Raw genomic sequence first — 49,911 nt, forward strand, 5'->3', positions numbered from 1 at the left:
CCCCTCCGACGACCTCAACCCCACCCCCCACCACCGCACCCGCAAGGAGACCCGACATGGCACGCGAAGCCCACCTCCCCCTGACCGACACCGACGAACGCGCCGCCCTGCGCGAAGCCGTCCGAGCCCTGGGCAACAAGTACGGGCTGGACTACATGATCGACAAGGACGACAACGGCGAGTACCCGACCGAACTCTGGCGCGAGGCCGGCGAACTCGGCTTCGTCGGCGTCAACCTGCCCGAGGAGTACGGCGGCGGCGGCGCCGGCCTGGCCGAACTGGCCATCGTCGAAGAAGAGCTCGCCGCCTGCGGCACCGGCCTGCTGATGCTCGTCGTCTCGCCGGCCATCGTCGGCTCCATCATCACCGCCTTCGGCACCGACGAGCAGAAGTCCCGCTGGCTGCCCGGCATCGCCTCCGGCGAGTTCATCGCCGCCTTCGGCATCACCGAGGCCGACGCCGGCACCAACAGCCACAACCTCGGCAGCACCGCCCGCAAGGTCGGCGACAAGTGGGTGCTCAACGGCAACAAGACGTTCATCTCCGGCGTCGACCAGGCGGACGCGGTGCTGTACGTGGCCACCGTCGTCGACGAGGAGGGCAACCGCGGCAAGCCGGCGCTGTTCATGGTGCCCACCGACGCGCCGGGATTCACCGCCAACCGCATTCCGATGGAGGTCAAGCTCGCCGAGTGGCAGTACTCCCTGTTCCTCGACGACGTGGAGCTGCCGGAGGACTCGCTGATCGGGTCGGCCGACAACGGTCTGCCGCAGCTGTTCATGGGGCTCAACCCGGAGCGGGTCATGGCGTCGGCGATGGCGACGGGCCAGGCCCGGTTCTGCCTCGACCGGGCGGTGTCGTACGCCCGCGAGCGCAACGTGTGGGGCACCCCCATCGGCGCGCACCAGGGCATCTCCCACCCGCTGGCGCAGTGCCACGTGGAGCTGGAGTTGACGCGCCTGATGTGGCAGAAGGCCGCGGCGCTTTACGACGCCGGCCTGCACCGCGAGGCGGCGGACGCGGCGAACATGGCCAAGTACGCGGCCGGCGAAATCTCCGCCAAGTCGCTGGACCAGGCGGTGCAGACCCTCGGCGGCAACGGGTTGTCCACCGAGTACGGGCTCGCCCGCATGTTCGGTGCCTCGCGTCTGCCGCGCATCGCACCGATCAGCCGCGAGATGCTCCTCAACTACGTGGGCACCAACATCATGGGCCTGCCGAAGAGCTACTGATCACCGCCGACGCCGACGATTTCCGGGGCACCCCCAAGGAGGAGCAGTCATGCCCATCAACTACCGCACCGACGCGGGCGTTGCGTTCATCACGCTCGACGAGCCCGCCAAGCGCAACGCATTGTCCCCCGAGATGATCGGGGAGGTCTCCGACCACCTGGCGGCGGCCGTGGCGGACCCGCACGTCAGGTCCGTGATCATCGATCACGCCGGTTCCACGTTCTGCTCCGGCGCCGACCTGGGGTCGGCGAAGGCCAGCGGCGTCGAGGCCGCGGCGGGCAATTTCCTGGCCCTGCTGCGGTCCATCGTGGCCGCGCCGAAGCCGGTCATCGCGATGGTCGACGGTCATGTCCGCGCCGGCGGGATGGGCCTGCTGTCGGCCTGCGACGTCGCGTTCGTCTCCCCCTCGTCGACGTTCGGGGCCCCGGAGCCGCGCATCGGCGTCGCGCCGGCGCTCATCGCGCTGACCGTGCTGCCGCGGCTGGGTTCGCGGGCCGCGGCCCGGCACCTGCTGTCCGGTGACGTCTTCGACGCTGCGGAGGCCGCCCGGATCGGCCTGGTGACGGAGGTCGCCGACGATCCCGCCGCCGCGGCCGCCGCGTATGCGGCCGATCTGCTGGCCTGTTCGCCGCAGGGGTTGGCGGAAACGAAGGCCCTGCTCAATCATGCGATACTGGAGGCATTCGATCAGCGGGGATCGGAATTGGCCGCGACGTCGTCGAGGCTGTTCGCCAGTTCCGAGGCGAAGGAGGGCATGGCCGCCTTCCTGTCTCGACGCCGCCCCGCATGGGCGGAGCCGACGGACTCGCCCCGCTCACCGGACGACGACTGATCCCGGAAAGGTAACCACGATTTCATGCCGCGCACCCCGAAGCAGGACCGAAGCAAGGAAACGCACCGCAAGCTCGTCGAGGCGACGGTGCACACCCTCGCCACGAGGGGCGTGCCGGCGACCACGGTGAGCCTGGTCGCGGAGAAGGCCGGGGTGTCGCGTGGCGCGGCCCAGCATCATTTCCAGACCCGCGAGACGTTGATCGAGCAGGCGCTGGGCCAGATTTCGGAGGAGCGCACCGAGCAGTTCCGCGAGGCGATCGCCGCATTGGACGTCGGAGAAAACGGTGCGCCGGTCGAGGAGGTCATCCGGCTGGTCATCGACTTCTTCACCGGCGAGCTCTTCCATGCGGCGACGCACGTGTGGTCGGCCGCGGCGAGCGACCCGAATCTGGCGAAGATCATTCTGCCCGCCGAGTCCCGGCTCAATCGCGAGATTTTCGAGCTCACCGCCGAAGCGTTGAAGGCGGACTTGTCCGACAAGCCCACGCGCAGGTTCCTCACCATGCTTTTCGACGTCGCCCGGGGGCTGGGTCTTTCTTCCGTGCTCGTCGATGCCACGGAGCAAAAAGAGCGCGCCGTCGAGGCGCTTTCCCTGGTTCTCGGCCAGATCAAGCGCCTCGACTGACGCGGCGCCACGCTCGGACTCAGCCGCGCTTGGCGCGGGCGACGAAGGCGGCCGCGGCGCGGCGGAATTCCGGAGACGCCAGCAGCTCGGTCTGGGCGGCGCCCTCCCGCTTCAGCGCATCCGACACCTCGTCGCGAACCCCCGCGACGAGGGTCTTCTTCATTTCGGTCATGCCGCGGGACGGGGCCGCGGCCAGGGCGGATGCGATCGCGTCGATCCTGGCGTCGAGCTCGCCGGTCGGGACGGACTCGGCGACGATGCCGAGCCGGGCCGCCTGGGCGGCGTCGACGGTCTCGCCGAGCATGAGCATCCGCGACGCGACCTGACGGCCCACCAGAGCCGGCAGCAGGTGGCTGACGCCGCCGTCGGGGACGAGGCCGAGATGCGCGAACGGGAAGATCAACGTGGCGTCGTCGGCCATCACGGTGATGTCGGATGCGAGGGCCAGCGACGCCCCGAAGCCCGCGGACGGGCCCGTCGCCGCGCACACCACGGGCATGGGCGCCTCGAGAATCGCCTCGATCACCCGCGCGGCGGCTGCCATCACGGCCGCCGGGTCCTGCTTGCCCGATGCACCGGCGGCGAGATCGGCTCCCACGCACAGCGCGGGGCCCGCGCCCCCGATGACCGCCACGCGGCTTCCCGCCTCGACGGCGTCGGCCAGCGCCCCGGCGAGCGCGTCGAGCATCCCCAGATCCACGGCGTTCAACCGCTCCGGTCGATTCAGCGTGATTCGCGTGATGCCATCGCCGTGCTCCACGAGCACCGGCGGATTTTCATTGTTGACCTGCACTTTTACCCCTTTCACGGGTGCTCCGTCGAATTCCGGGCGGGGTGCGCGCGGACTCGATGCGACTCGTCCGACTGGCTCGGACTCCACCGGCCCAGGTGGACGACCCCGGCCCGAGTAAATCCAATCATGCATGATTGCTTCGGCCGCCGCCAGGATTCTCCCCACAAACACGACCATGATTCGACGTTTCGGCATGACAGGGGCGTGATTGTGCATTCGAAACAAAAAACGCCCCCAACGATGTGCATGAAAACTCTGGCCAAAACAATCGCCCGCGCCTAAACTGACCGCAAATATGACGCAGATCACTTCCAGGGAGGCAGCGGAATGCACAAACCCTATCGACGGCCCACGGTCGCCGTCATCGGAGCGGGCCCGGCCGGATGCGCGGCAGCGGCGGACTGCGCTTTCTCCGGATTCGACGTAACGCTCGTCGAGGCTACCGACGAGATCGGCGGCGCCGCCGCACGTCCGGGCGGCCCGGCGCCGTCGAAGCGGCTGCGTTTCCGCACGCCGTACCTCGACCGCAAGGCCGTCGACGGCACCGCCGCCGGCTTCCGCGCCCATCTGCGGGAAGCCCTGGACGCCGCCGGAGCCGACGTCCGGTTGCGGACCGAAGCGCGATCCGCCGCCTTCGACCACGACACCGGACAGTGGCGGGTCGCCGTCGTCACGCCCGCCGGGGACGACGTCGTGCGCGCCGACGTACTCATCCGGGCCACCGGCGGCGACACCGTCCTCGACATCGATCCGGGCTCGGGCCGAATCCTCGACGCCGAGCCCCGGCTCCACAGGGCCATCGAGGTCGTGGGGGCGCCCAACCTCCTGTTCGTCGATGCCCCGGTGACGGGACTCAGCAACCGCCGCCCGCTGGACATCGCCGAAGCTCGAGCGGACCACGCCCGCCGCTACATCCGGGCCCTGGAGATCCGGGGCCCCGGCGCCTTCACGGTGCGCGCCTCCAACTGGCACGCGAGCCCGCCGGATCGCCGCCACCAGATCCGGGACCTCGGAACCATCGACGCCGCGTCCCACTCGTTCGCACCCGCCGCCTCACCGATTCCCGAAGCCAGATTGGAAAACCGATGACCAACCACCTCAGCGACCGCGACCTCGCCCTGCAGGACACCGACCTGCCGCAGCTCGGCCCCGACACCGTCCTGTGGCGGCGCTTCGGCGACTGGCGTTCCACGTTCGCCGCCCTGTACGCGGGCCTGCTCCAAATCACCCACGAGGACGTCTCCACGGCCCTCGTCCAACACTCCAACGTCTTCGACAACGAAGTGGCGCGACTGCTGCGCTCCGCGTTCCCGATCATCCGCACGGTCTACGAAGGCGAAGAAGTCGGCGCCATGATCCGCGACTACCACCGGGACATCAAGGGGCACCGCAACGACGGTTCGCGGTACCACTCGCTCGACCCGGCGGTCTACTACTGGGCCCATGCGACGTTCGCCGCCATGCCGTATGCGCTGGCCGGCAACTTCATGCCGCCCATGACCGACGAAGAAAAGGAGCGCCTGTTCCAGGAAAGCCGGGCCTGGTACCGGCTCTACGGCGTCTCCGAGCCCGAAGGCGCGCCCCGCACCTACGCGGAGTACCAGGAGTACTTCGACCGCGTGGTCGACGAGCAGCTGGACCGACAGGAAACCGTCGACCGCTCCCGCATCGTCCGCGCCCTCACCCTGGACAGCCCGCTGCCGTGGCTGCCCGAGTGGGCCTGGCGCCCGATCGCCCCCGGCATGAGGGCGCTGCTCTTCTGGGTCGCCGTGGGACTGCTGCCCGAAACCCTGCGCCGCAAGCTCGGCTGGTCGTGGACGCGTTCCGACGCCATCCGGTTCACCTTGTTCTCCCGCGCCGTCCGCGGCATCTTCACCGTGCTGCCCCGCCGGGTCCGCATGGTCCCCATCGCCGAACGCGCGTTCCGCCGCCACGAGAACCCCCGCTGATCCGCCCGGCGCGCCGTCACCGCCTTCTCTTGACGGCGGGCGCCGAGCACGGCGAAAGGGCCCTCCCCGAAAATCATCCGGGGAGGGGCTTCGTCGTCACGCGCCGGCGGTGGGCCGGTCAGGTTCGCAGATCGATTCCGGTGACGTCGAGCGCTCCGCCGAGTCCGTAGAGGCCCACGACATCCATGCGCACGTTCCGCAGGGCCACCCGGTCCATGATCTCGCCCGGCAGCGGAATCAGCGGCAGGCCCAGCGCCGCCAGGCCGGGCTCGGGAACGCCCGAGACGTCGACGCTGACCGGCACCGTCGACGCCCCCTCCACCGCCGGGATCGCGGAAAGGGACGCGGTGCGCAAAATGACGGGGGCCCCGGTCAGCACGGTCTTCGCGTCGGAGGGGGTGCGAAGTACGCCCTGTCCGAGGGGGCCGGGGATGTCGACGGCGAGTCCGTCGGCCTCGACCCGCTCGGCGCGCAGCTCGATGACGTCGACCGGCCCCGCGGTGGTCTCGACCGTGTCCACGGTGACCCGAACATCGCCCGAGACGACGACCTCTTCGGCCATCACCACGCCCGTCGTGCCCGCGGGAAGCAGGAGCTCACTCGGCTCGGCCCGCGCCTCCGGACCGGTCGCGACGGCGACCACCGCCGTCGACGCGACCGCCAGCGAAGCCGCCACCGCGGCACCGGACCGCGCGGATCTCTTCTTCCGGTGCTTGCCCCGCCGGTTCACCGGTTCCGCGTCCTCCCACGCCAGCAACAGTCCGCCGCCGATGACGCCGAACAGGGTGCCCACGACGAAGCCGCCGATGTTCGACGTCGGCAGGGCGATGACGGCGAAGATGATCGCCAGCACCCCGAGGTGGAGGTGCACCGCCGGCCGCATCCAGGCCGTGACGCCCAGCAAAACGAGAATGGTGCCGATGACCAGCGTGGAAACGCCCGACACCGTCGAGATCATCACCAGGATGTCCGCGACCTTGAAGGTCAAATAGGCCGGGATCATGATGACGACCCCCGAGATGATCACGAGCAGGCCCGGCAGGAACGGCCGGTCGGATCGCCACGCGGCGAATCGGCGGCGTCGGTCGGCGGGCGCATCCTCGACCGAGTGGCTTTCCTCGTGCACGACCGGGTGGCTTTCCTCGTGTACGGAATCGTCGTCAGCAGCCACCTTCGCGCCCCTTCTTCACTCCGATGTCGAAACCGGACGCGGTCAGGCTCCCGGCCCCGACCGAGGAAGCCCGGATCTCCTGCGCCTGCACCGACACACCACGGGAGGCGATGCCCCACGCATTGGCGGGAGCCGCCCCGTCGACCTGGCTGGCGTCGATGCCGATCTGCGGGTTGTCCAGGACGAGGTTGCCGCGCAGGACCGTCGCCCCCACGACGAGGTCGGTGGCCTGCACCGTGTTTTCCCCCGGCACCTTGAGCACGAAGATCGCGTCGCCGACGCCGGGGAGACCCCGCAGGGGCGCCGAAACGCACAGATCCGATGCGGAGGCGGTGCCGAAACGCAGCTTCGACGCCGGGATCGTGCCGTCGGGCAGCTCCTCGCCTCCGACGAAGAGCGAGAAATCTTCGCCGTCGAGGTTGCCCATGGACACATTGAAGATCGTCCCGGACAGCGCGAGGTTGGCCGTCAGCCCGCCCTGCGCCACGGCGACGCCGGTGCCCCCGGCAAGGGCCAGCCCGACGCCGACGCCGAGCACGGCCCGCAGTGGATTGATCCGTCCCATGTTCTTCCCTCCGGCCCGACCGAGCGGGCCATGTCGAATCGGCGACCCATAGCTCGCCATCTTATGATGTGCCTCACACTTTTGGGGCGAAACTAGCACCCCACGAGCCGTTTAACAAGCACTTGTGCCGGATTTTTTCCGCGCCCATCCTCCCGCATGTCGACGAAAAGGGCGATACCGAACCCGCTTGTGCATCATGCACAGTTTTTATCGAAAAACTTTAACCCGGACGCACTAACTCACGGCTCCAACCAGGGCATATAATCCATCATCACCCATCGGATATGACCCACGTCACATTGGAGTTTTCATGACCGACATCGCCCAGTACCTCCCCTGGCACCCGTCGCACGCCACCGACACGCGAATCCGCCTCACCGACAAGCGCCAATCAATCACCGGTGCAGCATTTGCGGAACAGGTCGACGCGGTCGCCACCCAGCTCCTCGACAACGGCGTGAAGCGAGGAGACGTCGTGGCCACGTTCCTGTCCAACCGCATCGAGCTGCTCACGGTCATCTGCGCGGCATGGCGGATCGGAGCGGCAGTCACGCCGCTGAACCCCACGTTCACCGCGAACGAATCCTCCTACCAGGTGGAGGACAGCTCGGCGCGGCTCGTCGTCGCCGAAGACGACATCGCCGCCGACGACCCCGAAGCACGCTTCCCCGGCGCCGTCGTGCTTCCGGTGTCGCAGCTGCGCACCAGCATCCCCGAGGGCGCCGACCTCCCCGCCCCGAGCACCGCCGGCGACGACATCGCGTTCATCATCTACACCTCCGGATCCACCGGACGGCCCAAGGGCGTCCTGCTCGACCACGCCAACGTCGACGCGATGTCGCTCGACATGAACGAAGTCGTCGGCATGACCGGCGACGAACACGCGCTGATGATCCTGCCGCTGTTCCACTCCAACGCGCTGCTCGCGGGATTCCTCGCGCCGTTCCGCGGCGGCGGGCGCATCACCATCGAACCGCGCTTCGACCCGGCCACCTTCGTCGAGGCGGTGCAGACGGCGCAGCCGACCTACTTCTCCGCGGTGCCGGCGATCTACTCCTACCTGCTGGCACTGCCGGACGACGTCGACGCGGACTTCTCCAGCCTCCGGTTCGCCATCTGCGGAGCGGCGCCGGCGAGCATCGAAATGCTGCTGGCCTTCGAAGAGCGATTCCGGGTCCGGGTGCTCACGGGATACGGCCTCACCGAGGGCACGTGCGTCAGCACCGTCATGCGCCCCACGGACGAACCGCGTTCCGGCTCCGTCGGCAAGCCCCTGCCGAGGCAGGAAGTCCGCATCGCGGACGAAAACGGAGGCTTCGCGCCCGCCGGCGTGCGCGGCGAAGTGCTCATCAAGGGCCCCAACGTCATGCGCGGATACCTCAACCGACGGGAAGACACCGACGCGTCCTTCCGCGACGGATGGCTCCGCACCGGAGACGTCGGAATCATCGACGACGACGGGTTCCTCAGCATCGTCGACCGGATCAAGCACCTCATCATCCGCGGCGGCGAGAACCTCTACCCCTCGGAAATCGAAGCCGCGCTGACCAGCCACGGCGACATCGCCGAAGCCGCCGTCGTCGCCGCACCCCACCCGGTCCTCAACGAAATCCCCATCGCCTACGTCACCGGCACCCCGGACCTCGACGACCTGCGCGCCCACATCTCCGCCCGACTGGCCAAGGTCAAGCTGCCCGAGTCGATCCACGTACTGCCCGACCTGCCCCGCAACCCCGTCGGCAAGGTCGACAAGATCGCCCTGACGGAAATGGCCGCGGCCGCAGTCGCGCGCTGACGCCCGCCGCCACCCGACACCAAAGGAGACGCACATGTCCCTGATGAAACCGGAACTCATCGACGTCGCCCTCGACGAGTACAAGCGCCTGCCCCTCCTCCAGCGCATCCGCCTCCAGGCCACCGACTGGGCCGAACGCGGCCTCGGCTCGCCGTCGGCGGCCCCGCTGTTCTACGTGATCAAGATCGCCGCCTGGCTCCTCCTCGGCGGCTGGATCGCCGTCACCTCCTCGGGCCTCGGGTCCCTGTGGGACTGCCACGACTGGTGGGCCGAGCCGATCGTCTACCAGAAGCTCCTGCTCTGGGCGATCCTCTGGGAGGCGCTGAGCATCGGCGCCGCCTCCGGTCCCGCGATGTTCCACTTCTGGCCCCCGATGGCCGGCGTGTTCCACTGGGTGCGCCCCGGCACGGTGCGGCGCCCACCGTGGGGCGGCAAGATTCCGCTGACCTCCGGTGATCGCCGGACCATCGTCGACGTGATCCTCTACCTGGCCGTGCTTGCGACCCTCGTCGCCGGCCTGGCCATGAAGGGCGTGGAATCCGCCGAGCTGACGGCGGTGCTGCCCGAGGCCGACGGCGGCGTCCTGCCCACGCTCGCCTTCGCCATGCCGATGGTGGCGCTGGTGCTGCTGGGCGCACGCGACCAGGTTCCGTTCCTGGCCGCCCGCGCCGACCAGTACCTGCCGCTGCTGCTGTTCGGCGTGGTCCTCGGCCCCGTCGACTTCATGATCGCCGCCAAGTGCCTCATCGTCATGGTGTGGATGGGCGCGGCCATCGCGAAGATCGGTCCGCACTTCTCGTACGTCATCGGCCCGATGATGTCGAGCACCCCCTACATGGTGTTCCCGAAGATCAACCGACTGTTCTACCGCGACGCCCGCAACGACCTGAACCCCTCGCGGGTGTCGCACCTGATCGGCCACGGCCTGGGCACGGTCGTAGAGATCGTCGCGCCGCTGCTGCTGCTCTTCGCCGTCGATCCGGTACTCGCCGCCATCGGCGCGGTGATGATCATGGGCATGCACGTCTTCATCACGTCGACGATTCCGCTGGCGGTGCCGATCGAGTGGAACATCCACTTCCTCGTCATCACCCCGTTGCTGTTCTTCGGGTTCCCCGCCTGGGACGGGTTCGGCGTCGGTGATCTGTCGTCGCCGTGGGTCGCGCTGTTCATCGCGCTGGTGGTGCTGCCCCTGCCCATCCTGGGCAACCTGCGCCCGGACATCGTGTCGTTCCTGTTCGCGATGCGCCAGTACTCGGGCAACTGGGCGACGACGATGTGGGCCTTCGGGCCGAACGCCCTGCGCCGGCTGTACGACGAGTTCCCCGCCGCGACCGGCAACCAGGAGGACGTCCTGGCCAAGCTGTACGGCGAGGAGGCCGCGGTCAAGCTGCTGGAGAAGGCGATCGCGTTCCGCTCCATGCATTCGCAGGGTCGCGCCATGCTGTCGCTGCTCGTCCGCGAGCTTGGCGACGACCTCGAGAAGTACACGCTGCGCGAGGGCGAGAACATCTGCGGTTGGGCCTTGGGCTGGAACTTCGGCGACGGCCACCTGCACGGTCCCCACTTCATGCATACTGTGCAAAAGCACATGAACTACGCCCCCGGCGAGGTCGTCGCGGTGTGCGTCGAATCCCAGCCGATCCACCGCGCCACCCAGCGGTACAAGGTCGTCGATTTGGCTCTGGGAGTCATCGAGGAGGGCACGTTCCGGGTGCGGGACGCGGTGTCGACGCAGCCGTGGTTGCCCGACGGCCCCATTCCGTTCTCCCCCGATGCCCCGTACCGCAACCGGGCCCTGGTTTCCGAGCGGGAGCGCGTCTCTCGAAAGGAAAGGATCTAGATGACCCCCACCGCCACAGTCGTCGGCAGCGGCCCCAATGGGTTGGCCGCGGCCATCACGCTGGCGCGCGCGGGCGTGGACGTCACCGTGTTGGAGGCGGCGTCCACGCCGGGCGGGGGGATGCGCAGCGCGGACGTGACCGGGGCGGGGGTCGTTTCCGACGTGTGTTCGGCCGTGCATCCCCTGGCGGTGGCCAGTCCTTTCTTCACGGGCGCGAATCTCGGCGCCCACGGCCTGGAGTTCGCGTGGCCGGAGGTCGATCTCGCGCATCCGCTTGACGACGGCACCGCCGGAGTCCTGTACCGCGACATCGACGCAACGGCCGCAGGGCTCGGGGCCGATGGTCCGATGTGGAAGCGGACGTTCGGTCCCTTCGCCGCCAACTTCGCCGATTTGGCCTCCGATGCCCTCGACTCGCCCGTGCACCTGCCCCGGCACCCCGTGTTGTTCGGTTTATTCGGGGCCAATGCGGCCCTGCCGGCGTCGATGTCCTGGCGCCGGTGGCGCACGCCCCAGGCCCGCGCACTGTTCACCGGCGTCGCCGCCCACGCCATGAGCCGGCTGGACACCCCGATGAGTTCATCGGTGGGCATGCTGCTGACCGCGTCCGCCCATGCGCGGGGATGGCCCGTCGCCGTCGGCGGTTCGGGGGCGATCGCCGAGGCCATGGTCGCGGAACTGGAAAGCCTCGGCGGCCGGATCGAAACGGGGCGCACCGTCCGATCGATCGACGAGCTGGGTGACAGCGACGTCGTCATGCTCGACGTCAGCCCCCGCAACGCCCTGTCCATTCTCGGCCGCAACCGGGTGCCCCGCCGTCAACGCCGGGCCTACGGGAAATACCGCCACGGCATGGCGGCGTTCAAGGTGGACTTCGTCATCGACGGCGACGTTCCGTGGACCAACGCGGATTGCCGTCGCGCCGGCACGGTGCACCTGGGCGGAACCGCCGAGGAGGTCGCCGCCGCGGAGAAGATGAGCGCCGGCGGCGTCATGCCGGACCAGCCCTTCGTGCTGGTCGGTCAGCAGTACCTGGCCGACCCGTCCCGATCGTCGGGAACGCTCAACCCCCTGTGGAGTTACGCCCACGTCCCGCAGGGATTCCGCGGCGACGCCACCGAAGCGATCATCGCCCAGATCGAACGCTTCGCCCCCGGATTCCGCGACATCATCGTGTCGCGTAACTCGATGTCCACCGGCGACTTGGAGAACTACAACGCCAACTACGTCGGCGGGGACATCCTCGGCGGCCATTCCGGCGTCACCCAGCTACTCGCCCGCCCGGTGCTGTCGCCGGACCCGTACCACGCGGGGCTCCCCGGCGCCTACCTGTGCTCGGCGTCGACCCCGCCCGGCGCCGGCGTGCACGGCATGTGCGGCGCCAACGCCGCAGCCCGGGCGCTGTCCGAGCTCGCCGGAGGGCGGGTGCGGAAGACCGGGCGATGACGATGGACGAGATGCTGCGCATCGTCGGTGATGCCGTGACGGAGCTGACGGACGCGACCTTCGCCGAGGACACGGCCGATCGGCTCATCGTCGCCACGCTCCCCCCGTCGGATTCCGACTGGGCCGCGGTGCGCGAACCGCTCCGCGCAAGCATCCGGGCGGTCATCGGGCGCTTCGGCGAGCTGCTCAGCACCGGCGAAGACCCCTGGACGCCGAGCGCCCCGAAGGCCGCGCTCGACTACGCCCGACTGCTCGCCCGGCAGGGCATTCCCCTGTCGACCCTGCTCCTCCAGTACCACCAGTCCCACAATGCGGTGGAACGGGAGCTTCTGCAGATCGTCCACGACGCCGCGCAGCCGCTGCCGTCCGACGAACTGTTCAGCTTCCTCGGCCACCTGCGCCGGTTGACCGATTCGTTCATCACCGCGATGACGGCCGACGTCACCCGGGCCTACGAAGCCGAGGCCACCGCACTGCCGATACCCGGCAACGCGGAACACCTGAGGAAGGTCCTCGACGTTCTCGGGGCGGCGCACGCCGCCGACGACATCGGCGGTTACCCCATGGCCGGCCGACACATGGCCCTCGTTTTCCACCCCTCCGCGAACGGCGACGGCGAGATCGATCCGGTACTGGTCAAGTCCGCGTCCCGAACCATCGCCGACGCGGTTGGTTCGCATTCCGCTCCGCTCATCGTCGTCCCCGGCAGCACGGAAGCCTGGGCCTGGTGCACGGTGCCGTCGGCGCAGCCCGGCCCGGGCGCCCCGAAGGTTCCCGAGCAGCCCGGACTGCGCATCGCCGTGGGCCCGTCGTCCCCCGGCATCGAGGGATTCCGGTTGAGCCACCGTCGCGCTCAGCGATGCTCGTCGCTGTTCGGTGCCATCGCATTCGACGTCGCCGTCGTCGACGACCGGGAACCGGGAACGGCGACCGCGGCCGCGTTCGTCGACAGGCTCGCCGACGCCGCGGATTTCGTCCGCGCGACGCTGGGTCCCCTGGCCCACGACGATGCGGACCGCGACGTGCTCAGGCAGACGGTGCGGGCGTACCTCGCCTCCGGCGTGGGCGGCGCCGCAGAGTCGTTGCTCGTGCATCGCAACACCGTCAAGTACCGCCTCGACCGGGTCCGGGAGGTCGCCGATGCGGAGACCATCGCGACTCCGGAGTTCCGCGTCGCCCTGGAATTGGCGCACTGGTACGGGCCGAAGGTGCTCGCCCAAGACTGAGTTTCCGGAAAACGGAGCCTCCCCGGAGCCTCCGCCGAGGGGGAAGGAAATGCGAAAACCACCGGAGCTCCGGTGGTTTTTTCAGTGATTGTCAGTCGCATTCTCCTGGGCGGGAAATACGCCGGCTCCGCCGACGCGGTTCAGGGGTGCGTCGGCGGAGCCGAGGGGAGGTCTCCGTTGCCCGGGGGCGGTGGGGCCTAGAGGAACTAGAGGAAAAGGTCGAGGTTCAGGGGCTCTTCGCCGCCGTAGCCGGACAGATCCTCGACGCCGGCCGAACGCAGCACGTCGGCGTCGACGAGGGTGTGGCCGTTGACCGTGCCCCGCTCGGAGGCGAGGATGGCGACGGCCGCGTCAGCCATGATCTGCGGCGTGCGGGAGTGCCGGATCGCTTCGTCACCGCCCAGGCCCTGGGTGTTGGCCACCGCTGCGGTGGCGATGGTCGTTTCCGGCCACAGGCAGTTGGCGGACACGGCGCCGCCGAATTCGTGCGCCCAGCCGAGGGTCAGGATGGTCATGCCGAACTTGCTCAAAGAGTAGGCGGGGAAGTTGCCCAGCCACCCGGGCTCCAGGTTCACCGGCGGCGACAGCGTGAGCACGTGGGGGTTGTCCGACTTGGCCAGGTGCGGCAGTGCAGCCTGGACCAGGGAGAACGTGCCGCGGGAGTTGATGTCCATCATGAGGTCGTAGCGCTTGAGCGGCAGCACCGGCGTGGGGCTGAGATTGATCGCGCTGGCGTTGTTGACCACCATGTCGATGCGCCCGAACTCCGCGATGGTCGCTTCCACGAAACCCTTGACGTCGTCGTCGGAACGAATGTCGCCGACGTAGGGCAGCACGCGGCCACCGGCCTCGCGGATGGCCTCGGCGGCGGTGTGGATGGTGCCGGGGATGCGGGGGTCCGGCTCGGCGGTCTTGGCCATGATGGCGATGTCCGCGCCGTGGCGGGCCGCGGCGAGCGCGATCTCGAGGCCGATGCCGCGCGAGCCACCGGACATCAGGAGGACTTTCCCGGCGAAGGCATCCGCCGCGGGCTGCCGGAGGGGCAGCTGCGCGGTGCCCGCGCGAAGCTCGTCGATGGCGGGGGAAGGTTCGGTGGGCAATGCGGGACGGGACGGAATCTGCGGTTCGGCCATGGAAGTCGCCTCCTGCGATCGTGGATCGTGCGGGCGGGAAGGACAGTCAAACCCGCACTGAGATTGTGACGGGGGTCATACTATCGCCATTAATACAATCAGTCAAGACTGCTTGTTTTTCTCCGGGGCGCATCCGCGCAGATGATTCCCCACCGCGCTACGTCGCCGAGGGCTCCTCGTCGTCCTCCCCCAGCGTTCCCGCCGTGCGGGGCCCGCCGCCGAGGGAGGCCCGGGCGATGTCGCCGATGTCCGGGTCATCGCCCTTCTGCAACCCCACCGCCCCGATGGCCATGTCCATCGCAGCGGTGCGCACGGCATCGGCGCCGGCCCAGCGGACCACGTGACGCGACGAGTTGATCAGGCCGGCGGCGAGCTGCACGCGGACGCGGGCGTCGGACTCCGTCAGCTCCGGCTTCGCCCGCCGCGCTGCGTCGACCCACATCGACATGTACATCCGCTGCAACGAGCGGACCTTGTCCCGCTGCTGCGGGGCGAGGTTGCCGATCTCGCGTTCCTGCACTCGAATGCGGTCGGGTTCGGTCACCGCGAACTCCACGTGGAAGCTCAGCAGCTCCCGCAACGTGCGGTCCGCCTCCCACTCCTCGGTCCGCGCCCGGTCCATCACGGCCCGGGCGCCGTCGACGAGGCGGACGGAGATGTCGACCAGAATCTGGGCGAGCATGTCGTCTTTCCCCGTGACGTACCGGTACAGGCCCGGCCCGGAGATGCCGACGACCTGGCCGACGTCTTCGAGCCTGGTGACGTGGAATCCGCGGTCGGCGATCATCGCGGCGGCGGCGGCGATGATTTCCGCGTGCCGCCGTTCCCTGAGTTCGGCTCGACGTGACATGCCGGTCATCATAGGTGGCCTACGCCACATTCGGTGAACATTGGGTAACCGGGACCCGGGCGGGCCGCGCCGGACCGACGTATCGTCGGAGTCGACCGTCAAATACGCATCGATGAAGGGACTTTGAAATGGCCGGAACGACCCCCTCCCCCGAGTCCCGGTGCCCGGTCGGGCGCGGGCCGGACGGCACATGGGCCCTGCGGGGCCACACCGAGGTGGAGGCCGCGGCACGCGACCCGCGGCGATTCTCCAGCGCGGCATCCTCGCACCTCAACGTGCCCAACGGCATGGACGGCGACGAGCACCGGCGGTTCCGGGCGGTCATCGACCGGCACTTGGCCGATGACGTGATCCGCCCCCTGGAGCCGTCGATCCGGCACATCGCCGACGACGCGGCCGCCCGGCTCGTCGAGGGCCCCGCCTCGGGCGTGGAGCTGGTCCGGGAATTCGGCCGCCGCGTGGCGGTGCGCTCCCAGTGCGAATGGCTCGGCTGGCCCGACTCCCTCGACGCCACGCTGACCGGGTGGATGGACGACAACCATGCGGCGACCCGCTCCGGCGATCGCCGGCGCACCGCCGAGGTCGCCCGCCGGTTCGACGAGATCATCCGCGGGATCCTCGCCGACAAGGAACCGGACGGGGGCGCGGGCGCCGATCCCACGTCCCGCCTGATGGCGGACCGGGTCGAGGATCCCTCCGCGCCCGGCGGCTCGCGTCCCCTGACGACCGAGGAGATCGTTTCCATCCTGCGCAACTGGACCGCGGGCGACCTCGGCTCCATCGCGGCGTCGATCGGCGTGGTGGGCCACTACCTCGCCGCCCGACCGGAGCTGCAGGACCGCATGCGCGCCTGGGCCGCCGACGAGACCGCCCACGCCGCCGAACTGGACGCGGCGATCGACGAGATCCTGCGCATCGACGACCCCTTCCCCGCCAACCGCCGCGTCACCACCGCCGACGTCGAGGTCGGCGACGCGGTCATCCCGTCCGGGTCGCGCGTCGAGCTGGATTGGATCGCCGCCAATCGCGACGCGGACGTCTTCGGCGACCCCGACGAATTCCGGCCGGAGGCCAACGCCGCCGCCAACCTCGTCTACGGCACCGGCCCCCACGTGTGCCCGGGCCGGTTGATCTCCACCATCGAAATCCGCTGCGCCATCGCCGCGCTGCTGCGGGCGACGGGGTCGTTCCGCCTCGACGGCGACCGGCCGTCGGAACGCGAGGAACGTCCCGCCGGAGGATGGCGGACCGTCCACCTCGTGCTGGGCTGACGCACGGCCACGCACGAAAAAGCGGCCCCCGGGTGATCCCCGGGGGCCGCCTTCGTCTATCGGGCGACCGGTGCGCGACTAGTGCGCGAAGTGGCGCGCACCCGTCAGGTACATGGTCACGCCCGCCTTGTTGGCGGCCTCGACGACCTCGGCGTCGCGGATGGAGCCGCCCGGCTGGACGACCGCGCGGACGCCGGCTTCGGCCAGCATCTCGAAGCCGTCGGCGAACGGGAAGAACGCATCGGACGCGGCGACCGCACCACGGGCGCGTTCATCGTCGCCGGCCAGCGAGTTCGCGCGCTCGACGGCCAGCTTCGCGGCGTCGACGCGGTTGACCTGGCCCATGCCGACGCCGACGGTGGCGCCGTCCTTGGCCAGCAGGATCGCGTTGGACTTCACCGCGCGCACGGCGTTCCAGGCGAAGACCAGGTCGGCGAGGGTCTCCTCGTCGGCGGCCCCGCCGGCGGCCAGGGTCCAGTTGGCGGGGTCGTCGCCCTCGGCCTGCAGCGCGTCGCGCTCCTGCAGCAGCATGCCGCCGGAAACCTGGCGATACTCGGTCGCCTCGCCCTGCGGGGCCGGGGCCTGGAGAATGCGGATGTTCTTCTTCTGGCTCAGCACCTCGACCGCACCGTCCTCGTAGCCCGGCGCGACGATGACCTCGGTGAAGATCTCGGCGACCTGCTCGGCCATCTCGACGGACACCTCGCGGTTGACGGCGATGACGCCGCCGAAGGCCGACACCGGGTCACACGCGTGGGCGGCCTTGTGCGCCGCGGCGATGGACTCGTCGGACACCGCGATGCCACAGGGATTGGCGTGCTTGATGATGGCCACGCACGGACGCTCGTGATCCCACGCGGCACGCCACGCGGCATCGGAGTCCGTGTAGTTGTTGTAGCTCATCTCCTTGCCGTGGAACTGCTTCGCCTGCGCCAGGCCCGCCGGGGCCGACGGGTCGACGTACAGGGCGGCGGCCTGGTGCGGGTTCTCGCCGTAGCGCAGGGTGGCGGAACGCTCGTAGGTGTGGCCGAACCACTCGGGGAAGGCCGCGGCGGAGTCGGCCGACTCGTCGTCAAGCTGGGCGCCCATCCACGACGCCACCGCGACGTCGTAGGAAGCGGTGTGGCGGAAGGCGTCGACGGCCAGGGCCGTGCGCTCGGCGCGGGTGAATCCGCCGCCGGTGACGGCCCGGGCGACCTCGCCGTACTTGGCCGGGTCGACGACCACGGCGACGGAGGGGTGGTTCTTCGCCGCGGCGCGGACCATCGACGGGCCGCCGATGTCGATCTGCTCGACGCAGGCGTCGAAGTCGGCGCCCGAGGCGACGGTCTCGGTGAAGGGGTACAGGTTCACGACGACCAGCTGGAACGGCTCGACGCCCAGGTCTTCCAGCTGCGACAGGTGGTCGTCCTTGCGGGTGTCGGCGAGGATGCCGGCGTGGACGCGGGGGTGGAGGGTCTTCACGCGGCCCTCGAGGCACTCGGGGAATCCGGTGAGCTCCTCGACCGGGGTCACCGGCACGCCGGCGTCGGCGATGCGGGAGGCGGTGGAGCCGGTGGACACGATCTGCACGCCGCCGTCATGGAGGGCGCGGGCGAGATCCTCCAGCCCGGTCTTGTCGTAGACGCTGATGAGGGCGCGCTTGATGGGCTTGCGGTCCGTGCTGCCGTGATCCTGGGTCATGAAAACTTCGCCTTTCGTCCGTCCCGCGTGATTCCGCGTTCCGAGATGGTGTGGAGAACGTCGACCAGCAGCCGACGCTCGACGATCTTGATGCGTTCGTGCAACGTGTCCACGGTGTCGTCGTCCGCGACGACGACCGGTTCCTGCGCGAGGATCGGCCCCGTGTCCACGCCCGCGTCGACGATGTGCACCGTCGTTCCGGTGACCTTCACCCCATGCGCCAGCGCATCCGGCACGGCGTGCGCGCCGGGGAACGACGGCAGCAATGCGGGGTGCGTGTTGATGATCCGGTCCGGGAAGGCGTCGATGAACTCCTGCCCGAGGATGCGCATGAACCCGGCCGAGACGACGAAATCCGGCCGGTGCTCGCGCACTGCGGCCAGCAGCGCCCCGTTCCATGCCGCGCGGTCGGCGCGGGCGGCGTCGTCGAAGGGCACGCGGAACGACGGGATTCCCGCCGCATCGGCCCTCTTCAATGCCTCGCAGTCCTTGTCCGATCCGACGGCGGCGACTCGGACGCGCGCCGGGTCGAGCGTGTCGAGCATCGACTGCAGCAGCGAGCCCGTGCCGGAGGCCAGCACGACGATGGTCAGGGGCGTCGCCGCGTCATTCGGCCAAACGCTGTGTGATTCGGTCACGGCTGAACAGTCTACCCACCCGCCCGGATCCGCCCGGTGGCCCTCCCCCGGTCAGGAGCGCGGGACCTCGTCGGCATCGGGTTCGACGTCGGCGGCGGCATCCTCTATGGCGTCGGCCTCCTCCGTCTCTGCCGTCTCTTCCTCTTCCACTTCGTCCGCGTCATCGGGTTCATCCGAGTCGTCGGGCTCGTCGGAGTCGTCGGCGTCCTCCGAATCATCCGACTCTCCCTCATCGTCGGCGTCGCTTGCTTCGCCCTCGGCGTCATCGATGTCGTCATCGGCGTCTTCATCTTCTCGAGCGCCCTCATCCGCGTCGGCCGTCTCGGCCGGCACGTCGACGTCGTCACGCTCCAACGCCGGCGCCTCCACCGGGCCCGCACCCGGCAGGCCCGCGACCATCACCGCGACGACCGCACCCGGCACCGCCAACCACACCGACGCCAGAACGCCGGCGAACCACCAATTCACGCCCGACCGGCCGTACTGGCCGAGCTCGCCGCCCATCAACAGGGCCAGCACCGCAAAGAGCGCGCCCGCGATCACCGCGGCGAGGACCACCTCGACGTAGGGGCGATCGGACTCGCCCTTCTTCAGGTGCCGGTGCACGCACCACACCGCGATGGCCACCGGCACCGCCAGCAACACGCCGAACGCCGGGGACAGATGCGACTGCGGCATCGCGGCCAACGTCGGCAACGGCGGCAGGGTGCCCGGCGACACCGCGAACAGGCCGGCTTCCGCGACGCCCACGTTGGCCGGGGCACCGACGAGGATGCCTGCGGCGGCGAAGGCGATGTTCGGCAGGTACGCCAGCGACAACAGCAGCAGCCCCGTCAAGGCGCCGCCGCCGTCGGCGATGCCCAGGGTCTCGCGCACCGACGCGTGATGCCAGATCAACGACACCACCACCGCGACCGCACCCGCCGCCCACAACCAGCCGACGTACGACGCGGCCAGGCGCAGCGACGCCAACGGCCACTCCGGCCACGCGCGGCGACGCAGCAACGCACGCGTCAACCTCGGCCCCATGCCCGCCACCAGCGCCGCCGCATGGACCACCACCGTCGACGCGATCGCCGCCGGGAAAAACGGCGCTTCGATGCGCAGCACACCCGACGCGTCCCACAGCATCAGCCACGCGACGACCGTCAACGCCACCGGCACGCCCAGGAACACCGCCGCCATCGTGCGCACGTCCCGGATGCTCACCGGACCGGACACCTCCCGGCGGATGCGCCACGCCACCGCAGCGAACAACGCCATCGACGGCAACGCCGGCACCAGGCCCAGATCCGTGCCGCCGAATTCGAACGGCGCCAGGTTGAGCAGCATCCAGGACGACGCGATGGTGGCGGGCAGCGGCGTGAACCCCGCGCCTGCGACGGCCACGCCGATGAGCGCCACCGAGATGATCAGCAGCAGCGCCACCCCGTGCACGCCCGCCGCCGCGAGAAGGAAACGGCGAATGCGGGCGGCCCGTGCCGTCGCCGCGGCCGGGCGCGGATGACCCGCCCGGGGCGCATCGGCCACTGCCGTGGCCCCGCTCCCTTTCGCGACAGCAGGCTCCGCCGGTGCGGGCACCGAGGAGATCTCGGCGGGACGCGCCGGCTCCCGACGCGGGGAACGGCCCCGCGAGCGGCGAGACGACGGCCCTGTGCGACGGGTGCCGCGGCCCGGGGTTCGCTTGCGCGGATTGGCGTCACTCACTTCGATGCCGTGCCTTTCCTCCGTGGGCGTATGGATTGTCCCGGCCCACCCGAGACGTCTGCGACGAGACTATCGCGCCACGCGGATCGGACACGGGCGGCGCGGCGGGGCTGAGGCGGGACGACGGCGGGAATGCGACGGGGCGGCGGCGCGAGCGCCACGGGGCGGCATTGCGCCCCAGACATGCCGCGTTACATCGGGGGTAACGGGGGTAGTGGACAGGCATCACCGCGCCCCCACAGCCCCGTTTAACGGTGCCAACGGGGCTTATGTGACGCATGAGCGCCGCTGAATCACGCCCGCGACCACGAAAAAGCGGAACGGGTCACACATTTTCGCCATTCCGGCGAAGTGGCTTGCCCGCAAGTTGCCGTTTCGTTATCGTTACGGTCGCTGCATAACGACATGGTTACGTTTTACGGCCCCCAACACGGGCGCGGCCCGACGGCAACCACAAGATCGCACGAGTCCAGGGAGTGAAAGTGACGCAGACGATGACGCGACGCAAGGGCGGCGCCCACCGCAAGCCGGGCAAGTCCATCAAGGGTCGCATCGCCATGGTCGCGCTCACCACCTCCGCCGTCTCCGCGTCGGGCGCCGCGGCCACCGCCGCCGCCGACACCAAGGACGCCGACAAGGATCTCGTCGCCCAGGACGCCGCCCTGGATCAGATGTCCTCCACTCCGATGGTCCTGTCGTCGGTCCGCGACTTCCGTCCGGCCTCCGACCTGGGCACCCACCTGGCCACTGCGCTGGAGTACAACAACCTCCGCACCGCCGCCGACCGCGCCGCCCGCGCCCCGCAGCTGTCCGTGCCGGCGCTCGGCACCTTCACCTCCGGCTTCGGCCCGCGGTGGGGCACCATGCACAACGGCATCGACATCGCCAACGTCACCAACACCCCGATCATGTCGGTCATGGACGGCGTCGTCATCGACTCCGGCCCGGCCCAGGGCTACGGCCAGTGGATCCGCGTCCTCCACGACGATGGCGCCGTGTCCGTCTACGGCCACCTCGAGACTCTCGGCGTCGCCGTGGGCGAGCGCGTCACCGCCGGCCAGGTCATCGGCGGCATGGGCAACCGCGGCTTCTCCACCGGCACCCACCTGCACTTCGAGATCCACCCCGACGGCACCACCCCGGTCGACCCGGTGGCGTGGTTCCTGCAGCGCGGCCTCGACGTCATCACCGGCGGCGCGCTGTAAGTCGCTTCTTCCGGATTCCGGCCGGTCCCGCTTCGTGCGGGACCGGCTCTTTTTTGCTTGACGACGGCCACCGCTGGCCTCAGCGGCCAACAATCAGGTTCGGCCGCGAGCGGGCGTCGCAAACTACCTCCACCGCCACACAAACCCCCAGGTCGCGGTTTTCACGGCCTCGAAAATGTGCACTTTCATACGCCGATCGACCTCTGGGGCGGTCAGGAACGAGCTGCGGGCGGACACGGGCGTCGCAAAGCACGGAAGCCGCACGATCCTGCGAATCCCGCCCGGGCGCGTCGCGCCGCCGCTTACGCTGGTGGAATGAACGATTCCATCGCCCCGGCCATGTCCACCCCCACCGCCGCGATGTGGACGAAGCTGTCGCGCATCCCGGTGGTCGGGACGCGACTGTTCTCCGCCGCGGTGTCCCTCAAGGCGCCCTACTTCCGCACCGTCCTGCCCCGTCTGCGCGTCATGGAACCCGGCCGCGCCGTCGCCTCCGCACCGAAGTGGTGGGGCATTCAGAACCACATCGGCACCTTCCACGCCATCGCCGCGTGCAACCTCGCCGAATTCGTCATGGGCATGCTCTGCGAGGCGTCCGTGCCGTCTTCGCACCGGTGGGTGCCCAAGGGCATGACCACGAACTACCTGAAGATCTCTAAGGGCGGCCTCACCGCCACGGCCACCGCCGACCTGCCCGACTTCGCCGAGATCACCCCGGAGTCCGGCGGCCGCAACCTCGACGTGCGCATCGAACTCGTCGACTCCGAGGGCACGCTCGTCCAGGACGCCGTCATCACCTGCTGGGTCACCGCGAAGAAGAAGCGCTGACCGGCGGGCGAAGCACAAGACTCTGGCCCGCCCCTCGGGTCAGAGCTTCTCCATCGGCAGGCCGCCGATCAGCATCAGGCGGACCTTGCCGGCGGACCCGAAATCGATGGTGGCCGTCGCCCGCGGGCCCACGCCGTCGACGGACAGGACCGTGCCCAGGCCGTACTTGTCGTGGACGACCTTGTCGCCCGCCGCGAGCTGCAGCTGCGTGTTCTTCGTGCGGCCGCCGGTCGACCCGCCACCGACACCTGCGGTGGACCGTCCCGTGCGGCCGAAACCGCCGCCTGCCCGGGAGCTCCGGCCGAACGCCGCCCCGCCGCCCCACGACGTCGCCGGCTCCTCGCGCAGCCACTCGATCAGTTCGCCGGGGATCTCGCCGAGGAACCGCGACGGCGGATTGTTCTGCGGCGTGCCCCACGACGATCGCGTCTGCGCCCGCGACACGTACAGGCGCTTGCGGGCGCGCGTCAGCCCCACGTAGGCCAGACGCCGCTCCTCCGCCAGCTCCTTCGGGTCGCCCATCGCCCGCAGGTGCGGAAACTGGCCGTCCTCCCAGCCGGTGACGAACACGACGGGAAACTCCAGGCCCTTCGCGGTATGCAGCGTCATCAGGGTCACCACCCCGCGGTCGTCGTCGGGGATCTGGTCCGCGTCCGCCACGAGGGACACCCGCTCGAGGAACGCCTGCAGGCTCCCGGGCTCCGGCTGCCCGTCGTCCGGGGAGGCGTCGTCAAGCTCCTCCATGCCCTCCCGCAACGCCGCCTCGGCCGAGAACTCCCGGGCCACCGACACGAGTTCGTTGAGGTTGTCCAGGCGCGTCGCGTCCTGCGGGTCGGACGACCGCTCCAACTCGGCGCGGTACCCCGTGCGGTCGAGGACCGCCTCCACCAGGTCGCCGATGTCCCCGATGTCGCCGGAGTCCATGTCCGCGGCGATGCCGTCGAGCAGGTCGACGAACCCCTTCATCGAATTGCGCGACCGGGCCGCCACCAACGCGACCTCGCCGCGCGCCGCCGCCCGCAGCGCCGCCCCGAAGGACGTGCCCGTGTCCTCCGCGTGCAGCGCCACATGCGACTGCGCCTTGTCGCCGATGCCGCGGCGCGGGGTGTTGATGATGCGCCGCATGGACACGTCGTCGTCCGGATTCGCGATGACCCGCAGGTACGCCACGATGTCGCGGACCTCGCGCCGCTCGTAGAAGCGCGTGCCGCCGACCACCGTGTACGGCACGCCCATGCGGATGAACACGTCCTCCAGCGGGCGCGACGAGTTGTTCGTGCGGTAGAACACCGCGATGTCCGAGTACGTCGCCTGCCGACGATCCACCAGGTCATCGATCTCGTTGGCGATGAAACGGGCCTCGTCGTGCTCGTTGTCGGCCACGTAGCCCTTGATGCTCTCGCCCTCGCCGAGGTCTGTCCACAGCTTCTTCTCCCGGCGATTCTCGTTCCGGGCGATCAGCGCGTTGGCCGCCGACAGGATCGTCTGCGTGGACCGGTAGTTCTGCTCCAGCAGGATCGACTCGGCGTCCGGGTAGTCCTCCTCGAACTCCTCGATGTTGCGGATGGTCGCCCCGCGGAACGCGTAAATCGACTGGTCGGAGTCGCCCACCACGCACAGCTCGCTCGGCGGAACGTCGCCGCCGGGCTTGCCCACCAGCGCCGACACCAGCGCGTACTGCGCATGGTTGGTGTCCTGGTACTCGTCGACGAGCACATGGCGGAACCGACGGCGGTAGTACTCCGCCACCTCCGGGTGTTCGCGGAAGATGCGCACCGTCTCGCCGATGAGGTCGTCGAAATCCAGGGCGTTCGCCGCCCGCAGGCGCACCTGGTACTCGCGGTACACGCGCGCCACGACCTCGTCGAACGGATTGCGGGTGACCTCCGCATCCGTCGCCGCCTGCTCCGGGCCGATGAGCTCGTTCTTCAGGTTCGAGATCCGGTTCGACAGCACCCGGCCCGTGAACTTCTTCACGTCCAGGTCCATGTCACGGGCGATCATCGACAGCAGTCGGCGCGAATCGTCGGCGTCGTAGATGGAGAAGTTGGAGTTCAGCCCCGGCACCAGCGCGTGCTGCATGCGCAGGATGCGCACGCACGTCGAGTGGAACGTGGCCACCCACATCCGCTGCGCCGCCGGCCCCACCAGCGCCTCGACGCGCTCGCGCATTTCCGCCGCCGCCTTGTTGGTGAAGGTGATGGCCAGGATCTGCCCCGGGTGCACCCCGCGCGCGCCGATGAGGTGGGCGATGCGGCGCGTGAGCACCGCCGTCTTGCCCGACCCGGCGCCCGCGACGATGAGCAGGGGCCGCCCGGAGTGCAGCACCGCCGCCCGCTGCTGGGGGTTCAGGCCCTCCAGCAGGTCATCGCGTGACCCGAAGGCATCGCGCGAATCCGCCGGGGCGGACGTCGCGCCGAAGGCCGCGGGGGCCCGGCCCGGGACGGCGGGATCGGGGCGGGAGGAGGCAAAACCGAAGGAATCAACCATGATGGGCCAAGCCTAGCCCAGCCCCCGGATGGCGGATTTGGCAGAATGGAACGCATGACCGACGACCTCATCTCCACCTTCGACGTCCGCACGCCCACCGGCACGGACGATCCGCTGAGCTCGTCCGAGATCGAGAAGTACCGCGAGGAAATCAACCGTCTGGACGCGCTCATCATCGACGCCATCCGGCGGCGCACCGAGGTGAGCAAGGCCGTGGGCAAGACCCGCATGGGCTCCGGCGGCACGCGTCTGGTGCACACCCGCGAGGTGCAGATCATCAACGAATTCCGCGACGCCCTCGGCCCCGAGGGCCCGGCGATCGCCACCGCCCTGCTGCGGATGGGCCGCGGTCGCCTGGGCTGACCCGGCCCGCCTTCCGCCCCGGGTAGTTAGCCTGGGGAACATGAGCAGCTCTCGCACGGACCGCGCCACCGTCGCCGCATGGGCGTCGTGGGACTGGGGTTCCGCCGCGTTCAACGCGGTGATGGTCACGTTCATCTATTCCGTCTACCTCACCGAGTCGGTGGGGGCGGACATCGGCGGTTCGATCCCGGCGTCGTCCTGGTACGGCTGGGCGATGGCCGCCGCGGGCTTCGTCATCGCCGCCGTCGCGCCCGTCCAGGGCCGTCGGGCGGATGCGCGGGGCCGGCGCCGGCGGTCGATGACCATGTGGACGCTGGTGGTCGTCGCGCTGATGGCCTCGCTGTTCTTCGTCGAAAACGAGCCGGCGTTCTTCTTCCCGGGCATCGTCGTCATGGCGATCGCCTCGGTGGCGTTCGAGTTCGCGGAGGTTTCCTACTTCGCCATGCTGCGGCAGGTCTCCACGCCGGACACCGTGGGCCGGGTGTCGGGCATCGGCTGGTCGGCGGGGTATTTCGGCGGGATTTTCCTGCTGTTGATCTGCTACGTCGGCTTCATCGCGGGCGACGGCGGCGCGTTCGGCTTGCCGACGGACGACGGAATGAACGTCCGGGTGGTGGCGCTCGTCGCGGCCGCGTGGTTCCTGGTCTTCGCGCTGCCGACGTTCTTCCGCGTGCCGGAGATCGAGCCGGATGCGACGGTCGATTCCGGCTACGCGGATTCCTACCGCCGCCTCTTCGGCGAGTTGCGCCAGTTGTGGCGCGAAGATCCGCGGTCGATCAAGTTCCTCGTCGCCCAGGCGGTGTTCCGCGACGGCCTGGCCGGCGTGTTCACGTTCGGGGCGATCCTGGCGGTGACCGTCTACGGCCTGTCCCCCTCGGATGTCCTGCTCTTCGGCATCGCCGCCAACGTCGTCTCGGCGCTGGGCGCGCTGGCGGCCGGCTTCCTCGACGACTCCATCGGCCCGCGCCCGGTGATCCTGTGGTCGCTGGGCCTGATGGTGGTCACGTCGCTGGCGCTGCTCTTCGTCGACGGCCCCGGCTGGTTCTGGCCGTTGGGCCTGGTGCTGTGCCTGTTCGTCGGTCCCGCCCAGTCGGCGGCGCGGTCGTATCTCGCCCGCATCGCCCCGGAGGGACGCGAGGGCCAGATGTTCGGCCTCTACGTCACCACCGGCCGGGCGGTGAGCTGGATGGCTCCCGCCGCGTTCGCAGCGATGGTCGCCGTCTTCGGCACCGACCGCGCGGGCATCGGCGGCATCGCCCTGGTGCTGGTGGTCGGCATGGTCCTCTTCGCGCTGGTGCCGAAGACTCCGGCCGCCCCGGCCCCTACCCCTCGAGCGAAATGAGCTTGTCCTCGAGGAATTCGTCGATGCCGGTGAAGCCGCCTTCGCGGCCGAGGCCCGACTGCTTCACGCCGCCGAAGGGCGCCGAGGCGTCCGACAGCCCGCCCTTGTTCACGGCGACCATGCCGGATTCGATGGCTTCGGCCGCGCCCAACGCGCGGGTGAGGTTTTCGCTGAACACGTAGGCCGCCAGGCCGAAGATCGTGTCATTCGCGCGTTCGATGGCCTCCTCGTCGCTGCCGACCTCGGTGACCGCGACGACGGGGCCGAAGATCTCCTCGGTCACGATGTCGGCGTCGAGGGGGAATCCGGTGAGCACCGTGGGGTCGTAGAAGTAGCCGTCCGACAGTTCGTCGGAAAGCACGGGAATCGTGCCGCCGCAGCGCACCGTCGCGCCGCGTTCGATGGCGTCGTCCACGAGCTTTGCGACGGTCCGCTGCTGGTCACGCATGGCCAACGGGCCGAGTTCGGTCGACTCGTCGGTGCCGCGGCCGACGGTCAGTTCGCGGAACATCGCGACGACGCCCTCGGTGAACTCCCCCGCCAGCGACTCGTGGACGATGAACCGGTTCGGCGCGATGCACACCTGCCCGCCGTTGCGCAGCTTCGCCGCCTTCACGGCCTTGACCGCCTTGTCCACGTCGCCGTCGGAAAGCACCACGAACGGGGCATTGCCGCCGAGCTCCAGCGACACCTTCATGGAGGTCTCCATCGCCTTCGCCGCCAGCATCTGACCGACCTCGGTGGAGCCGGTGAAGGTGAACTTGCGCAGGCGATCGTCGTCGAGCAGGGCCGAGACGTTCTTCGCCGAGCCGGTCGGCAGCACCTGGACCACCCCGGCCGGAACACCGGCCTCATCCAGCAACTTCGCCAGGTACAGCATGGTCAGCGGGGTTTTCGACGCGGGCTTGGCGATGATGGTGCAGCCCGCCGCCAACGCCGGCGCGATCTTGCGGGCGCCCATCGCCAACGGGAAGTTCCACGGGGTGATCGCCAGCACCGGGCCGACCGGCTGGCGGACCGTGACGATCCGCGAACGGCCGTCCGGCGAGCGTCGGTAATCGCCGCGCAGACGCACGGCCTCCTCCGAGAACCAGCGGAAGAACTCGGCGGCGTAGGTCACCTCGGCGCGGGAATCCGGCAGCGCCCGACCCATCTCGAGGGACTGGAGATACGTCAGCTCGTCGTCATGCTCCTTGATGAGTTCGAAGGCACGGCGCAGGATTTCACTGCGCTCGCGGGGCGCGGTCGCCGCCCACTCGGCCTGTGCGGCGCACGCCTCGTCGAGGGCCGCGCGAGCGTCGGCCTCCGTCGCGGAGGCGACCTCGACGAGCACGCGATCGGTCGCGGGATCGCGGACCTCGAACGTGCCGCCGTCGGAGGCGTCGCGGAATCCGCCGCCCAGGAAAAGCTGCGTCGGGGCACCGGAAAGAATGTCGTTCACTGAAAGTCCCATGCCGCCCATGGTGCGCCGGGGAAACGGTTTTGTCGACGATGCGGAGGCGACATGAAACGAATCGGCGACCACTGTCAATTAAACCCATGAACGGTCACGGTTCATCCCGGGAAAGCATTGACACTTCGGGGGTAACCGTTACGCTCTCGGCGAGCGCAACGCTTATGCCCCTCTTAGGCTCCTCCAAGGCACACACGGTGGCCGTACGACACCGCAGTACCACCACTCCCCGCATCCCCCACCCCACAAGGATGAGCATGCGCAAGTTCACCGCATTCGCATCGGCCGCAGCAGTGGCCGTCGCGGGCTTCGTCGTATTGCCCATGGCAATCGCGGATGAAGTCACCAACACCGCGTCCATGTCGCTGACCTGCAAGGCCACGCCAAGCACCTCCGCGGCCGGCCCGCAGGTCTTCAGCGCGGAGGACGTCTCCGTCAACGTCACCGCACCCACCGACGTCGAAATCGGCGAGGAATTCAGCACCACCTACTCCATCGACCCCGTCAGCGTCGAGGTCCCGTCGCTGCCCCTGGGCGCGCGGCTCGAATCCGCGTCGCGTCTCAAGCTCGACTTCGCGCTGCCCGAGGGCGTGACCTTCACCGGCGCCGAGATCGACGAGTCCGACGCTAACCTCAAGGGCTTCCGTGTCCTGCAGGTCAACGAATCCGGCAACGTCGACCCCAACGGTCGCATCCTCCGGTTGACCAGCGCGGACAACGCCACCATCGGCAACGGCCCGAACTCCAGCAAGAATTCGCACGGCGGCATCCGCTACGACATCACCGGCTCGCACATCGACCTGCGGTTCCCGGTGATCCAGCTGAAGCTGCGCGCCGACGCCGAGGGCGACAAGAACTTCGGCGTCCGCACCGCCGGCGCCGCCGGAAACTTCGGCGCCGACGAAAACTTCCTCACCATGAACGCGCAGACCTCGCGAATTCCCTTCGTCGGCCAGGTCTGGGCACCTACGCAGTGCTCGCCGCGCGCATCGGAGACCGCCCCCATCGACCCCCCGCGCCACCCGGCTGGCGACCGTGAAGGTCAACCCGAAGCCCGCGGCCGCGGACACCTCGCTGGAACTCGGCGAGGTCACCGAGGCGCTCGCGGGCGCCCCGGTGCCCCTGACCGCGACCGTCGCCCCGACCGACGCCGCCGGCACCGTCACGTTCTCCTCCGGCGAGCACTCCACCGGCCCCGTCGAGGTCGTCGACGGCACCGCCACCGGCGAGCTGACGTTCCCCGAAGCCGGCGACTACGAGGTCACCGCCTCGTTCACCCCCGCCAACGCCGAGGCCCACACCGCCTCGTCCGCCACCCGCACCGTCACCGTCGCCGGACGCTCCGCCAACCTCGCGGTCACGGCGGCCGAATCCGCCCCGGCCCGCGGCCACGTCGAGGCCACCGCCACCGTCGAGCCCGGCGCGACCGGCACCGTCGCCTTCCGCATCGGCGAAGGCGCCGAAGTCACCGCGGACGTCGTCGAGGGAACCGCCACCGCCTCCGTGCCCACCGGCACCGCGGTCGGCGCGCAGACCCTGACCGCCGAGTACCGCCCGACCACCGGTTCGCCCTTCGCCCCGGCGAAGACCACCACCGACGTCGAGGTCACCGCGGTCACCGACACCACCCTCGAGCTCGACGGCCTGGACAACCCGGTCCACCCGGGCGAGTCCGTCACCCTGACGGCCCGGATCACCCCGGCGGAGAACACCGACGTCGCCGCCGGCGAGGTGATCTTCACCGTCGAGGGCCGCGACGTCTCCGTCGACGTCGCCGACAACGTCGCCAGCCTCGAGGTCATCCCCGACCGCGGCGGCGAGTTCCCCGTCAAGGCGCGATTCGTGCCCGCCGACGACACCCAGACCCCGGCCGAGGCCGAGGGCACCCTGCGGGTCGTCGCCGCCGGCGACACCGTGATCACCGCGCAGGCGCCCACCGACGTCGAGCCGATGGTCGAGGCCCCCACCACCGTCACCGTCGATCCGGCCGCGGCGGGCGTCGTCACCGCCACCGTCGACGGCCGGAAGATCACCGCGGACGTCGACGCCGCCACCGGCACCGCGACTCTGCCGCTGGTCTTCCCGCGCGAGGGCGACTACACCGTCCCGGTCGAGTTCACCCCGGCCGACCCGCGCACGGCGAAGGCCGCGCGCACCAGCATCGACGTCACCGTCACCGCACCGGCCTACGACTCCGTCACCGTGGACCTCGTCGGCCCGGACACGGGCGTCATCGGCGAGCAGCAGACCTTCCGCGCCACCGTCACCCCGAATACCGGCGACAAGTCGGCCGTCTCCGGGTTCCTGACGCTGACCAACAACGGCAAGCCCGTCATGAAGGACGGCGCCGAGGTCCGCATCCCGGTCGTGCGCGGCATCGCCGATTTCGACATGGTCTGGCCCACCCCGGGCGTGAAGACCCTCGAGGGCACCTTCGTCGGCACCGAGGGCAAGGCCCTGGGCGCCGGCACCGCGACGGTGACCATCACCGACGAAAACGGAGAGATCCCGCCGACCGACGGCGGCACCGACGAGAACCCGAACACCGGCGGCGACCTGCCGTCCAACCCGGGCACCGGCTCCTCCGACATCAGGTCGTTCTTCGAGCGCCTGTGGAAGTTCATCGTCGACCTGTTCACCGGCAAGTTGACGCCGGGCACCCTGGGCTCGTCCAACGGCTCGCCGAACGGATCCTCGGACCGACCCGGCACCGACGACGTCGCGCCGGCCGAGACCGAGAATCCGACCGACGCCCCGGCCGAATCCCCGACCGAGACCACGCCCGACGCCCCCGCAGAAGGCGACGCCCAGGAAGAAGCCGAGTCCGCGGCCGCCGCGAACTGACCCGGCCCATCCCGAAACCCCGGTTCACACCCAGACCCGGTTCGCACCCAGACAAGGACATTGGACGTGAAAACCAAGACTTTCCGCTTGCCGCTGGCGGCCGCCGCGATCACGGCGCTGACCGTCGGGCTGATCACCCTGCCGGGCGGCGATGACGCCCTGGCCGCCCCCGTCACCGAAACCAAGAGCATCGCCCAGGAGTGCGTCGAGCACAGGGGCGCCTTCTCGAACGGTTCCTACCTGACCCTGTCCCCCGACAACGTCACCGTCGAGTACCCGCAGCAGGTCCACCCGGGCGAAACCTTCACGGTGAAGCTCCAGCCGGGCCAGATGGCCACCGGCGACAAGGACACCGGCCGCATGAAGTACGACGTCAAGCTGCCCGAGGGCGTCGCGATCTCCAACCTGCGCATCTCCGGCGCGGGCACCGGGTTCAACAACAATCCGGTCGTCCAGCGCGTCAACGCCTCCGGCGCCCCCGACGCCAACGGCGAGTTCGCCCGCATCTGGGACGGCGGTCACTCCGTCAACAACGGCGGCAACGAAAGCGACAGCTGGGGGCCGTTCACCTCCCGCGTCGGCCTGCAGGTCGACCGACACAAGCAGTGGCGTTTCCCGCAGATCGCCTTCGACGTCACCGCGCCGGACACCGCCGGCGCGACCATCGTCACCGGCCTGCGCGGCGCCGGCACCGGCGCGGGTCCGGCCAGCCGCGACAACCGCGACAACACCATGTCGATGCTTGCCCGCGCCAACGTCGCCGACGCCGTGTACTGCTCGGCGGCCGCCGCCGGCCGCACCCTGACCTCCACGCAGGTCGTCGCCCGCGGCACCGAGACGAACTTCGCCGAAACCTCCACCGACCTCGAGGTGGTCACCGGCTCCGGCCCGACCACCCTGACCGCCAACGTCACCCACGTCGACGGCACCCCGGTCACCGAAGGCGAGGTCGAGTTCGACTTCGGCGACGGCTCCCCGCGCGCCACCGTCGCCGTCGTCGACGGCACGGCCACCACCACGCACACCTACCCGGAGCTCGACGACCGCAACCCGGTGCCGTACCGGGCCACCGCCCGCTACCTGGGCGTCCAGGGCCGGACGAACCCGTCGGAGGACACCACCTCCGTCACGGTCACCCCGACGCCGCGCGAACAGGTCCAGGCGACCGTGTCCCTGTCCGGCACGGTCAAGGTCGACGACGCCGCCGATGGCCGGGTCCCGGTCGAGCTGCGTGCCTCCGTCGGCGCCGAGGACGGCAAGACCCTGCCCGAGGGCGTCGAGGTCGTCTTCCACCAGGGTGACGCCGAAGTCGGCCGCGCAACCGTCGTCGACGGCGTCGCCGCGACCACCGTCTCCGTCCCCGACGAGAAGGCCACCCTGACCTTCCGCGCCGTGGTCTCCGACATGGAGACCGACACGCAGGAACTGACCGGCGCCGAAGCGACCACCGACGTCGACGTCGCCCCGGTGTCCCGCACCTCCATCGCCGTCGAGCTGGAAGACGACGGCGTCCTCGTCGGCCGCCAGACCACCATCACCGCGAAGTACTCCGCCACCCCGTCCATCCCCGAGGGCACCGAAGTCATCTTCCGCGCCGATGGAATCCGCATCGGCACCGCCACAGTCGGCGCCGACGGCGTCGCCACCATCGAGCACTCCTTCGACGCCGCCGGCCCGAAGCACATCACCGCGCTCGTCGAAAAGCGCGAAGTCGACGGACGCGTCTACCCGCGCGCCGAATCCGAGGCCGCCGTGCTCACCGTCGCCGCCCCCGCCGGTCAGGACACCACCACCGACCTGACCTACACCCGTCCCGACGTCGACGTGGAGACCGAGGTCCTCACCGGCGACCTCATCCGCTTCATCGCCACCGTCGACGCCGGCGACTCCGCCATCGAGGAAGGCGCCACCGTGTCCTTCTTCGACGGCGACACCTTCCTGGGCACCGCCCCGGTCGACCCCGCCACCGGCCAAGCCGTCCTCGACCACCGCTTCGCCGAGCGCGGCGAGCACCAGATCCGCGCCGTGTTCAACGGCCAGGAGAAGAAGGACGGGGAGGGCGTCATCACCGAGGTGCTCGAACCGTCCGAGTCCGACCCGGTCACCCTCGACGTCCGCGAGCATGACGTGGTCATCGAAGAGCCGGCCGACAACCCGGGCGACGAGCCCGGCGACAACCCCGGCGACGAGCCGGGCGACAACCCGTCCCCGAACCCGGGCGACGGCTCCGGCTCCTGGGGCTCCTCCGGCTCCAGCTCCGGCGGCTTCCTCGCCTCGGTCATCGGTTTCCTGGGCAGCCTCGGGATCATCGGCACGTTCCTGATGTCGATCTTCGGTCTGCACGCCATCTAGCACCCCGCAGCGCAACCCCGCAGCACCCGACGCGCCCCGCCTCACCATGAGGCGGGGCGCTCGTCGTCACGCGACGACCCCCGGGTGAGCGTTCCTCACCCCGCACGCCGCACCAACCGCAACTAGGCTGGTGGCGGTCCGATTGCCACATCGAAGGAGCTGGAGAAACCCATGACGGACATCACCACCACCCCCCAGTGGGAGGCGCTCGAGGCACAGCAGAACCGCATCATCGAGCGGGATCTGCGCGGAATGTTCGCAGAGGATCCGGACCGGGCGCAGAAGCTGACCTTCGATGCCGCGGGGCTGCTCGTCGACCTGTCCAAGAACTTCATCGACGACGAAGCCCTGGCCGCCCTCGTCGACGTCGCCCGCGCCGCCGACGTGGAGGGCGCCCGCACCCGGATGTTCGCCGGCGAGCACATCAACAACACCGAGGACCGCGCGGTGCTGCACACCGCCCTGCGCCTGCCCGTCGACGAAGACCTGGAAGTCGACGGCCAGGACGTCGCCGCCGACGTGCACGACGTGCTGGGCCGGATGCGCGACTTCACCCGCGCCCTGCGCTCCGGCGACTGGCTCGGCCACACCGGCCGCACCATCAAGACCGTGGTCAACATCGGCATCGGCGGCTCCGACCTGGGCCCGGCGATGGTGACCAAGGCGCTGCGCACCTACGCCACCGCCGGCATCGACGCCCGTTTCGTCTCCAACGTCGACCCGTCCGACCTGCAGGCGGTGCTCGACGAGCTCGACCCGGAGTCGACCCTGTTCATCGTCGCCTCGAAGACGTTCACCACCCAGGAGACCCTGGCCAACGCGCACGCCGCCCGCCGCTGGCTCATCGAGAAGCTGGGCGACGAGGCCGCGGTGGCCAAGCACTTCGTCGCGGTGTCCACCAACGCCGAGAAGGTCGCCGAGTTCGGCATCGACACTGACAACATGTTCGGCTTCTGGGACTGGGTCGGCGGCCGCTACTCCGTCGATTCGGCCATCGGCCTGTCCATCATGGCCGTCGTCGGCCCCATGGACTTCATGCGCTTCCTCGAGGGCTTCCGCCTCATGGACGAACACTTCCTCGACACCCCGCTGGAGCGCAACGTGCCGGTCCTCATGGGCCTGCTGGACCTCTGGTACGGCGAGTTCCTGGGCGCCGACTCCCACGTGGTGCTGCCCTACTCGGAGGACCTGTCGCGGTTCCCGGCGTACCTGCAGCAGTTGACCATGGAGTCCAACGGCAAGTCGGTGCGCCGCCACGGCGAGTGGGTCAACTGCGAGACCGGAACGATCTACTGGGGTGAGCCGGGCACCAACGGCCAGCACGCCTTCTACCAGCTGCTGCACCAGGGAACTCGCCTGGTGCCGGCGGACTTCATCGGTTTCGCCCGCCCCCGCCAGGATCTGCCGACGGCCGACGGCACGGGTTCGATGCACGATCTGCTGATGTCGAACTTCTTCGCCCAGTCGAAGGTGCTGGCGTTCGGCAAGGACGAGGAGGAGCTGGCCGCCGAGGGCGTGCCCGAGGAGCTCATCCCCCACAAGGTCATGCCGGGCAACCGTCCGTCGACGACGATCCTGGCCGAGGAGCTCACGCCGGCCGCGGTCGGCGCGCTGATCGCCCTCTACGAGCACATCACTTTCGTGCAGGGCGTCATCTGGGACATCAATTCCTTCGACCAGTGGGGCGTCGAGCTGGGCAAGAAGCAGGCCGGCGACCTGCTGCCGGCCGTGACGGGCGAGGCGGAGCCGGATTCGGGCGACGCCTCCACCGACGCGCTGCTGGCCTGGTACCGCGCGCACAAGTAGGGCTTTACTGCTTGACGACGCCCGCCCCCCCGGGTGTGGGGGCGGGCGTTTTCGCGTGCACCCGATGCCGGGTTCGGCGTGGTTTAGACCGGGCAGACGACCTCGACGCGGACTTCGTCGGTGCGGTCCTCGTCGTCGTACTTGCCGGTGCCGGTGATGGTCCAGGTGTCGCCGTCGCGGTTGACCACGGCGTTGTCGGCGTTGTCGTCGTCGATTTCGATGTCGATGTTCGCCGAGTCGATGTCCAGGGAGTCCAGGACGGGGGTGCCGTTCGGGTCCTTGATGTCGATGTCGACGTGGCCGGCACCGTCATCGTCGCCGCCGATCTCGATGTCGAGCTCGTCGCCGTCGAGGGTGCAGCGCACCGGCGTGAAGTCACCGTCGACGTCGGCGCCGGCGACCTGGACGACGGCGGCGCTCTGGCCGATCGGGGCTTCGGTGGTCGTGGTGGTGGCGTTGCCGTCGGTGGTGGTCGTGGCGCCGGTGTCGTCGCCCGACACGGCTTCGGAGAGCTTGGTGGCCTCCGGGGCGTCGGTGACGACGGTGGCGTCGTCGTCGGAGCAGGCGGCCAGGGCCAGGGTCAGGGCCGGGATGGCCAGCAGGGCGGCGGTGCGGTTGCGCAGCTTCATGGTCGTACCTCGCGGTTCTTCGTCGTCGTTCTTCGTCGGCGGTGGTTTCGTTCGTCGTCGACTATCGATGTGGGACCGGTCGGGCGGACGCCCTCGTCGAAAAGCCTTCGTGCGGAACACGTTTCACTCCGCGAACAACCCCAGGGTAACGGCCGTTAACCCCATCGGGCAATGGCGAACCCCGGCGCCACCCCCGCCGCACGCGCCGGATCAGAACGGGGAGAAACCGTCGCGGGCGCGATCGGCGTCGACGATCTCCTTGCCGAAGGGGAAGCAGGTGACGGGGATCATCTTCACGTTCGCGATCGCCAGCGGAAGGCCGACGATGGTCACCGCCTGCGCCGCGGCCGTGGTGATGTGCCCGATGGCCAACCACATGCCCGCCACGACGAACCACACGACGTTCATGACCGCGCTCAGCCCCGCCGAGCCGCCCCGCTTGTCCACCACGACGCGACCGAAGGGCCACAACGCGTACGAGGCCATGCGGAACGACGCCACGCCCGCCGGAATGGTGACGATGAAGATGCACGCCACGATGCCCGCCACGACGTAGCCGAGGGCCAACCAGATGCCGCCGAAGAGGAGCCAGATCAGGTTCAACACGAGTTTCATGCCACCGAGGATATTCGCGCGGACCACGCCGGGCGCGGTGGTCGAGCACGCCCTATGATCGGAGACATGTCTGCCTACGTCGACGACGACATCCTGACCCTCCGACTGGCCCTGGGCACGGGCGAAATCCTCAAGGGCGTCCGCAACGTCGGACTGCTGCGCGGCCGCGTCCTCGGCGACGCCGGCGACGCCCTGTCGCAGGAATGGATCGCCCGCGTTCTCCAGCAGCACCGCCCCGACGACGCCGTCCTGTCCGAAGAGGCCGCCGACAACCGCGATCGCCTCGACAACTCCCGCGTCTGGATCATCGACCCGCTCGACGGCACCCGCGAGTTCGCCGGCGGCCGCCAGGACTGGGCCGTGCACATCGCGCTGATCGAAGACGGCAAGCCCGTCCACGCGGCCGTCGGCCTGCCGGACCTCGGCCAGGTCTTCCACACCGGCGAGGCCAAGGCCGTCACCGGCCCGATGTCCGGCAAGATCGTGGTCTCCCGCACCCGCCCGCCGGCCGTCGCCGCGTTCGTCGCCGACAAGCTCGACCGCGAGCTGGTCCACATGGGGTCCGCCGGCGCCAAGGCCATGCACGTGCTGCTCGGCGACGTCGACGCCTACATCCACGCCGGCGGCCAGTACGAGTGGGACTCCGCCGCCCCGGTCGGCGTGTGCAAGTCCGCCGGTCTGCACGTGTCCCGCCTCGACGGCTCGGAGCCGGTGTACAACCAGGTCGACACCTTCATGCCGGACATGCTTTTCTGCCGCCCGGAAATCGCCGACGACATCCTCGCCGCCGTCGCCGAGTACAAGAAGGAGCACGGCGACTTCTAGCCGCCCTCCTACCGCCCCGCTGACCCGCTTTCGGCGGGCCGGTACCCTTGGCCGCATGAGCGCGATCACGCCCCCGTCCGAGCCCGCCGTGAAGACCCCGTACGAGGATCTCCTCCGCGAGATCCTCGCCGACGGCACCCCGAAGGCCGACCGCACGGGCACCGGCACGCGGTCCCTGTTCGCCCGGCAGATCCGCTACGACCTGTCCGAGGGCTTCCCCCTGCTGACGACGAAGAAGGTCCACCTCAAGTCGATCATCTACGAGCTGCTGTGGTTCCTGCGGGGCGATTCCAACGTCAAGTGGCTGCAGGATCGCGGCGTAACCATCTGGGATGAGTGGGCCGGCGACGACGGCGACCTGGGCCCCGTGTATGGCGTGCAGTGGCGGTCGTGGCCGACGCCGGACGGCCGGCACGTCGACCAGATTTCCCGCGCGCTGGAGACGCTGAAGAACGACCCGGATTCCCGCCGCAACATCGTGTCGGCGTGGAACGTCGGCGAGCTGGAGAACATGGCGCTGCCGCCGTGCCACCTGCTGTTCCAGTTCTACGTCGCCGACGGCAAGTTGAGCTGCCAGCTGTACCAGCGCAGCGCGGACATGTTCCTGGGCGTGCCGTTCAACATCGCGTCCTACGCGCTGCTGACGCACATGTTCGCCCAGCAGGCGGGCCTGGAGGTCGGCGAGTTCATCTGGACCGGCGGCGATTGCCACATCTACGACAACCACGTCGAGCAGTGCGAGCTGCAGGTGTCCCGCGACGCGCGCCCCTATCCGACCCTGAAGCTGCGCAAGGCGGAGTCGCTGTTCGACTACGACTTCGACGACGTCGAGGTGGTCGGCTACGACCCGCATCCGCCGATCCGGGGCAAGGTGTCGGTCTGATGTCCGGGTTCGGCACGGAGCGGGATTCGCTTGACGACGGCCGGCGTCCCGGCCGCCCGGCGTCCATCCGCATGATGTGGGCGCAGACCTCCGACGGCGTGATCGGCGACGGGGCGACGATGCCGTGGCACATCCCGGAGGATCTGGCGCATTTCAAGGCCACGACGATGGGCGCGCCGGTGATCATGGGCCGCCGCACGTGGGATTCGCTGCCGGAGCGGTTCCGTCCGCTGCCGGGCCGCCGCAACGTGGTGCTGTCGCGGTCGCTGACGCCGGAGGACGTCCCCGGCGCGGAGTTGGCCCACTCGCTCGACGCCGCCCTGGATCTGCTCGGCGACGTGCCCGTGGCGTGGATCATCGGCGGCGGCCGCGTCTACCGCGACGCCCTGCGCCTCGCCGACGAGTGCGAGGTCACCGAGGTCGACGGCGTCTACGAGATCGACACCCCGGTGCGGGCACCCGAGCTGCTCGGGTGGACGCCGGTGCGAAAAGGCGAATGGACCGTGTCGTCGAGCGGCCCGCGTTTTCGCTTCACCACGTGGCGGCCACGTTCCGACGACGATTTCTGAGCGGCCTCCGAGTAGCGCGGGCACCGCGTCGCCAAGGAGACACACGACACCGCGGGCCCGCGCGGACAGTGATGTTCGCCACCTCACGCCACCGAACGGAACAATCGCCACCGCGGCCGGCGTTGACATGAACATGAGCAACGAAAAGACGCCCCTGCCGAAGACCACCGAAGCCGTGACCATCTACGCCACCAGCTGGTGCCCGTTTTGTCAGGCGCTGATCGTCGGCCTGAAGGAGCGCGGCGTGCCGTTCGAGGCGTGGGACGTGGAGAAGCACGAGGATTTGTCGTCGTGGGTCGAGTCGGTCAACGACGGCAACCGCGTCGTGCCCACCGTGCTGTACTCCGACGGCACTCACGCCACCAACCCGGACGTCTCCGCCGTGGAGGCCAAGTACGCCGAGCTGACGGCGAAGTAGGTTCACTCCCCCCGGCACCTTTCGAGGCGGCGGCAACCACGTCGAGGTCCCCGCAACGACATCGAGGCGTGCGGCGACCACAATGAACGAAGCCGCCCGGTTCAACCGGGCGGCTTTCGTCGTTTCCCCACGGGGCCCGTACGCGGGCCGAAGGCGCGAGGTCCTAGTCCAGGTCGTCGTGCGCCATCAGCTGGCGCGCGGCCTCGGTGATGGAGCCCGACAGCGACGGGTACACCGAGAAGGAGCTGGCCAGGTCGGCGACGGTGAGCTGGTTGGACACGCACACCGCGATGGGCAGGATGAGCTCCGAGGCCGTCGGCGCGACGACGACGCCGCCGATGATCATGCCGGAGTTCTTGCGGCAGAACAGCTTGACGAAGCCGCGGCGCAGCGAGCGCATCTTCGCGCGCGGGTTGCCGGCCAGCGGGAACACCTCGACACGGGCGGAGACCTCGCCCGACTCGATCTGCGCCTGGGAAACGCCGACGGTGGCGATTTCCGGGCGGGTGAACACGGCCGAAGCCACGGTGCGCAGGCGGATCGGCGACACCCCCTCGCCCAACGCGTGGTACATGGCGATGCGGCCCTGCATGGCCGCAACCGACGCCAGCGGGAACAGGTCGGTGCAGTCGCCGGCGGCGTAGATGCCCGGCACGGAGGTGCGGGAGACCCGGTCGACCTTGATGTGGCCCGACTGGGTCATGTCCACGCCCACGGCCTCCAAGCCCAGGTCGGAGGTGTTCGGAATGGAACCGACGGTGATCAGGGCGTGGGATCCGATGACCTCCCGGCCGTCGGAGGTGACCACGCGGACGCCCCCGTCGTCGGTGCGCTCGACCAGGTCGCAGCGCGCGTTCTTCACCACGTCGACGCCACGCTCGAGCAGCACTTCCTCCAACGCGTCGGCCGCGTCGGCGTCCTCGTGCGGCAGGATCCGGTCGCGGGAGGCCACCATGGTCACCTTCACGCCGAGCTCGGTGAATGCGGACACGAACTCCGCGCCGGTGACGCCGGAACCGACCACGACGAGATGCTCCGGCATCTCCTCGAGGTCGTAGACCTGGCGCCACGTCAAAATCCGCTCGCCGTCCGGCAGCGCGCCCGGCAGGATGCGCGGGGAAGCGCCGGTGGCCACGAGCACCAGGTCACACTCGATGGTCTCCTCGCCACCCTCGAGCAGCTCGACGGTGACGTAGTGGGTGATGCGGCCCGGCTCATAGTCGTCCAGGCGACCGCGGCCCTGCAGCATGCGGATGCCCTCGCGCTCCATCTGCGCGCGGACGTCCTCCGACTGCGACTCCGCCAGGTGACGCACGCGGTCGTTGACGGCGGTGAAATCGATCTTGCGGGACGAGAAATCGGGGCGCAGACCCATGTCGTCGGCGCGGCGCATGTCGGTGCGCACGCCGGTGGCGGCGATGAACGCCTTGGAGGGGACGCAGTCGTACAGGACGGAGGAACCGCCCATTCCGGCGTCTTCCACCACGGTGACCTCGGCACCGTACTTGGCGCCGACGAGCGCGGCCTCATAGCCGGCGGGGCCACCGCCGATGATCACGATCCTCTTGGTCACGGGTCCTCCAAAATTGCGTTGCAGTGCCCGCACCAGTGTAGTGGAGGCGCGGGATTTCGCCGGTCGGGCATTCCCCGCCGGCACGGTGCGACGGCCGATGCACCGCCACCCGGTCACCTGATGCCGGCGGTGCGGTCGGAGTCGACGTCTTCGTAGCGGGCGACGATGCCGCCGAAGAGCCGGACGCCGACGCCGAGGCAGCGCTCGTCGACGATGAGGTCGTCGCGGTGCAGATCGTGCTTCTCGCCGCGCCCCGACCAACACCCCAGTCGGGCCATGGCGCCGGGCACGTGCTCGAGGTACCAGCCGAAATCCTCGCCGCCCGAAGACTGCGGCGCCTCGATGACCGCGTTCTCGTCGACGCGCCGGACCGTTTCGGCGACCAGGGCGGTGCAGTAGTCGTCGTTAAGCACCGGAGGCACGCCGCGCTCGTAGTCGAGGCGATGGGTGACGCCGGTGGGGGCGAGTACCTCGGCGATGAGTTCGCGCAACAGCGGGTCGATGGCGCGCCACGTCTTGATGTCGGCGGTGCGGATCGTGCCCTGCAGCCGACCTTCCGCGGGGATGGCGTTGGCCGCGTAGCCGGCGTTGACGGAACCGAAGACCAGGACGGTGCCGGTGCGCGGATCGACGCGTCGGCTGAGCAAGCCGGGCAAATCGGTGATCAGCTTGCCCAGCGCGTAGACCACGTCGGCGGTCAGATGCGGGCGGGACGTGTGGCCGCCCGGACCCTCGACGCGAATGTCGAGGGTGTCCGACGCCGACGTGATCGCCCCGACGCGCACGCCGACCTGCCCGACCCGCAGCTTCGGCTCGCAGTGGACGGCGAAGATGCGCTCGACGCCGTCGAGGGCGCCGAATTCGATGACGTCGGGGGCGCCGCCGACCATGACCTCTTCGGCGGGCTGGAAGATGAAGCGCAGCGGCACCGGCAGCGGGTGCTCGCGCTGGTATTCGGCCATGGCGATGGCCGTGGCCAGGGTGATCACGGTGTGGAAGTCATGGCCGCAGGCGTGCATGACGCCTTCGTTGACGCTGGCGTACGACAGACCGGTTGCCTCCGTGATGGGCAGGGCGTCCATGTCGCCGCGGAAGGCCAGTCGACCGATGCGCTCCCCGGCGGCGCCGGAATGGTCGTCGGCGTCGCCGATGTCGACCATGAGGCCGGTGTTGGGGAACATCACCGGTTCCAGCCCCGCGGCCCGCAGCTTGTCGGCGACGAACTTGGTGGTGCCGTGCTCCATGTGGGACAGCTCGGGGTGGGCATGCAAGTGCCGGCGCCAGGCGAGCACCTGGCCTTCGTTGCGCGTCCACCATTCCCGAATGAAGTCCTCGATCACGATTTACGAGTGTAGGCGCACCCGGTTTCCGGCTTTGCGGGGTGGGTCCGCCCGGGTGGGACGCGGCCCGCGGACCTTCGTCGCCGTCACCGTGCCCGCGGTGGCGTTGGCGCTGCTCGCGAGGTTGGCCGCGTGACGGTTCGGCTTGTGCTTGACGACGCTTGCCTCCACCTCGCCCGCCCGCGCCGCCGGGTGCGGCCCGGCGGATGGAGGCGGGGTGAGAAACCGCCGGGAGGAGTGCGCCCCGGAGGAGTGTGCCCCGGAGGAGTGCGCCCCGGTGAATGGAGGCAGGGTGAGAATTCGCCGGGAGGAGCGCGCGGAGAATGCCGCGAATCCGACAAATGCAGCCTCACGCCGAGTAAACGTCGGTAAAAGCCCAGGACGAGAAAAACCGTGGCTGCATTTGTCGACTAACCGCCATGTCCGAGGTTTTGACGCCGGACAATACGACGCCGGCCGGGCCACATGCGCCCAAACGGCAACTTCCGCCCCATCTTTCACATTCGCACCGTGATGGTGTCAGAATGAGCGCATGAGCTCCTCCGGCAAGCGCGGCACCACGACGACGAAAACCCTGGCCATCGCCATCGGCGTGACGGCTACGGCACTCATGTTCGTCGTCGCGGTCGCGCTGGGTTTGTACTTGGCCATGGGCGACGACGAGCCGGAGATGCCCACCCCGGCCCCGGCCCCGACGGAGACGTCCGACACGTCGGCCACCTCCGAGCGTCCGAAATCGTCGACGAGCCGCAGCTCCAACACCTCCACGAGCTCCAGCCCCCGCAGCTCGACCAGCACCCGCAGCTCGACCAGCGCGAGCACCTCCAGCAGCAGCTCGAGCACCTCCACCTCCAGCAGCACCCGCAGCTCCACCGGCTCGAGCACCTCCAGCTCCGAGTCGCGGACGTCGTCGACCACCTCCTCGACGACGTCCTCCTCCCCCACCTCGGAGCCGCGGCCCGATCTCGGCACCGGCCGCAGCGACGTCGACGAACGCGGCTGGATCGGCACGCGCGCCCGCTGCCACGCCGGTGACGAGGCCTTCGCCGTCCTGGCCACCGCCGACGGCACCCACGCCGCCGCGTGCCGCACCCCCGGCGGTTCGAAGTACTACCGCGGCGACGCCGGCGAAACGGGCTCGCTCGAGGCCCCGATCATCGTCGACGAGGGTGATCGCATCGTCGCCCGCAACGGCGGTTGGAAGTACCAGATGAGCCCCGACGGTCTGCTCATCACGGAAAACGACAAGGTCCGCCAAAACCAGGGCGCGACGACGTGGGGGCAGGCGTCGTAAAGCGCCCTACAAGTCGATGTTGCGCGGCCCGTACAGGCGATCGCCGGCGTCGCCGAGGCCGGGCACGATGTACTTGTCGTCGTTGAGATCGGGGTCGATGGTCGCGGTGATCAGCCGCACGGGGTAGCCGGACTTTTCCAGCACGTCGACGCCTTCCTGCGCCGACACCATGCATACGGCGGTGATGTCGTCGGCGCCGCGTTCGACGAGCAGGCGCAGCGCGTGGAGCAGGGAGCCGCCGGTGGCCAGCATCGGGTCGACGAGGAACACCGGCTGCCCGGACAGGTCGTGCGGCAGCGCCTCAAGGTAGGGCACGGGTTCGTGGGTTTCCTCGTCGCGGGCCAGACCGATGAAGCCGACCTGCGCGTCCGGGATCATCGACAGGGCCGGGTCGATCATGCCGAGGCCGGCGCGGATGACCGGCACGATGATCGGGGGTTTGCGCAGGCGGTGGCCGCGGGCGGTGGTCACGGGCGTTTCCACGTCGAATTCCTCGACGTCGAGGTCGCGGCTGGCCTCGTAGATGAGCATCGCGCCGAGGTCGGCGAGGGCGGCCCGGAATCCGGAGTTGTCGGTGCGGGCGTCGCGCATGATGGTGAGGCGCGACGCGGCGAGCGGGTGGTCGACGACGGTGATGTCCATGCCTCCAAAAATACAACGGTGGGGGCGGCGGGCAGGGGGCGGCGGAAATTTCGATGGAACCGTTCGGCGTCGGGGCGCGTCTAAAGGGCTGACACGCATCCACGATCCGAGGAGCATCATGCCGAGTTCGTCATCCGTTTTTTCTTCCCCGATGTCCCAGCTTTCCGTCGTCCCCGACGTTCTTGCCGAGTCCGCGCGGCGGTTGCGCGGGTTGGTTCCCGCATCCGCGCCGCAGGTGGGCGGGGTGTCCCTGCTTGACGACGCCGACGGGGCCGCGATCGCCCCGGATTCGGGCGTCGTGCGGTTTTTCACCGCCCTGGACGCCGCCGCGCGGGCGCAGGAGGGGCGTGTCGCGGCGCTGGGCCGCTACGCCGACGGGGCGGCCGGGGCGTTGGATTGGGTGGCCGGGGAGGTGGGCGATGCCGAGGCATCGTCGTCGGCCCGGTTCGGTCGCGACGGTGAGGTGATGGCGTGATCCCGCCGACGTTCTCCGCCCTGGCACCGTCTGCCCTGGCGTCGCCCATGCAGGATGTTCCCCGGCTGCTGATGTCGGCCGTGCCCGTCGTCTCCGATCTCGCCGCGGCGGTTCCCGCGGCCGCGCCCCATCTCGTCGATGACTGGTGGACGGTCGCCGACGCCGTCGCCGGGCAGTGGGCCGGCGAGGGCGGCGAGGCCGCTGCGGCCAGCCTGCGCAGGGCCGCCGCGGGTGCCGGGACGCTCGACGGGCACGCCACGGGCATCGACGCCGCCGCAGCCGAGGGCCTGGGGCTCATCGCGGCCGCCGCGTTGGACCTGGCGGTGATCGCCTCCGAGTTCCTGCTCGAATGCGCCGGGTCCGCGGCGGCTGCGGCGGGCGCCGGGCCGGCCGCTCCCCTGGCGTCGATGGCCGGAATGCAGGGCAACGCCATCGAGGCGTTGATGCGGGCGGGCGACCGCCTGACGCGGCTGGACGGCGAACTCGCCGACCCGACCGCCACGTTGGAATCCATCGCGGCGTCCGACGTCGACATTCCCGACGCCCCGACGGTGCCCGCCGCCGCGATGGTGCCGGCATCCGCGACGGACACCGCAGCGGGGGCCGGATCGAGTGCCGTGTCTGGGGCCGTACCGGGGGCCGGCGATGGTGCGCCGACTCCCCAGGCGAAGGCCGCGGTGGAGCACGCCCTGTCCGCGGTGGGCACCCCGTACCAATGGGGCGGCAACACCCCGGGCGTCGGACTCGACTGCTCCGGACTGACCAAGTGGGCGTACGGGCAAGCCGGGGTCGACATTCCCCGCACCGCCGCCGAGCAGACCGTCGGACGGCCGGTCGATGCCTCGGAGCTGCTGCCCGGCGACCTGGTCGTCTGGGACGGACACGTGGCCATGGTGGTCGGCGACGGGAAGATGGTGGAAGCCGGCGATCCCGTGCAGGTCAACCCGATCCGAACGACCAACATGGATATGGGATTCAAGGGTTTCTGGCGACCCACCGGCTGATCCACCGTGCCGTGACATGTCGAGGCACCCCGCCGGGTATCCTTCCGGGTGCACCGATCACCGATGACACGACGTTAGGACGGACCATGGCCAGGCAGGGCATCGTCGCCATTGAGCTGGAGCTGACCGAAGGCACGGCGTACACGCTGTGGGCGCCGAGCTGGCGGGAGGGCAACGCCGAATGGCAGTCCCTGCTGGGCAACGGCGACGACGCCCTGATGTTCTCGTCCCGCGCCGAGCTACTCGCGTTCCTGCGCTCCGGCGCCGACCACGACATGACGTCCCACCCGTCGTGGCGCCGCTTCGAAGGCGAGCTGCCCGCGTCGGTCATCGCCGATCCCCGCGACCGCCACGACCTCGTGGGTCTGCCGGAGGCGCTGGCGGGCAAGGCCGACTACGACCACGTCTCCACCGTCGACCGGGCGTTCACCATCACCCGCTCCATCGGCGCGATCACCGACCTCACGCCGATCAACCGCATGTTCGCGTCGAACTCGATCTTGGCGTCGACCGCCAACGGCGCCGATCACTTCCACGGCGCCGGCGCCGCGCAGTGGTCCGCCATCGGTCGCGTGATCCTGCTCAACTGGGACGGCTGCATCGACGCGCTCGACGAGCTCTTCGAAAAGGGACGGAAAGCCGCCGGCGACATCGACGTCGACGCGGTGAAAACCGCGGAAGCAGACCTGGAGGAGGCGGAGAAGACCATCGAGGCCCGCCGCGCCGAGGCGAAGGAGGCCCGCCTGAAGGAAAAGGAGGCCGCCGCCGCTGCCGCGAAGGAGGCCGACCCGTACGACTCGTCGGTGTGGGCGCAGGCGGGCATCGACCCGGTGCGCATCGCCATCGGCGGCCGCACCCTGTACACCCTGCGCTGCTACCTCAACGGCGCCCCGGTGTTCCTGGGCCGCAACGGTTCCATCAACACCTTCCCGCAACCGCGCACCCTCGTGCGCTGGCTTCTGGAAAACGACGACCACGACCTGGCCACCCTGAGCACGTGGGACGACATCATGACCGCCGCCAACGCCGGCGAACTCGACGCCGTGGTCCACCCGGACAACGAGTACTCCTTCACCGGCCTGATCGAGGACATCAAGGCGGGCCCGGCCAGCGTGGACACGGAGCAGCTCGGCCGCGCCTACGAGCTGCTCGCCGACTCCGCCGACTGGGCCGGCGACGACGCCGTCAACGAGGTCCTGGCCGGCAACCAGCAGCTGCAGTGGCTGCTCAACTACCTGCTCGACACCGGCGAACAGTCCGAGCCGGTGCCGCCGTACGACGACGAGGCCGACGGCTGGGCGCGGCTGGAGAAGGGCCTCACCGCCCGCTTCACCACCAAGCTCTGACACTCGGGCTCTGACGAACGTCGACGAGGGCCGCCACCCGGATCAACCGGATGGCGGCCCTCGTCGCACCTCCGCCGCAGAAACTGGTCTCTGCTCCGCGGGAACCTAGCCGATGGTCGGCTGCTCGTCCTCGCAGGGGTCGATCTCGCCGTCGCCGTCCTGGTCGGTGAGCTCCAGGTACGGCGGGTAAATCAGCGTGTCCAGAATCCGCTCGCGGGTCGGCAGATCCGCGAAGGCGCTCTCGATGGCGTTGCAGGTCAACTGGAACAGCTCGGTGTAGCCGTAGTCGAAGACCTCGACGAGGATCATCATCTCGCGGGTCATGGTCGTGCCGGACAGCAGGCGGCTTCCGGTGTTGACCGTGCACGTGAAGCCCAGGTCGTCGAGAAGCGGGAACGGGTGATCCGCGATCGCGTCGACGATGCCCGTCTGCACATTGGACGTCGGGCACAGCTCGAGCGGAATGCGCCGGTCGCGGATGTGCCCGGACAGGCGCTGCAGCTCGATGCCGTCCATGCTCGCGGAGAGGTCCTCGAAAACGCGGGGGCCGTGGCCGATGCGGTTGGCGCCGGCGACGACCGCGGCGCGCACGGATTCCAGGCCCGCGCCCTCGCCGGCGTGGATGGTCACCGGCGCAAGGTTGTCGCGCAGCAGGGCGAACGCCTCGGCGTGCCGGCCCGGGGAGTTGCCCTCCTCCGGGCCCGCCAGGTCGAAGGCGACGACGTAGTCGTGGTCGGTGTTGTCGGGCAGGTTGTCCACGAGCAGCTGGGCGACCTCCACCGTGCGGTCGCGGTCGCGCATGGCCGACAGGATCAGGCGCGCGGTGATGTCGTGCCCGGCTTCGCCGGCGGCCCGCTCACCCTGACTCAGGCCCTCGACGACGGCGTCGACGACCTCCTGCATGGACAGGCCCCCGTCGACGTGCAGCTCCGGGGCGATGCGCAGCTCCGCGTAGACCACTCGGTCGCCGGCGAGGTCCTCGACCGCCTCGCGGGCGACGCGGGTCAGGGACTCGGCGGTCTGCGTGACGGCGGTGGTGTGGGCGAAGGCCTCGAGGTGACCGGGCAGGCTGCCCGCGGTGCCGGCCTCCACGAACCAGCGGGCGACCTCCTCCGGATCATCCGAGGGCAGGCCGTCGTAACCCGCCTGCGCGGCGAGCTCGATGAGGGTGGAGGGGCGCATTCCGCCGGTGAGATGATCGTGGAGCACGACCTTCGGCAGATCCGCGACGACATTCGCCTCGACCTGCAGCGGATCGAGGGGCATCTCGGGGGAGTTGTGCATGACTGCTCACCGTATAAAAATTTGCGCCGCTCTTCCATTCCTGCACGGCCGCCGAAAACCTCGGCCCTTTCCGGCACGGGCCGGACGAAAACACCGGCCCCCCGTAAACCGACGGGGTTATCCGGGCAGACTAGCGTGATCGGTCGTGGACACCATGAATTCCCTCCGCGCCATGGGCCGGGTCCCGCGGGGCACGGCCCTCGCGGTCGCCGCGTCGCTGATGCTGGGATCCGCCCCCATCGCCGGGCCGCCCGCCGCGCTCGCGTCGCCGACGGCCGAGCCGATCCCGTTCGCCGCTCCGGACGCCACGTCGGACACGACCGACCCCACGACCTCCGGCGACACCGGACTGCCGGAGACCTCGGAGGAAGAGGAGTCCCCCGGCCCCGCGCCGGGGCGCCGCGACACGGGGAAGTGCCCGTACCGGACCACTCCCCCGCCGGCGGTCGATTCCTCCGAGGTTCCCGCCCCCGGCATGCCCTCCCCGGATCCCCTGCCCGTGCCGGAGACGCCGGCGGGCGGTCCGCGCATGTCCGATTGCGACGTCGTCGCCGCCCGCGGTTTCGACGTTCCCGAGGAGGTGGCGGCGTCGTCGTGGATCGTTTTCGACTCGGGCAACGGCGACGTCATCGCGGCGAAGGACCCGCATGGCCGGTACCGTCCGGCGTCCATCGCGAAGGTGCTGCTGGCGCTCGTCGTCATCGAGGAGTTGCCGTTGGATCGCACGGTCACGGCCCGCCACGAGGACGCCGCGATCGAGGGCTCGCGCGCCGGGATCCTCGAGGGGGTCGAGTACGACGTCGAAAAGCTGCTCCTGGGGCTGCTGATGAGCTCGGGCAACGACGCCGCCTCCGCGCTGTCGGGTGCGTTGGGCGGCCGCGAGGAGACGCTGCGCAAGGTCAACCGGAAGGCCCGCGAGCTTGGCGCGAGCGACACCCGCATCGCCGATTTCACGGGTCTCGACGGACCCGGCCAGGTCACCTCCGCGTTCGACATGGCGCTGTTCTACCGGGCGGCGTTCAACGACCCCACCTACGAGCGGCTCAGCGCGACGGCGTTGACCGAGATGCCGGGCGACGAGGAGGCCGGCATCGAGGGCTTCACCATGTCCAACGACAATCAGCTCATCGCCTCGGGTTTCGAGGGCGCGATGGGCGGCAAGACCGGGTTCACCGACGACGCCCGCCACACGTTCGTGGGTTTCGCCGCCCGCGACGGCCGCCGTCTGGGCACCGTCGTGTTGGACACGACGGTCGAGGAGGGGCACCGGGCCTGGCAGCAGTCCGCGGCACTGTTGGAAGCGGGCTTTGCGACGAAGCGCGGCTCGGCGATCGGCGACTTGGAAGTTCCCGCCGACGGCGACGGCGCCGATGGCCTCGGGCCGGAGGACATGGAGGACGAGGTCCTCGGCGCCCCCGACGACGATGGTGACGGCGGTCCGTCCACCGGTGACGTCGCCATCGTGGCGGGCGTCGCGGGGTTGCTGCTCATCGGCATCGGCACATGGGCGGTGCGCACCCGCCGACGCTGATCCACAGACGACGACGCCGCCCCGATTCGGGGCGGCGTC

The 49,911-nt window shown here is 69.8% G+C and carries 43 protein-coding genes; 26 read left to right on the forward strand and 17 right to left on the reverse strand.

Translation table 11 applies throughout. The features are described from left to right. Nucleotides 1–56 precede the first annotated feature (56 nt). Genes HMPREF3121_RS01550 through HMPREF3121_RS01560 form a run of 3 tightly spaced genes read left to right on the forward strand, consistent with a single transcriptional unit; the run spans nt 57 to nt 2,691 of the window. Entirely contained in the window at nt 57–1,232 is a 1,176-nt protein-coding gene (locus HMPREF3121_RS01550; RefSeq protein ID WP_070519340.1) for an acyl-CoA dehydrogenase family protein, read from the forward strand. Between the two features lie 49 nt (nt 1,233–1,281). Beyond that, on the forward strand, nt 1,282–2,064 hold the full coding sequence (locus HMPREF3121_RS01555; RefSeq protein WP_070519342.1) for an enoyl-CoA hydratase family protein: 783 nt from the start codon (nt 1,282–1,284) through the stop codon (nt 2,062–2,064). A gap of 24 nt (nt 2,065–2,088) precedes the next feature. Then, a complete protein-coding gene (locus HMPREF3121_RS01560; RefSeq protein WP_070519344.1) occupies nt 2,089–2,691 on the forward strand; it encodes a TetR/AcrR family transcriptional regulator in 603 nt (200 codons plus the stop codon). A 19-nt stretch (nt 2,692–2,710) separates the two neighbouring features. Here the strand turns inward: HMPREF3121_RS01560 and HMPREF3121_RS01565 are convergent, their stop codons facing one another. Continuing rightward, the gene (locus HMPREF3121_RS01565; protein ID WP_168161346.1) at nt 2,711–3,484 is read right to left on the reverse strand and encodes an enoyl-CoA hydratase/isomerase family protein; all 774 of its coding nucleotides are present in this window, start codon (nt 3,482–3,484) and stop codon (nt 2,711–2,713) included. A 327-nt stretch (nt 3,485–3,811) separates the two neighbouring features. On the opposite strand from HMPREF3121_RS01565, the gene HMPREF3121_RS01570 reads away from it, so the two are divergent. Both HMPREF3121_RS01570 and HMPREF3121_RS01575 read left to right on the forward strand, forming a co-directional pair. Beyond that, nucleotides 3,812–4,573 carry an FAD-dependent oxidoreductase gene (locus HMPREF3121_RS01570; RefSeq protein WP_070519345.1) on the forward strand — a complete coding sequence of 254 codons (762 nt, stop codon included), beginning with the start codon at nt 3,812–3,814 and terminating at the stop codon, nt 4,571–4,573. Next, nucleotides 4,570–5,433 (forward strand): oxygenase MpaB family protein, encoded by an 864-nt coding sequence (locus tag HMPREF3121_RS01575; RefSeq protein WP_070519347.1) that lies wholly within the window; start codon nt 4,570–4,572, stop codon nt 5,431–5,433. Before HMPREF3121_RS01570 ends, HMPREF3121_RS01575 begins: the two co-directional genes overlap by 4 nt. A 118-nt stretch (nt 5,434–5,551) precedes the next feature. Here HMPREF3121_RS01575 and HMPREF3121_RS12680 read toward each other — a convergent pair whose 3' ends face one another. Further along, nucleotides 5,552–6,604, reverse strand: a complete 1,053-nt coding sequence (locus tag HMPREF3121_RS12680) for a DUF6114 domain-containing protein (RefSeq protein WP_210387239.1) — start codon at nt 6,602–6,604, stop codon at nt 5,552–5,554. Next, complete coding sequence (locus HMPREF3121_RS01585; protein ID WP_070519350.1) at nt 6,594–7,169, reverse strand: DUF6230 family protein; 576 nt, start codon at nt 7,167–7,169, stop codon at nt 6,594–6,596. The genes HMPREF3121_RS12680 and HMPREF3121_RS01585 overlap by 11 nt, the downstream gene beginning before the upstream one ends. 310 nt (nt 7,170–7,479) lie before the next feature. Between HMPREF3121_RS01585 and HMPREF3121_RS01590 the strand changes: the two genes are divergently transcribed. The 4 genes from HMPREF3121_RS01590 to HMPREF3121_RS01605 are packed head-to-tail and all read left to right on the forward strand — an operon-like array spanning nt 7,480 to nt 13,479. Next, a complete protein-coding gene (locus tag HMPREF3121_RS01590) occupies nt 7,480–8,964 on the forward strand; it encodes a class I adenylate-forming enzyme family protein (RefSeq protein ID WP_083291149.1) in 1,485 nt (494 codons plus the stop codon). Between the two features lie 34 nt (nt 8,965–8,998). Then, on the forward strand, nt 8,999–10,807 hold the full coding sequence (locus HMPREF3121_RS01595; RefSeq protein ID WP_070519352.1) for a DUF3556 domain-containing protein: 1,809 nt from the start codon (nt 8,999–9,001) through the stop codon (nt 10,805–10,807). Beyond that, on the forward strand, nt 10,808–12,253 hold the full coding sequence (locus tag HMPREF3121_RS01600) for a phytoene desaturase family protein (RefSeq protein ID WP_035122032.1): 1,446 nt from the start codon (nt 10,808–10,810) through the stop codon (nt 12,251–12,253). Continuing rightward, nucleotides 12,250–13,479: a PucR family transcriptional regulator gene (locus tag HMPREF3121_RS01605; protein ID WP_083291150.1), complete on the forward strand. Its 1,230-nt coding sequence runs from the start codon at nt 12,250–12,252 to the stop codon at nt 13,477–13,479. Before HMPREF3121_RS01600 ends, HMPREF3121_RS01605 begins: the two co-directional genes overlap by 4 nt. 206 nt (nt 13,480–13,685) lie before the next feature. On the opposite strand, the gene HMPREF3121_RS01610 is transcribed toward HMPREF3121_RS01605, so the two are convergent. Continuing rightward, nucleotides 13,686–14,612, reverse strand: coding sequence for an SDR family oxidoreductase (locus tag HMPREF3121_RS01610; RefSeq protein WP_083291151.1), 927 nt, complete (start codon nt 14,610–14,612; stop codon nt 13,686–13,688). Between the two features lie 157 nt (nt 14,613–14,769). Beyond that, entirely contained in the window at nt 14,770–15,462 is a 693-nt protein-coding gene (locus HMPREF3121_RS01615) for a TetR/AcrR family transcriptional regulator (RefSeq protein ID WP_083291155.1), read from the reverse strand. A gap of 128 nt (nt 15,463–15,590) precedes the next feature. Between HMPREF3121_RS01615 and HMPREF3121_RS01620 the strand changes: the two genes are divergently transcribed. After that, nucleotides 15,591–16,733: a cytochrome P450 gene (locus tag HMPREF3121_RS01620; protein ID WP_070519355.1), complete on the forward strand. Its 1,143-nt coding sequence runs from the start codon at nt 15,591–15,593 to the stop codon at nt 16,731–16,733. Between the two features lie 78 nt (nt 16,734–16,811). On the opposite strand, the gene purH is transcribed toward HMPREF3121_RS01620, so the two are convergent. Genes purH through HMPREF3121_RS01635 form a run of 3 tightly spaced genes read right to left on the reverse strand, consistent with a single transcriptional unit; the run spans nt 16,812 to nt 20,584 of the window. After that, nucleotides 16,812–18,416: a bifunctional phosphoribosylaminoimidazolecarboxamide formyltransferase/IMP cyclohydrolase gene (purH, locus tag HMPREF3121_RS01625; protein ID WP_070519357.1), complete on the reverse strand. Its 1,605-nt coding sequence runs from the start codon at nt 18,414–18,416 to the stop codon at nt 16,812–16,814. After that, on the reverse strand, nt 18,413–19,054 hold the full coding sequence (purN, locus tag HMPREF3121_RS01630; protein WP_070519359.1) for a phosphoribosylglycinamide formyltransferase: 642 nt from the start codon (nt 19,052–19,054) through the stop codon (nt 18,413–18,415). The genes purH and purN overlap by 4 nt, the downstream gene beginning before the upstream one ends. Before the next feature lie 51 nt (nt 19,055–19,105). Beyond that, the gene (locus HMPREF3121_RS01635; protein ID WP_070519361.1) at nt 19,106–20,584 is read right to left on the reverse strand and encodes a cell division protein PerM; all 1,479 of its coding nucleotides are present in this window, start codon (nt 20,582–20,584) and stop codon (nt 19,106–19,108) included. 671 nt (nt 20,585–21,255) lie between these two features. Between HMPREF3121_RS01635 and HMPREF3121_RS01640 the strand changes: the two genes are divergently transcribed. Both HMPREF3121_RS01640 and HMPREF3121_RS01645 read left to right on the forward strand, forming a co-directional pair. Continuing rightward, nucleotides 21,256–21,966: a M23 family metallopeptidase gene (locus HMPREF3121_RS01640; RefSeq protein WP_083291152.1), complete on the forward strand. Its 711-nt coding sequence runs from the start codon at nt 21,256–21,258 to the stop codon at nt 21,964–21,966. A gap of 315 nt (nt 21,967–22,281) precedes the next feature. Beyond that, nucleotides 22,282–22,794: a hotdog fold domain-containing protein gene (locus HMPREF3121_RS01645; RefSeq protein ID WP_070519365.1), complete on the forward strand. Its 513-nt coding sequence runs from the start codon at nt 22,282–22,284 to the stop codon at nt 22,792–22,794. 39 nt (nt 22,795–22,833) lie between these two features. Here the strand turns inward: HMPREF3121_RS01645 and pcrA are convergent, their stop codons facing one another. Further along, complete coding sequence (gene pcrA / locus HMPREF3121_RS01650; RefSeq protein WP_083291153.1) at nt 22,834–25,284, reverse strand: DNA helicase PcrA; 2,451 nt, start codon at nt 25,282–25,284, stop codon at nt 22,834–22,836. A 54-nt stretch (nt 25,285–25,338) separates the two neighbouring features. Here pcrA and HMPREF3121_RS01655 point away from each other — a divergent pair, with 54 nt between their 5' ends. Beyond that, entirely contained in the window at nt 25,339–25,647 is a 309-nt protein-coding gene (locus tag HMPREF3121_RS01655; RefSeq protein ID WP_035122059.1) for a chorismate mutase, read from the forward strand. Between the two features lie 40 nt (nt 25,648–25,687). Next, nucleotides 25,688–26,989 carry an MFS transporter gene (locus tag HMPREF3121_RS01660; protein WP_070519366.1) on the forward strand — a complete coding sequence of 434 codons (1,302 nt, stop codon included), beginning with the start codon at nt 25,688–25,690 and terminating at the stop codon, nt 26,987–26,989. On the opposite strand, the gene HMPREF3121_RS01665 is transcribed toward HMPREF3121_RS01660, so the two are convergent. Next, nucleotides 26,970–28,442, reverse strand: a complete 1,473-nt coding sequence (locus HMPREF3121_RS01665; protein WP_083291158.1) for an NAD-dependent succinate-semialdehyde dehydrogenase — start codon at nt 28,440–28,442, stop codon at nt 26,970–26,972. The genes HMPREF3121_RS01660 and HMPREF3121_RS01665 overlap by 20 nt on opposite strands. Nucleotides 28,443–28,536: 94 nt before the next feature. Then, on the reverse strand, nt 28,537–28,929 hold the full coding sequence (locus HMPREF3121_RS12820) for a hypothetical protein (protein WP_070519368.1): 393 nt from the start codon (nt 28,927–28,929) through the stop codon (nt 28,537–28,539). A gap of 548 nt (nt 28,930–29,477) precedes the next feature. Here HMPREF3121_RS12820 and HMPREF3121_RS01680 point away from each other — a divergent pair. The 3 genes from HMPREF3121_RS01680 to pgi all read left to right on the forward strand — a co-directional run bounded on the left by HMPREF3121_RS01680 (nt 29,478) and on the right by pgi (nt 35,444). Beyond that, nucleotides 29,478–31,286, forward strand: coding sequence for an Ig-like domain-containing protein (locus HMPREF3121_RS01680; RefSeq protein WP_070519372.1), 1,809 nt, complete (start codon nt 29,478–29,480; stop codon nt 31,284–31,286). 66 nt (nt 31,287–31,352) lie between these two features. Continuing rightward, on the forward strand, nt 31,353–33,638 hold the full coding sequence (locus tag HMPREF3121_RS01685; RefSeq protein WP_246816030.1) for an Ig-like domain-containing protein: 2,286 nt from the start codon (nt 31,353–31,355) through the stop codon (nt 33,636–33,638). 171 nt (nt 33,639–33,809) lie between these two features. Next, the gene (pgi, locus tag HMPREF3121_RS01690; RefSeq protein WP_070519376.1) at nt 33,810–35,444 is read left to right on the forward strand and encodes a glucose-6-phosphate isomerase; all 1,635 of its coding nucleotides are present in this window, start codon (nt 33,810–33,812) and stop codon (nt 35,442–35,444) included. An 83-nt stretch (nt 35,445–35,527) separates the two neighbouring features. Here the strand turns inward: pgi and HMPREF3121_RS01695 are convergent, their stop codons facing one another. Then, nucleotides 35,528–36,073, reverse strand: a complete 546-nt coding sequence (locus HMPREF3121_RS01695; RefSeq protein ID WP_070519377.1) for a lipoprotein LpqH — start codon at nt 36,071–36,073, stop codon at nt 35,528–35,530. 210 nt (nt 36,074–36,283) lie between these two features. Further along, complete coding sequence (locus tag HMPREF3121_RS01700; protein ID WP_070519378.1) at nt 36,284–36,688, reverse strand: YccF domain-containing protein; 405 nt, start codon at nt 36,686–36,688, stop codon at nt 36,284–36,286. 66 nt (nt 36,689–36,754) lie between these two features. Between HMPREF3121_RS01700 and HMPREF3121_RS01705 the strand changes: the two genes are divergently transcribed. The 4 genes from HMPREF3121_RS01705 to HMPREF3121_RS01720 all read left to right on the forward strand — a co-directional run bounded on the left by HMPREF3121_RS01705 (nt 36,755) and on the right by HMPREF3121_RS01720 (nt 39,383). Next, on the forward strand, nt 36,755–37,513 hold the full coding sequence (locus tag HMPREF3121_RS01705) for a 3'(2'),5'-bisphosphate nucleotidase CysQ (RefSeq protein ID WP_070519392.1): 759 nt from the start codon (nt 36,755–36,757) through the stop codon (nt 37,511–37,513). Between the two features lie 55 nt (nt 37,514–37,568). Further along, complete coding sequence (locus HMPREF3121_RS01710; protein ID WP_070519379.1) at nt 37,569–38,396, forward strand: thymidylate synthase; 828 nt, start codon at nt 37,569–37,571, stop codon at nt 38,394–38,396. After that, on the forward strand, nt 38,396–38,965 hold the full coding sequence (locus tag HMPREF3121_RS01715; protein ID WP_070519380.1) for a dihydrofolate reductase: 570 nt from the start codon (nt 38,396–38,398) through the stop codon (nt 38,963–38,965). The genes HMPREF3121_RS01710 and HMPREF3121_RS01715 overlap by 1 nt, the downstream gene beginning before the upstream one ends. 133 nt (nt 38,966–39,098) lie before the next feature. Then, a complete protein-coding gene (locus tag HMPREF3121_RS01720; RefSeq protein WP_070519393.1) occupies nt 39,099–39,383 on the forward strand; it encodes a mycoredoxin in 285 nt (94 codons plus the stop codon). A gap of 163 nt (nt 39,384–39,546) precedes the next feature. On the opposite strand, the gene HMPREF3121_RS01725 is transcribed toward HMPREF3121_RS01720, so the two are convergent. Further along, nucleotides 39,547–40,956, reverse strand: a complete 1,410-nt coding sequence (locus tag HMPREF3121_RS01725; protein ID WP_070519381.1) for an NAD(P)H-quinone dehydrogenase — start codon at nt 40,954–40,956, stop codon at nt 39,547–39,549. Between the two features lie 113 nt (nt 40,957–41,069). Next, the gene (locus tag HMPREF3121_RS01730; RefSeq protein ID WP_070519382.1) at nt 41,070–42,296 is read right to left on the reverse strand and encodes an amidohydrolase; all 1,227 of its coding nucleotides are present in this window, start codon (nt 42,294–42,296) and stop codon (nt 41,070–41,072) included. Nucleotides 42,297–42,828: 532 nt separating this feature from the next. Between HMPREF3121_RS01730 and HMPREF3121_RS12285 the strand changes: the two genes are divergently transcribed. Then, entirely contained in the window at nt 42,829–43,590 is a 762-nt protein-coding gene (locus tag HMPREF3121_RS12285; RefSeq protein WP_141742921.1) for a hypothetical protein, read from the forward strand. Nucleotides 43,591–43,596: 6 nt separating this feature from the next. On the opposite strand, the gene upp is transcribed toward HMPREF3121_RS12285, so the two are convergent. Continuing rightward, on the reverse strand, nt 43,597–44,232 hold the full coding sequence (gene upp / locus HMPREF3121_RS01740; protein ID WP_070519384.1) for a uracil phosphoribosyltransferase: 636 nt from the start codon (nt 44,230–44,232) through the stop codon (nt 43,597–43,599). A 151-nt stretch (nt 44,233–44,383) separates the two neighbouring features. Between upp and HMPREF3121_RS01745 the strand changes: the two genes are divergently transcribed. The 3 genes from HMPREF3121_RS01745 to HMPREF3121_RS01755 all read left to right on the forward strand — a co-directional run bounded on the left by HMPREF3121_RS01745 (nt 44,384) and on the right by HMPREF3121_RS01755 (nt 47,057). Continuing rightward, nucleotides 44,384–44,707, forward strand: a complete 324-nt coding sequence (locus tag HMPREF3121_RS01745) for a hypothetical protein (RefSeq protein ID WP_070519385.1) — start codon at nt 44,384–44,386, stop codon at nt 44,705–44,707. Then, nucleotides 44,704–45,711 (forward strand): C40 family peptidase, encoded by a 1,008-nt coding sequence (locus HMPREF3121_RS01750; RefSeq protein WP_239251503.1) that lies wholly within the window; start codon nt 44,704–44,706, stop codon nt 45,709–45,711. The genes HMPREF3121_RS01745 and HMPREF3121_RS01750 overlap by 4 nt, the downstream gene beginning before the upstream one ends. Nucleotides 45,712–45,797: 86 nt before the next feature. Continuing rightward, a complete protein-coding gene (locus HMPREF3121_RS01755; RefSeq protein ID WP_070519386.1) occupies nt 45,798–47,057 on the forward strand; it encodes a hypothetical protein in 1,260 nt (419 codons plus the stop codon). 105 nt (nt 47,058–47,162) lie between these two features. Here HMPREF3121_RS01755 and HMPREF3121_RS01760 read toward each other — a convergent pair whose 3' ends face one another. Beyond that, the gene (locus HMPREF3121_RS01760) at nt 47,163–48,341 is read right to left on the reverse strand and encodes an adenosine deaminase (RefSeq protein ID WP_070519387.1); all 1,179 of its coding nucleotides are present in this window, start codon (nt 48,339–48,341) and stop codon (nt 47,163–47,165) included. A 154-nt stretch (nt 48,342–48,495) separates the two neighbouring features. Between HMPREF3121_RS01760 and HMPREF3121_RS01765 the strand changes: the two genes are divergently transcribed. Further along, nucleotides 48,496–49,872, forward strand: coding sequence for a serine hydrolase (locus tag HMPREF3121_RS01765; protein ID WP_246816032.1), 1,377 nt, complete (start codon nt 48,496–48,498; stop codon nt 49,870–49,872). Nucleotides 49,873–49,911 lie beyond the last annotated feature (39 nt).

The organism is Corynebacterium sp. HMSC11E11, assembly GCF_001807025.1.
In the GTDB taxonomy this organism is placed as follows: Bacteria; Actinomycetota; Actinomycetes; order Mycobacteriales; family Mycobacteriaceae; genus Corynebacterium; species Corynebacterium freneyi.

What these genes read in the sequence shown, in the direction of transcription:
- HMPREF3121_RS01660 (WP_070519366.1), top strand. Translation starts at nt 25,688, where the DNA reads ATGAGCAGCTCTCGCACGGACCGCGCCACCGTCGCCGCATGGGCGTCG.
- HMPREF3121_RS01640 (WP_083291152.1), top strand. Translation starts at nt 21,256, where the DNA reads ATGACGCGACGCAAGGGCGGCGCCCACCGCAAGCCGGGCAAGTCCATC.
- HMPREF3121_RS01585 (WP_070519350.1), bottom strand. Translation starts at nt 7,169, where the DNA reads ATGGGACGGATCAATCCACTGCGGGCCGTGCTCGGCGTCGGCGTCGGG.
- HMPREF3121_RS01590 (WP_083291149.1), top strand. Translation starts at nt 7,480, where the DNA reads ATGACCGACATCGCCCAGTACCTCCCCTGGCACCCGTCGCACGCCACC.
- HMPREF3121_RS01645 (WP_070519365.1), top strand. Translation starts at nt 22,282, where the DNA reads ATGAACGATTCCATCGCCCCGGCCATGTCCACCCCCACCGCCGCGATG.
- HMPREF3121_RS01755 (WP_070519386.1), top strand. Translation starts at nt 45,798, where the DNA reads ATGGCCAGGCAGGGCATCGTCGCCATTGAGCTGGAGCTGACCGAAGGC.
- HMPREF3121_RS01760 (WP_070519387.1), bottom strand. Translation starts at nt 48,341, where the DNA reads ATGCACAACTCCCCCGAGATGCCCCTCGATCCGCTGCAGGTCGAGGCG.
- pcrA (WP_083291153.1), bottom strand. Translation starts at nt 25,284, where the DNA reads ATGGTTGATTCCTTCGGTTTTGCCTCCTCCCGCCCCGATCCCGCCGTC.
- HMPREF3121_RS12285 (WP_141742921.1), top strand. Translation starts at nt 42,829, where the DNA reads ATGAGCTCCTCCGGCAAGCGCGGCACCACGACGACGAAAACCCTGGCC.
- upp (WP_070519384.1), bottom strand. Translation starts at nt 44,232, where the DNA reads ATGGACATCACCGTCGTCGACCACCCGCTCGCCGCGTCGCGCCTCACC.
- HMPREF3121_RS01600 (WP_035122032.1), top strand. Translation starts at nt 10,808, where the DNA reads ATGACCCCCACCGCCACAGTCGTCGGCAGCGGCCCCAATGGGTTGGCC.
- HMPREF3121_RS01575 (WP_070519347.1), top strand. Translation starts at nt 4,570, where the DNA reads ATGACCAACCACCTCAGCGACCGCGACCTCGCCCTGCAGGACACCGAC.
- HMPREF3121_RS01705 (WP_070519392.1), top strand. Translation starts at nt 36,755, where the DNA reads ATGTCTGCCTACGTCGACGACGACATCCTGACCCTCCGACTGGCCCTG.
- HMPREF3121_RS01695 (WP_070519377.1), bottom strand. Translation starts at nt 36,073, where the DNA reads ATGAAGCTGCGCAACCGCACCGCCGCCCTGCTGGCCATCCCGGCCCTG.
- HMPREF3121_RS01655 (WP_035122059.1), top strand. Translation starts at nt 25,339, where the DNA reads ATGACCGACGACCTCATCTCCACCTTCGACGTCCGCACGCCCACCGGC.
- HMPREF3121_RS01710 (WP_070519379.1), top strand. Translation starts at nt 37,569, where the DNA reads ATGAGCGCGATCACGCCCCCGTCCGAGCCCGCCGTGAAGACCCCGTAC.
- HMPREF3121_RS01570 (WP_070519345.1), top strand. Translation starts at nt 3,812, where the DNA reads ATGCACAAACCCTATCGACGGCCCACGGTCGCCGTCATCGGAGCGGGC.
- HMPREF3121_RS01555 (WP_070519342.1), top strand. Translation starts at nt 1,282, where the DNA reads ATGCCCATCAACTACCGCACCGACGCGGGCGTTGCGTTCATCACGCTC.
- HMPREF3121_RS01715 (WP_070519380.1), top strand. Translation starts at nt 38,396, where the DNA reads ATGTCCGGGTTCGGCACGGAGCGGGATTCGCTTGACGACGGCCGGCGT.
- HMPREF3121_RS01550 (WP_070519340.1), top strand. Translation starts at nt 57, where the DNA reads ATGGCACGCGAAGCCCACCTCCCCCTGACCGACACCGACGAACGCGCC.
- HMPREF3121_RS01595 (WP_070519352.1), top strand. Translation starts at nt 8,999, where the DNA reads ATGTCCCTGATGAAACCGGAACTCATCGACGTCGCCCTCGACGAGTAC.
- HMPREF3121_RS01605 (WP_083291150.1), top strand. Translation starts at nt 12,250, where the DNA reads ATGACGATGGACGAGATGCTGCGCATCGTCGGTGATGCCGTGACGGAG.
- HMPREF3121_RS01610 (WP_083291151.1), bottom strand. Translation starts at nt 14,612, where the DNA reads ATGGCCGAACCGCAGATTCCGTCCCGTCCCGCATTGCCCACCGAACCT.
- pgi (WP_070519376.1), top strand. Translation starts at nt 33,810, where the DNA reads ATGACGGACATCACCACCACCCCCCAGTGGGAGGCGCTCGAGGCACAG.
- purH (WP_070519357.1), bottom strand. Translation starts at nt 18,416, where the DNA reads ATGACCCAGGATCACGGCAGCACGGACCGCAAGCCCATCAAGCGCGCC.
- HMPREF3121_RS01560 (WP_070519344.1), top strand. Translation starts at nt 2,089, where the DNA reads ATGCCGCGCACCCCGAAGCAGGACCGAAGCAAGGAAACGCACCGCAAG.
- HMPREF3121_RS01620 (WP_070519355.1), top strand. Translation starts at nt 15,591, where the DNA reads ATGGCCGGAACGACCCCCTCCCCCGAGTCCCGGTGCCCGGTCGGGCGC.
- HMPREF3121_RS01700 (WP_070519378.1), bottom strand. Translation starts at nt 36,688, where the DNA reads ATGAAACTCGTGTTGAACCTGATCTGGCTCCTCTTCGGCGGCATCTGG.
- HMPREF3121_RS01765 (WP_246816032.1), top strand. Translation starts at nt 48,496, where the DNA reads ATGAATTCCCTCCGCGCCATGGGCCGGGTCCCGCGGGGCACGGCCCTC.
- HMPREF3121_RS01615 (WP_083291155.1), bottom strand. Translation starts at nt 15,462, where the DNA reads ATGTCACGTCGAGCCGAACTCAGGGAACGGCGGCACGCGGAAATCATC.
- HMPREF3121_RS01720 (WP_070519393.1), top strand. Translation starts at nt 39,099, where the DNA reads ATGAGCAACGAAAAGACGCCCCTGCCGAAGACCACCGAAGCCGTGACC.
- HMPREF3121_RS01745 (WP_070519385.1), top strand. Translation starts at nt 44,384, where the DNA reads ATGTCCCAGCTTTCCGTCGTCCCCGACGTTCTTGCCGAGTCCGCGCGG.
- HMPREF3121_RS01665 (WP_083291158.1), bottom strand. Translation starts at nt 28,442, where the DNA reads ATGGGACTTTCAGTGAACGACATTCTTTCCGGTGCCCCGACGCAGCTT.